The organism is Flavobacterium hydatis (genome assembly GCF_000737695.1).
Lineage (GTDB): Bacteria > Bacteroidota > Bacteroidia > Flavobacteriales > Flavobacteriaceae > Flavobacterium > Flavobacterium hydatis.
Map to the genome: position 1 here is coordinate 115344 of NZ_JPRM01000006.1, position 57671 is coordinate 173014.

The 57671-nt window shown below is 31.9% G+C and carries 66 protein-coding genes (2 of these 66 cut by a window edge); 4 read left to right on the top strand and 62 right to left on the bottom strand.

Features of this window, described 5'->3' with window-relative positions; translation table 11 throughout:
* From IW20_RS04980 to IW20_RS05100, 25 genes are all read right to left on the bottom strand, one after another.
* Window positions 1-435, bottom strand: the 5' portion of a protein-coding gene (locus IW20_RS04980; RefSeq protein ID WP_035619559.1) for a sugar transferase. 171 nt of this gene lie to the left of the window's left edge; the window shows 435 of its 606 coding nt (coding positions 1-435); its start codon is at window positions 433-435; its stop codon lies off the left edge, out of view.
* Between the two features lies 1 nt (window position 436).
* The gene (locus IW20_RS04985; RefSeq protein ID WP_240478456.1) at window positions 437-1357 is read right to left on the bottom strand and encodes a glycosyltransferase; all 921 of its coding nucleotides are present in this window, start codon (window positions 1355-1357) and stop codon (window positions 437-439) included.
* Between the two features lie 64 nt (window positions 1358-1421).
* Complete coding sequence (locus IW20_RS04990; RefSeq protein ID WP_035619561.1) at window positions 1422-2537, bottom strand: glycosyltransferase; 1116 nt, start codon at window positions 2535-2537, stop codon at window positions 1422-1424.
* 28 nt (window positions 2538-2565) lie between these two features.
* The gene (locus IW20_RS04995) at window positions 2566-3681 is read right to left on the bottom strand and encodes an EpsG family protein (protein ID WP_035619563.1); all 1116 of its coding nucleotides are present in this window, start codon (window positions 3679-3681) and stop codon (window positions 2566-2568) included.
* Window positions 3682-4752: a glycosyltransferase gene (locus IW20_RS05000; protein WP_035619566.1), complete on the bottom strand. Its 1071-nt coding sequence runs from the start codon at window positions 4750-4752 to the stop codon at window positions 3682-3684.
* A 12-nt stretch (window positions 4753-4764) separates the two neighbouring features.
* Window positions 4765-5760, bottom strand: a complete 996-nt coding sequence (locus tag IW20_RS05005; RefSeq protein ID WP_035619569.1) for a CgeB family protein — start codon at window positions 5758-5760, stop codon at window positions 4765-4767.
* A gap of 24 nt (window positions 5761-5784) precedes the next feature.
* Window positions 5785-6939, bottom strand: a complete 1155-nt coding sequence (locus tag IW20_RS05010; RefSeq protein WP_123869446.1) for a glycosyltransferase — start codon at window positions 6937-6939, stop codon at window positions 5785-5787.
* A gap of 18 nt (window positions 6940-6957) precedes the next feature.
* Window positions 6958-7845 (bottom strand): glycosyltransferase family 2 protein, encoded by an 888-nt coding sequence (locus IW20_RS05015; RefSeq protein WP_051885574.1) that lies wholly within the window; start codon window positions 7843-7845, stop codon window positions 6958-6960.
* Window position 7846: 1 nt separating this feature from the next.
* Window positions 7847-8509 carry an acyltransferase gene (locus IW20_RS05020; RefSeq protein ID WP_051885576.1) on the bottom strand — a complete coding sequence of 221 codons (663 nt, stop codon included), beginning with the start codon at window positions 8507-8509 and terminating at the stop codon, window positions 7847-7849.
* Window positions 8510-8731: 222 nt separating this feature from the next.
* Window positions 8732-9403 carry a DUF1919 domain-containing protein gene (locus tag IW20_RS05025; RefSeq protein WP_035619575.1) on the bottom strand — a complete coding sequence of 224 codons (672 nt, stop codon included), beginning with the start codon at window positions 9401-9403 and terminating at the stop codon, window positions 8732-8734.
* Window positions 9404-9610: 207 nt separating this feature from the next.
* Window positions 9611-10348, bottom strand: coding sequence for an acyltransferase (locus tag IW20_RS26680; RefSeq protein WP_035619577.1), 738 nt, complete (start codon window positions 10346-10348; stop codon window positions 9611-9613).
* Between the two features lie 6 nt (window positions 10349-10354).
* The gene (locus IW20_RS25725) at window positions 10355-11506 is read right to left on the bottom strand and encodes a glycosyltransferase family 4 protein (protein ID WP_035619580.1); all 1152 of its coding nucleotides are present in this window, start codon (window positions 11504-11506) and stop codon (window positions 10355-10357) included.
* Window positions 11503-13020, bottom strand: a complete 1518-nt coding sequence (gene murJ, locus IW20_RS05040; RefSeq protein ID WP_035619583.1) for a murein biosynthesis integral membrane protein MurJ — start codon at window positions 13018-13020, stop codon at window positions 11503-11505. The genes IW20_RS25725 and murJ overlap by 4 nt, the downstream gene beginning before the upstream one ends.
* 338 nt (window positions 13021-13358) lie before the next feature.
* A complete protein-coding gene (locus tag IW20_RS05045) occupies window positions 13359-14429 on the bottom strand; it encodes a Wzz/FepE/Etk N-terminal domain-containing protein (RefSeq protein ID WP_035619585.1) in 1071 nt (356 codons plus the stop codon).
* A 14-nt stretch (window positions 14430-14443) separates the two neighbouring features.
* Complete coding sequence (locus tag IW20_RS05050; RefSeq protein WP_035619929.1) at window positions 14444-16873, bottom strand: SLBB domain-containing protein; 2430 nt, start codon at window positions 16871-16873, stop codon at window positions 14444-14446.
* Between the two features lie 70 nt (window positions 16874-16943).
* Complete coding sequence (gene rfbB, locus IW20_RS05055) at window positions 16944-17990, bottom strand: dTDP-glucose 4,6-dehydratase (RefSeq protein WP_035619587.1); 1047 nt, start codon at window positions 17988-17990, stop codon at window positions 16944-16946.
* A gap of 9 nt (window positions 17991-17999) precedes the next feature.
* Window positions 18000-19007 carry a mannose-1-phosphate guanylyltransferase gene (locus tag IW20_RS05060; protein ID WP_035619589.1) on the bottom strand — a complete coding sequence of 336 codons (1008 nt, stop codon included), beginning with the start codon at window positions 19005-19007 and terminating at the stop codon, window positions 18000-18002.
* A 30-nt stretch (window positions 19008-19037) separates the two neighbouring features.
* A complete protein-coding gene (locus IW20_RS05065; RefSeq protein WP_035619591.1) occupies window positions 19038-20321 on the bottom strand; it encodes a nucleotide sugar dehydrogenase in 1284 nt (427 codons plus the stop codon).
* A 306-nt stretch (window positions 20322-20627) separates the two neighbouring features.
* Window positions 20628-21092 (bottom strand): UpxY family transcription antiterminator, encoded by a 465-nt coding sequence (locus IW20_RS05070; protein WP_035619593.1) that lies wholly within the window; start codon window positions 21090-21092, stop codon window positions 20628-20630.
* A gap of 72 nt (window positions 21093-21164) precedes the next feature.
* Entirely contained in the window at window positions 21165-22556 is a 1392-nt protein-coding gene (locus tag IW20_RS05075; protein WP_035619595.1) for a UDP-glucose 6-dehydrogenase, read from the bottom strand.
* A gap of 56 nt (window positions 22557-22612) precedes the next feature.
* Complete coding sequence (locus IW20_RS05080; protein ID WP_035619597.1) at window positions 22613-23593, bottom strand: SDR family oxidoreductase; 981 nt, start codon at window positions 23591-23593, stop codon at window positions 22613-22615.
* Window positions 23594-23619: 26 nt separating this feature from the next.
* The gene (locus IW20_RS05085; protein ID WP_035619599.1) at window positions 23620-26055 is read right to left on the bottom strand and encodes an exopolysaccharide transport family protein; all 2436 of its coding nucleotides are present in this window, start codon (window positions 26053-26055) and stop codon (window positions 23620-23622) included.
* A 15-nt stretch (window positions 26056-26070) separates the two neighbouring features.
* Window positions 26071-26868 (bottom strand): polysaccharide biosynthesis/export family protein, encoded by a 798-nt coding sequence (locus tag IW20_RS05090; protein ID WP_035619601.1) that lies wholly within the window; start codon window positions 26866-26868, stop codon window positions 26071-26073.
* Between the two features lie 73 nt (window positions 26869-26941).
* Complete coding sequence (recR, locus tag IW20_RS05095) at window positions 26942-27562, bottom strand: recombination mediator RecR (RefSeq protein WP_035619603.1); 621 nt, start codon at window positions 27560-27562, stop codon at window positions 26942-26944.
* Window positions 27563-27788: 226 nt separating this feature from the next.
* Complete coding sequence (locus tag IW20_RS05100) at window positions 27789-28154, bottom strand: CoA-binding protein (RefSeq protein ID WP_035619605.1); 366 nt, start codon at window positions 28152-28154, stop codon at window positions 27789-27791.
* A gap of 154 nt (window positions 28155-28308) precedes the next feature.
* Between IW20_RS05100 and IW20_RS05105 the strand changes: the two genes are divergently transcribed.
* Window positions 28309-28938, top strand: a complete 630-nt coding sequence (locus tag IW20_RS05105; RefSeq protein WP_035619608.1) for a MarC family NAAT transporter — start codon at window positions 28309-28311, stop codon at window positions 28936-28938.
* Window positions 28939-29008: 70 nt separating this feature from the next.
* On the opposite strand, the gene ctlX is transcribed toward IW20_RS05105, so the two are convergent.
* From ctlX to rpsL, 37 genes are all read right to left on the bottom strand, one after another.
* The gene (ctlX, locus tag IW20_RS05110; RefSeq protein WP_035619609.1) at window positions 29009-29944 is read right to left on the bottom strand and encodes a citrulline utilization hydrolase CtlX; all 936 of its coding nucleotides are present in this window, start codon (window positions 29942-29944) and stop codon (window positions 29009-29011) included.
* Between the two features lie 15 nt (window positions 29945-29959).
* On the bottom strand, window positions 29960-30874 hold the full coding sequence (locus tag IW20_RS05115; protein ID WP_035619612.1) for a dimethylarginine dimethylaminohydrolase family protein: 915 nt from the start codon (window positions 30872-30874) through the stop codon (window positions 29960-29962).
* A 68-nt stretch (window positions 30875-30942) separates the two neighbouring features.
* Window positions 30943-32220 (bottom strand): citrate synthase, encoded by a 1278-nt coding sequence (locus IW20_RS05120; RefSeq protein ID WP_035619614.1) that lies wholly within the window; start codon window positions 32218-32220, stop codon window positions 30943-30945.
* A gap of 154 nt (window positions 32221-32374) precedes the next feature.
* The gene (gene eno / locus IW20_RS05125) at window positions 32375-33667 is read right to left on the bottom strand and encodes a phosphopyruvate hydratase (protein WP_035619615.1); all 1293 of its coding nucleotides are present in this window, start codon (window positions 33665-33667) and stop codon (window positions 32375-32377) included.
* A 116-nt stretch (window positions 33668-33783) separates the two neighbouring features.
* Window positions 33784-34887: a glutamine-hydrolyzing carbamoyl-phosphate synthase small subunit gene (gene carA / locus IW20_RS05130; RefSeq protein ID WP_035619616.1), complete on the bottom strand. Its 1104-nt coding sequence runs from the start codon at window positions 34885-34887 to the stop codon at window positions 33784-33786.
* A gap of 196 nt (window positions 34888-35083) precedes the next feature.
* Window positions 35084-35572 (bottom strand): 50S ribosomal protein L17, encoded by a 489-nt coding sequence (gene rplQ / locus IW20_RS05135; RefSeq protein WP_035619618.1) that lies wholly within the window; start codon window positions 35570-35572, stop codon window positions 35084-35086.
* A gap of 36 nt (window positions 35573-35608) precedes the next feature.
* A complete protein-coding gene (locus IW20_RS05140; RefSeq protein ID WP_026109818.1) occupies window positions 35609-36601 on the bottom strand; it encodes a DNA-directed RNA polymerase subunit alpha in 993 nt (330 codons plus the stop codon).
* A gap of 21 nt (window positions 36602-36622) precedes the next feature.
* Window positions 36623-37228 carry a 30S ribosomal protein S4 gene (rpsD, locus tag IW20_RS05145; RefSeq protein ID WP_035619621.1) on the bottom strand — a complete coding sequence of 202 codons (606 nt, stop codon included), beginning with the start codon at window positions 37226-37228 and terminating at the stop codon, window positions 36623-36625.
* A gap of 89 nt (window positions 37229-37317) precedes the next feature.
* Window positions 37318-37701: a 30S ribosomal protein S11 gene (gene rpsK / locus IW20_RS05150; protein ID WP_007803677.1), complete on the bottom strand. Its 384-nt coding sequence runs from the start codon at window positions 37699-37701 to the stop codon at window positions 37318-37320.
* Between the two features lie 8 nt (window positions 37702-37709).
* Window positions 37710-38084: a 30S ribosomal protein S13 gene (gene rpsM / locus IW20_RS05155; RefSeq protein WP_035619623.1), complete on the bottom strand. Its 375-nt coding sequence runs from the start codon at window positions 38082-38084 to the stop codon at window positions 37710-37712.
* Window positions 38085-38086: 2 nt separating this feature from the next.
* Entirely contained in the window at window positions 38087-38203 is a 117-nt protein-coding gene (gene ykgO / locus IW20_RS25730) for a type B 50S ribosomal protein L36 (RefSeq protein ID WP_072945378.1), read from the bottom strand.
* 12 nt (window positions 38204-38215) lie between these two features.
* Window positions 38216-38431 carry a translation initiation factor IF-1 gene (gene infA, locus IW20_RS05160; RefSeq protein WP_007136545.1) on the bottom strand — a complete coding sequence of 72 codons (216 nt, stop codon included), beginning with the start codon at window positions 38429-38431 and terminating at the stop codon, window positions 38216-38218.
* Between the two features lie 7 nt (window positions 38432-38438).
* Window positions 38439-39785, bottom strand: coding sequence for a preprotein translocase subunit SecY (secY, locus tag IW20_RS05165; RefSeq protein WP_035619626.1), 1347 nt, complete (start codon window positions 39783-39785; stop codon window positions 38439-38441).
* 12 nt (window positions 39786-39797) lie between these two features.
* A complete protein-coding gene (rplO, locus tag IW20_RS05170; RefSeq protein WP_035619628.1) occupies window positions 39798-40250 on the bottom strand; it encodes a 50S ribosomal protein L15 in 453 nt (150 codons plus the stop codon).
* A gap of 11 nt (window positions 40251-40261) precedes the next feature.
* Window positions 40262-40444 carry a 50S ribosomal protein L30 gene (gene rpmD, locus IW20_RS05175; protein WP_017495010.1) on the bottom strand — a complete coding sequence of 61 codons (183 nt, stop codon included), beginning with the start codon at window positions 40442-40444 and terminating at the stop codon, window positions 40262-40264.
* A gap of 12 nt (window positions 40445-40456) precedes the next feature.
* The gene (gene rpsE, locus IW20_RS05180) at window positions 40457-40981 is read right to left on the bottom strand and encodes a 30S ribosomal protein S5 (protein ID WP_085950271.1); all 525 of its coding nucleotides are present in this window, start codon (window positions 40979-40981) and stop codon (window positions 40457-40459) included.
* A gap of 3 nt (window positions 40982-40984) precedes the next feature.
* The gene (gene rplR, locus IW20_RS05185) at window positions 40985-41335 is read right to left on the bottom strand and encodes a 50S ribosomal protein L18 (RefSeq protein ID WP_035619631.1); all 351 of its coding nucleotides are present in this window, start codon (window positions 41333-41335) and stop codon (window positions 40985-40987) included.
* A gap of 11 nt (window positions 41336-41346) precedes the next feature.
* A complete protein-coding gene (gene rplF / locus IW20_RS05190; protein WP_035619633.1) occupies window positions 41347-41889 on the bottom strand; it encodes a 50S ribosomal protein L6 in 543 nt (180 codons plus the stop codon).
* Window positions 41890-41907: 18 nt separating this feature from the next.
* On the bottom strand, window positions 41908-42306 hold the full coding sequence (gene rpsH / locus IW20_RS05195; RefSeq protein WP_035619634.1) for a 30S ribosomal protein S8: 399 nt from the start codon (window positions 42304-42306) through the stop codon (window positions 41908-41910).
* A 104-nt stretch (window positions 42307-42410) separates the two neighbouring features.
* Window positions 42411-42680, bottom strand: coding sequence for a 30S ribosomal protein S14 (gene rpsN, locus IW20_RS05200; RefSeq protein ID WP_031456037.1), 270 nt, complete (start codon window positions 42678-42680; stop codon window positions 42411-42413).
* Window positions 42681-42683: 3 nt separating this feature from the next.
* On the bottom strand, window positions 42684-43235 hold the full coding sequence (rplE, locus tag IW20_RS05205; RefSeq protein WP_035619635.1) for a 50S ribosomal protein L5: 552 nt from the start codon (window positions 43233-43235) through the stop codon (window positions 42684-42686).
* A 2-nt stretch (window positions 43236-43237) separates the two neighbouring features.
* The gene (gene rplX / locus IW20_RS05210; protein WP_035619636.1) at window positions 43238-43552 is read right to left on the bottom strand and encodes a 50S ribosomal protein L24; all 315 of its coding nucleotides are present in this window, start codon (window positions 43550-43552) and stop codon (window positions 43238-43240) included.
* Between the two features lie 11 nt (window positions 43553-43563).
* On the bottom strand, window positions 43564-43932 hold the full coding sequence (gene rplN / locus IW20_RS05215) for a 50S ribosomal protein L14 (protein WP_007803649.1): 369 nt from the start codon (window positions 43930-43932) through the stop codon (window positions 43564-43566).
* A gap of 2 nt (window positions 43933-43934) precedes the next feature.
* Window positions 43935-44195 (bottom strand): 30S ribosomal protein S17, encoded by a 261-nt coding sequence (rpsQ, locus tag IW20_RS05220; RefSeq protein ID WP_035619637.1) that lies wholly within the window; start codon window positions 44193-44195, stop codon window positions 43935-43937.
* 17 nt (window positions 44196-44212) lie between these two features.
* Window positions 44213-44404, bottom strand: coding sequence for a 50S ribosomal protein L29 (rpmC, locus tag IW20_RS05225; protein ID WP_007803639.1), 192 nt, complete (start codon window positions 44402-44404; stop codon window positions 44213-44215).
* Between the two features lie 13 nt (window positions 44405-44417).
* The gene (rplP, locus tag IW20_RS05230; RefSeq protein WP_007803637.1) at window positions 44418-44843 is read right to left on the bottom strand and encodes a 50S ribosomal protein L16; all 426 of its coding nucleotides are present in this window, start codon (window positions 44841-44843) and stop codon (window positions 44418-44420) included.
* 19 nt (window positions 44844-44862) lie between these two features.
* Window positions 44863-45615, bottom strand: a complete 753-nt coding sequence (gene rpsC, locus IW20_RS05235) for a 30S ribosomal protein S3 (RefSeq protein WP_035619639.1) — start codon at window positions 45613-45615, stop codon at window positions 44863-44865.
* A 5-nt stretch (window positions 45616-45620) separates the two neighbouring features.
* A complete protein-coding gene (gene rplV, locus IW20_RS05240) occupies window positions 45621-46034 on the bottom strand; it encodes a 50S ribosomal protein L22 (protein ID WP_007803631.1) in 414 nt (137 codons plus the stop codon).
* Window positions 46035-46040: 6 nt separating this feature from the next.
* Window positions 46041-46319, bottom strand: coding sequence for a 30S ribosomal protein S19 (rpsS, locus tag IW20_RS05245; RefSeq protein ID WP_008464288.1), 279 nt, complete (start codon window positions 46317-46319; stop codon window positions 46041-46043).
* Between the two features lie 6 nt (window positions 46320-46325).
* Window positions 46326-47150 carry a 50S ribosomal protein L2 gene (gene rplB / locus IW20_RS05250; protein ID WP_035619640.1) on the bottom strand — a complete coding sequence of 275 codons (825 nt, stop codon included), beginning with the start codon at window positions 47148-47150 and terminating at the stop codon, window positions 46326-46328.
* A gap of 9 nt (window positions 47151-47159) precedes the next feature.
* Window positions 47160-47450: a 50S ribosomal protein L23 gene (gene rplW / locus IW20_RS05255; RefSeq protein WP_017495018.1), complete on the bottom strand. Its 291-nt coding sequence runs from the start codon at window positions 47448-47450 to the stop codon at window positions 47160-47162.
* A gap of 7 nt (window positions 47451-47457) precedes the next feature.
* Complete coding sequence (gene rplD / locus IW20_RS05260; RefSeq protein WP_035619641.1) at window positions 47458-48087, bottom strand: 50S ribosomal protein L4; 630 nt, start codon at window positions 48085-48087, stop codon at window positions 47458-47460.
* Window positions 48087-48704 carry a 50S ribosomal protein L3 gene (rplC, locus tag IW20_RS05265; RefSeq protein WP_035619642.1) on the bottom strand — a complete coding sequence of 206 codons (618 nt, stop codon included), beginning with the start codon at window positions 48702-48704 and terminating at the stop codon, window positions 48087-48089. The genes rplD and rplC overlap by 1 nt, the downstream gene beginning before the upstream one ends.
* A 155-nt stretch (window positions 48705-48859) precedes the next feature.
* On the bottom strand, window positions 48860-49165 hold the full coding sequence (gene rpsJ, locus IW20_RS05270) for a 30S ribosomal protein S10 (RefSeq protein WP_011963470.1): 306 nt from the start codon (window positions 49163-49165) through the stop codon (window positions 48860-48862).
* Between the two features lie 11 nt (window positions 49166-49176).
* A complete protein-coding gene (gene fusA / locus IW20_RS05275; RefSeq protein ID WP_035619643.1) occupies window positions 49177-51333 on the bottom strand; it encodes an elongation factor G in 2157 nt (718 codons plus the stop codon).
* A 10-nt stretch (window positions 51334-51343) separates the two neighbouring features.
* Window positions 51344-51820, bottom strand: a complete 477-nt coding sequence (gene rpsG / locus IW20_RS05280; RefSeq protein WP_007803600.1) for a 30S ribosomal protein S7 — start codon at window positions 51818-51820, stop codon at window positions 51344-51346.
* Window positions 51821-51842: 22 nt separating this feature from the next.
* Entirely contained in the window at window positions 51843-52226 is a 384-nt protein-coding gene (gene rpsL / locus IW20_RS05285; protein ID WP_007136570.1) for a 30S ribosomal protein S12, read from the bottom strand.
* Between the two features lie 182 nt (window positions 52227-52408).
* Here rpsL and IW20_RS05290 point away from each other — a divergent pair, with 182 nt between their 5' ends.
* The 3 genes from IW20_RS05290 to IW20_RS05300 all read left to right on the top strand — a co-directional run.
* Window positions 52409-54121 carry a BamA/TamA family outer membrane protein gene (locus tag IW20_RS05290; RefSeq protein ID WP_035619644.1) on the top strand — a complete coding sequence of 571 codons (1713 nt, stop codon included), beginning with the start codon at window positions 52409-52411 and terminating at the stop codon, window positions 54119-54121.
* 202 nt (window positions 54122-54323) lie between these two features.
* Entirely contained in the window at window positions 54324-57563 is a 3240-nt protein-coding gene (locus tag IW20_RS05295; protein WP_035619645.1) for a SusC/RagA family TonB-linked outer membrane protein, read from the top strand.
* A gap of 11 nt (window positions 57564-57574) precedes the next feature.
* A protein-coding gene (locus IW20_RS05300) for a SusD/RagB family nutrient-binding outer membrane lipoprotein (protein WP_035619932.1) crosses the window boundary here: on the top strand, window positions 57575-57671 show its 5' end (the start). The gene runs 1352 nt beyond the window's last position; only the first 97 of its 1449 coding nucleotides appear in the window; it begins with the start codon at window positions 57575-57577; its stop codon lies beyond the right edge, outside the window.

Below are 57671 nucleotides of genomic sequence, written 5' to 3' on the forward strand. Positions count from 1 at the left end.
TCTACCATTAACCTGAGCCCAACCAGTAATTCCAGGTTTAACATTATGCCTTTGTTTTTGAAAATCATTATACAATGGCAAATACTCAGGCAACAAAGGTCTAGGTCCTATTAAACTCATATCTCCGTTTAAAACATTTAATAATTGAGGAATTTCATCCAATGATGTTTTCCTAATAAATATTCCAACTTTCGTCAATCTATTAGCATCAGATAAAAGAATACCATTAACATCTCTTTTATCATTCATTGTTTTAAATTTTATAATTTTAAAAATTTTCCCATTTTTACCTGGTCGATTTTGAAAAAAAAAAGCTTTTCCATTATTAGCCATCAATAAACAAATGAATACTGTTATAAATACAGGAAGTAACACTATAATACCAATACATGCTACTATAAAATCAAATAAAACCTTTATATATTTACTATACATTTTACCTCTTTCTTATAAATAAACTAACAGTACAGAACATAAAAAATTTATTAGTACTTCTCATTAAACTTAAATTATAGTACAATAAAACATAAATACGGGTTAGTAAATTTTGCGAATATAATTTGTATATTTTCTTTGATTCTGAATTTTCATCTAAAAGATTTTTAAACCCCTCAATTTGCTCAAAGTACCAACCTTGTCTTACCATTTTTAGCCTTTCTTTTATTGCATTATAGGAAAATGAATTTAATTGTCCATGAACATTTGTATCATGAATCCTATATAAAATATATGCATTCTTATCTATAAAGACCTTAAAATTATTTGTACGGGCAAAAAAATAAAAATACCAGTCATGAGAAAAATTTTTCCACTCGGTTAATTTCAATTTTGACAGTGCTATTTTAGATTTATTATAAAATGTATTAGTAAAAACATAAGTGCAACCTGCGCTTCCGCCTTCAAAAAGAAAATCATACTTTTTTTGTGAATAGTTTTTCTTTATAATATCTCTTTTTCCCGATTTTTGATCCCACTTAATTAAATTAGATAAATACAAGTCTGCCTTGTCGCTTTTCAAACATTGTATTGCTTGTATCAACTTATTTGAAAGCCATATATCATCCTGATCGCAAAATGCAAAAAAATCATAATTTTCTGAATTCTCAACAATCTTCATTAAATGTAAAAAGTTTTTAGCAGCAGAACCTGATCCCTTTTTATTTTCAACCAGAGTGACCCTACTATCATTAAGATATTTATTGATTATTAAAATTGTATCATCTTTACTATTGTCATCAGATATTAATAATTTAATATTGACTCCTTCCTGCATAAGTACTGAATCTATTTGCTCAGAAATATATTTACTTCCGTTGTAAGTAGCCATCAGCACTAAAATATTTATTTCTTGTAGCATTTTTAACTATTTAGCAGCATACATAACTATTGTTTTTTTAATTTTATCTTTTTTAAACTAATAACTATTGAATATCTAATATTTCTTTCCAACTGTTAATTGAATTAATATTATTACCAATATTTAATTTATCAAAATTAAAATAATCCAACTTTTTTTTCTCGATCAAATCTTTAATTAATAAAGCAAGTCCACTTATATCATCAGGTTTAAAAATCACTAAATAGGGATAATTACCAACTGTTTCATAGACATATTCTAGATCAATAGCAAAAATTGGTTTACTATATCTAGAAAACTCTGACAATGGCAATCCCCAAGTCTCTAAACGAGAAGGATAAACCAATACATTCGCTATTTTATAATTATATTCAACTTGTTCTCTAGAAATTGATCCTAACCATACGATGTTTAATTTTTCATATTTTTTATTTAAATATTTTGTATAACTATTTTGATCCTTTAGAACCGTAATTCTTAATTCAATATTTGTGATTGAATATTTATAATATAAAACATTTAGAGCTTCGCATATTAACTCAATATTTTTATAGCCTATTGCTCTTGTTGGATAAAATAAAATTAATTTATCTTTTGCTTCTTTTTTCAATTCAAAATGCTCATCTAAATCTTTTAATTTGTCTTCAAAATTAAACGGTTTAAATATCAAAATCTGACTAATTGGCAAATTATATTTAAGACTAATTTTTTTACCAATCCAATTTTGTTGAACTATAAACTTTTTATTTTTAAAAATATTAAACCGTAAAAATATAGTGTAGTAAATCTTCTGAAAAATGACACTGCGTGAAAACAAAAGGTCAGATCTTTTTATATTAAAAAAGATACTTGCATTATGAAAATAGGTAAACATTTTTTTTACAGATACATTTGGAGTAAAATCATTTAAAGAAATCCATACATCTGCATTAATATTTTTCGAAATTTTTTTATAGTATATATATTCAAAATAGAATTTGAACAATATGAATTTTTTATATTGTGGAATTTCGATAAAACTTATATTATCAGACTTATAAAAAAAACTACTGTCATTTACAATTGCAATTATTTTGTAATCTGAAAGTTTTGAAAACTCAATTAATGCGCTATTATATATAGTCAATGGTCCACCTGATGTAATATTCGCTCCTGACAAAACAACTGTCTTTTTTAACATTCCTAATATTTAATTTAAAACTTTATTACTAATACATCTCTCTATCAAAATCTTGATTAATTAAAATTCCTTTGTAAGGAATAAATAGGTCCTCATAAGCTGAAATCGATTGGTAAAAGAGAAAAACACAAAATACGAAAAGCAGCAACAACACATAACTTCTTTCTAATCTGTCTTTTAAAACAACAAACTGACATGAAATCAATAAACATTCTAGCACATTAAAATATAAACTCCCTCTATTAACCATAATTATTAAAGAGCTTGAAAACAAAAAATAAAAAGCCAGGCCAAAAAGATAACCGTTGAAAATTAAATTATAATAAATTATTTTTTTTTGCAATATTTTAGAAGTATACAAAAATAAAGCTAGATATAATAATCTCCTAATCAATCCAACTAAACTAAGTGCATGATCCGACATTACTTCACCTGCAAGCTCTGTATATGCTGAAACTTTAGATTCTCCTGCTCCACCAACACTACTTCCTAAAATTGAAAATACGTGAATGGGAATACTGGTTTTCCCTATAATAAACGAAATAAAAATTATAAAAATTACCATATTAACTTTTACTGGTCTATTTAAAAAATACATGATGCAAAAAAGTATTGCAGTAGAATGAAATAGAAAAGCAATTGCTATTAAAAAAAAAAACTTATACGGTTTTTTATCTAATACATATTGTATGGAAAACAAACAAATTGCAACAGCTAACAATTGACGGTTTGACCCTAATACACCTAGTGTAGAAACATAAAAAACTAATAATGTGACAAAAGGAAATGGACTTAATTTTTTACTTGCATAAAAAATCAAAAAATAATATACTATTGCGTGAATTACTAAGAAAACAGAATAGCTATCAGTTATATTTTTTACTAAAAACACAAAACTTCCATAGCCAATTTCAAATCCAGCTAAAATATTAATGATAACGGAACTGTAATCTATTGTATTTTCAAAATTATCTAAATAAACTTGCCAATCTGTACCTGTCTTCCATCGTAAACCAGCTTGAAAAACAAAAACAAAAAAAAGGATAAAACTCATTATATTCTTTTGGCTTTTTGTTAATTCACATCTTAACTCAAAAAATGAGAACAACAACAATAGAAATAATGTAATTATATATATTGCCATTTAAATGGTTTTATATAATTCGTTAAACTTCTTGATAATTATAAAATTTGAATAAAATTTATTATAAAAATCATAAAAGTTGTAGCTCGATTTAACATTTACAGAATTTAATTTTTCTATTAAACTTTCAATAGAATTTTCAAATAAAAAGTCATTTGAACAAATAATTTCAGGAATGGCACATTTGTTTGAAGCAATAACAGGTTTATTAAAAAGATATCCTTCTATGATTGGCAAACCAAATCCTTCACCGTATTCGGCTGGCACTATTACAATGTCACATTCTTTATAGTAATCTATAAGTTCTGCATCAGGAACGTAGCCCAGTAATGTAATATTTTCCAATTGATTGCTTTCTATCTTGTCTTGATAATAATGTAGCAAAGGACCTTTTCCAGCTACAAAAAATTCAAAATCACTGTTAGTCAACTTTGTTGCCACATCAATAATTAAATCTATTCTTGCTCTATCTTCAATACTTCTAACTATAAAAACCTTAATTGATGAAGCCTGAAAATTTGTCCTTTTATTATTTGTTTTAAGACAATCTAAATTATATTTTTCTAGATGTGAGGTATTAAATATTATTGTATAGTTTTTACGATTACCATATAAACTCATCTGTTTAGCATACTCAGAAATAAAATGTACGTGTTTTACTCTGAAATATAAAATTTTTTCAAGGACAAAAAAGAAAATATTTAATTTATGATTTGTTGCTTTAGTTAAATAATAAAGAGCATCGTGCAGTGTGTATAGATTACTTTGATAAACACTGAAAATACTCATTAATGCATTATGAGAATGAATTAATACTTTTTTTTCTTTTTTTATAATTTTATATAAAATGATATTTAGAGTTAAAATCCAAAAAATATCCTTTTTAATTGATATACATATCAAATGATCGTAATGATAAACTTTCGTTTTATTATCCCAATGTATATAATAGTTAATTTCACTTAGACTTGCCTTGGATTGAAATTCTATAACATTTTCAACACCTCTCTTATGCTTAAACATATTGTTAAAACCAAAAAACACAACTCTTTTAATATCAATAAAACTCATGGCTTCAGCACATTAATAGATTAATCTCATTAACTGATCTATCCTGTGCTCGTAAGTATGATTTAATAGAAAATATTCATATTGCTTTAAAGATAATTCATGTCGTAATAATGGTTTGTCCAAATAAAAATTTATTAAATCTATGGCTTCATTAATATTTTTATAGGTAAAATCCTCAACTGGAATTGATGAATATTCTTTTAAACTTGACTTGTAATCACAAATTTGGAATCCTCCAATGCCGCCAATCTCAAAAAATTTCACATTTGCTGACTCAATTTCGGCATAATGGAAGTTGTTAAATATTATTTTTGATCCATAAACAAGTTCTGACTTCCTTTGACCTGTAATAAATTCTGAGTTAAATTTAAGCTTTAAATCATCTCTAAAAAAACGACGGTCCATGCTTCCAAAAAGTGAAACATTTATATTCGATTCTATTAATTTTGCTACCATATTTGCTCTATATGGATACATAGTTCCAAAGCTCAATAAGTCGATTCCTAATTTATGCTCTAATTCAACTCTATCAACTTGAGGTTTGATATGAACCCGTGGATTAAAAGCTTCTGGCAAATAAAAAGTATTTAAACCCATTTTATTCTTCATGAAATCTACCATATAATGGTCTTTAGTAAAATAAGCATCATAGGGTGATGCAAAAATTTGCTGATATTCTAATGTTGTTAACTGATCTGGATTAATATGAATTACTTTTACTTTTGGTAAAGCTTGTTTAATCAATCGTATACAAATTGGATTAATGAATCGATAAGTGCATATTACTAATTCCGGATCAGATTCGATAATTTTTTTTGCTACTTTCCGAAACAAAAACTCATCATATTTTTTAAGAAACTTAGATGCCATATAATTATATTTATAAGGAACCGCTATAGCATCTTTTATGTCTATATGAATTACAAAATTCCCTAAAAAAGAAAGTGATTCATTAAGATGATACTCAAGGCTATCAAAGTCTTTACTTCCTAAAAGAGCTATTTTCATCAATCTTTTATTTTATTAAATTTATTACTTATCAAATCCAATTTCTTGTAATTGCTTTGAAAATATTTTAGTTAAATTTTGAACTGATAATAAATTTTGAGCTTTTTCAAAATCAAAATCAATATTCTTTTCTGATTTTTTTGAAATCAGAAAAATCTTGTCAGCCATTTCACTCACAGAATCAACAAGATAACCTATTGAACCGAACTTAGTAAAGATGTATTCAAAATAATCATTCCTTATTGCTATTATAGGTCTTTTTCTGTTTATTGCATCAAAAATTGCTCCACTAGCAGTTAAACGATAAGTATCTGAAGGGTAGAAATATAAAACAAAATCTAATTGATCAATACGATCATTTAACTCTTCTGTACTTATCATGTTTCTCCCTTCATTAGATGGCAGATTAATTCCTGCTTTTTTTAGAAGAGAGATGTTAAAATTAATTCTACCCGAAATAGATAAATTAACATTGACTGCTTCTTTGTGTTTTAAAAGTTTTGCTAATTGCAAGAAATCTTTTCCTCCTTTATATTCATTAAAAACGCCAACAGTCCCAATATTTAGTTCTTTTGTTTCTTTATTTTTCTTGACATAAGTATTTCTATTAAAATCATACGGATGATCTATTGAATAAAAATGACTCATCATATTTTCTGGTAATCTAGAATATAAATTCTTTAAGATTATGTCTCCTAAAACAAAGAAATATAAATTGCTACTAATTTTAATATGTTTATTTAAAAAAAACTGTCTGGTAAGATTATTTTCGAAGCTATAGAATATTCCTTTACCTGTTGGACTAGTTTGAAGCATTTCCATAGAACCATGTCGAAACATTATAATACGTTTTTTTAATATTTTATTAATAAAATTTATTAAACGCACAGAAACGGTAGCATCAAAACTGTAAACGATAATTTGATCATGTGGAGATATTAATAATTGCCAAATATCATTAAAAAAAGTAAAAAAGAAACGCAAGATTATATTCCATGGACCTGTTCCCTTGATCACATATAACTTTTTGCTTCTAACATTTAACTTGTTAAGACCTATCTTCTGAGCTCCTCTATATTCAACAGAAGAAGCAACATTAGTCAAAATTTCTATTAACTGAGAATTAAAATTTAAGTGCCAATTATCATAACAGACACTATCAACCATTCGTATTTTCATAGTAAAATCCTGCAAATATTAACTTTTGTTTAAAGCCAATCTAATTCTGTTAAACCATTCTTTTCGTTTTGAACGGCTTTTTGCATTTCGAATTACTTCAGAGATATAGGTAATACCCCAAATAAAATCTGCAAGTTTACGGTATAAAATACTATGAGTAATTTTATAATAGTTTTTTCGCCCTTCTACATAAAACTTACTACGTGCTTTTGCTAACGAAAAACTACCTCCTGCTAAATGAATAATTTTTGCTTCAGGAAAGAATACTGACTTCCTTCCCTTACGGTAATATCGATAAGATAACTCTGTTTCCTCAAAATATAGAAAAAAACTAGGATCAAAAAAACCATATTGTTCTATATCGCTACGTCTCAACATCATATCTGCTCCAGTAACATTCGCAACAGTAATAAAATGGTCTGTTTTTATATTTTTCAATTTTTTCTTTTCCAGTCTATGGCTAATAGCCCAACGTAATAATACATCAATCTCCATCAATATAGACGGAAACAAAAAAGAATAAGAATGAGTGGTAGTTAAACCATCTTCTTCAAATAATTGCCCTCCTACAATTGCTATATCTAAATTCTGATTTAGAAATCTCCATAGTATCTCAATGGCATTATTGATTAATAACGTGTCAGAATTCAGTAAGAAGATATAATTACCTGTTGAGTGCTCAAATCCTAAATTATTAGCTCTTCCAAATCCTAAATTCTCAGGACTTTCTATAAGTATAACCTGAGGAAATTCTATTCTAACTTGCTTTACAGAATCATCTGAAGAAGCATTGTCTACTACAATTACTTCAAATGATATTCCCGCAGTTTTCTCATAAACTGAACGTAGACATTGAAGTGTTAACTCTTGAGTATTATAATTTACTATAATTATAGAAACATCCATATTAAGAATCTTGAGAAGATAAGGTTTTAATAATTTTTCCCGGATTACCACCTACAATACTGAAAGGTGGAATATTTTTTGTTACTACTGCATTTGCTCCAACAATACTATTTCTACCTATAGTTACACCCGGCAATACAGTTACTTTGTCACCTAACCACACGTTATCTTCAATAATTACAGGACCTTTTGAATAAAGTGGACGCTGACGCGGAGTACTATCCATACTTTTAAAATTAGTATCTCCATGCCCGTTATCAGTTATAGTCAAACATCTTCCAGAAAGTACATTTTTTCCAATAGAAATTTTATGAATTGCAGTTATATGACTTTGTTCTCCGATTACTGTTCCATCACCAAAAGTTATCTCTGGAAAAACGAAATGTTCTTCCGAATCATTTATTTCCCAAGCTGTAAGGATAGCATCTTTCATTATACAAACATCATTTCCAATGGATATATATTTACCGCCTATCACTGTAGCTTTTCTATGAATGGAAGAACATGATCCAAATTTTTTAAACAAGCTGGAAATTCTCGCAGTATAAATATGTCGCGTACACACATCAATCCAAGCAGATAGACGTAAAGGATAAATATAAGACAAAATCTTACCTATAAAACGTGCTATAAAATAGCTAAATTTTATCAACTGCTTTTTCATAAAAAATATTTAAAAAATGCTATAGTAATTAATTTAAAAACAAACAAATTTCATCAAAACTGTCACTCAAAACATTATTAAAAACTATAACTTACATTTTCACAGATAATATCACCCATAAAGTCAAGCTCTATATTTAATGAAATTTTGACTATAAATTTAATGCTGAATATAATGATTAGTATACTTTTACTTATTTTAACTCAATATTTAACAAAGAAATTAAACGGTATCCGTCACACTGACATTCTTACGATTACCTTTATTGAGCCATTTAACTACATCAAAATTTTTTCGGTAAGCCCAACGATTATTATAAATATCACCAATAGATAATTTCCTTTTATACTGTCTTAAAAAAACTACCGATTTAACAGTGTTCATTTTTTTTGCTGCAAACATTACCTTATTATTTTTTGACACAGGTAACTTATCAAAACGTTCTATTAATTCAGGTGTGCACAAACTACTGTCGGAAAACTTATAAAACAAATTATTATAATTTATTCGGGCCTTACGTCTATTCCAGTTACTTATTGCTTCTTGTACGCTCTCATAATGCAAAAAATGTACTTCAACCTCTTTTAGTTTTGCAATGGGATAATAATGATTATTTTGAAAACGGTAATCATTAGCTTCCTTATACTTTGACTCATCTATAAATAACAATTGCAAATGAATCAACTGATTAAAATTCTCTAAAAAATCAATGTAACAGGGGGCATGAAAAAACAAACCAACTACAGGAGTTGTATATTGCAATTGTAGATCTTCATACACACCTCCACCCCAACAATCGTTTGAAATAATGGTGAAATTATGATTTTTCAAACGTGTACGTGCAACTACGCAATATATCCTATCTAAAAGCCCTACAATTTTTATTAAAATCATGTTGAATTATTAATAAATTTACTATTATTTTTTTTTTGAATTTATCTTTTTATCTACTTACAATAGTTTTTTTTTGATTCAAATTCTAATAATAACAAAAGAATTTATGTTTTTATACTAACATTTTTTCCTTCCAAATAAGTCATTACTAGATAATAATTTAAATCTTGAACTTATTATTATAATAAATCTTAAATAAGACTAAGATTAATAAAACGGTAAATGATTACCATCAAATTCGTATCTTAAGTCATGATTACGGTCTCCTATTACCTTAGCAGGTATTCCAGCTACAATAGCAAATGGAGCCACATCTTTTGTTACTACACTACCAGCCGCCACAACAGCGCCTTCGCCAATATGAACACTATGAAGAATAATGACATTAGGACCTATCCATGCTCTATCATCAATTTGTACCCGAAATGACGCATCGGAATTCCCTCCAAAATAGGGATCACGGTGATCGTGATGTTCAGTGTATATACATACTCTTGATGAAAAGTTCACATTCTTACCAATAATAATCTTATTTCTTGCATCTAATAATACATTGTCTCCCATAATACTTCCTTCACCAATCGTAAGATTATAACCTGCTCGGATCTCAGCGCCCCAATAAATAACTGCTTTAGGTGCTAATTTTACAAACCATATATTTCTATACATAAAATTTCGAATACGATGAGAAGGTATTCGACCACATTCAAAATCCCAATAACGATTAAATCCATAAATATAGTTTAGTAAAAAAGCCTTGAATGTCTTGCTTGCTGTTAGAGTGTCAGTATTAATTTCATTTTCTTTATTCTGAGAGTACTCATTAGTTATATATCTCTCAGCTCTTTGATTAAAAAGTCTTAATGGAATAAATGACAAGAAAATTCCAACAATTCTTCTAAATAAAACAATTATAACGAGAATTACTAAAAATAAATTACTCATAATTAATTATAATTTTAATTTTTTAATTTGGGTTTGCCAAGATAAATCACCAACATTATATCCTTTATAAACATCAATATTTCGCTTTCCTATTACAATTTCATTTAAAACTATTGATAATCTATCATGGTCGTTAATTGGAATACAGGCTCCATATTTTTCATTCTCAATTATATCTCTACAAGCAGCTACATCTGTAGAAACCAAATAATTTCGAAATCTTTTTGCTTCTGGGAAAACAATAGGATATCCTTCCCAGTCTGATGTTAAAACAAATACTTTTGCACGATTGTAAAATTCCCAAAGTTCATTTTTATCAAAAATAGGACCTACAAAATTTACAGATTTTATTTTATCGGGATTCTCTTTGTAAAATAACTCAATAGTTTTCTCTATCCTTGAATCTATAGTTCCAATAAAACAAACTTGCCAGTTATTTAACTTCACTTTATTCAAAGCTTGCAAAAACATTTCTGTATTTTTTTCTGGACTCCCTAATCTACCAACAGTAATTATCAAATTCTCTTTTTCATCGTATGCTCGTTCTTGCAAATGCAATGACTGTAATAACTCTTCATCAAATCCATTAGGTACCAATTCGAGCTTATTTCCAAATTGAAACTCTGGAAGGCTAGATTCTTTTATTTTTTTATAAGTGATTGATGTCTCGCATGAGAAACAATCTATCAATTTCAATGAAACGATTTTAATCTGTTGGTGAACGTAATATTTAAAAGAAAATGAAGAATTATTATTATTTTTTTCAACTATTACATTTGGATTAATATCTAACTTCACGTAGACTTTCCCTTTTGGATTTAACTTCTTATAAAGAAGTGATTGTAATTCATAGTATGGAGAGCAACTACGAATAAACATAAGTAAGTCAATAGATTTAGCATGTTTAATAATATATAAGCATGTTTTAATGATTTCCCAAAATGTAGATTGCGATTCTTGTCTATTAATTCTTAATGGATTAAGTTTTACTCCATTTATTGCCTTCGGAAGATCTTTATTCTTTTCCGAAGGTGTATATACTATATTTACATTATAATCAAGTTCTTTCCCTAAGTAGTAAGGCACCAAAAAAACATCCTTACTAATATGTTCTGGCCAAAGTGGATTAAATACTAATGTGAGATTCTTTTCGCTCATTTTCTTAAAACTTTAGATATTATTTTTTTTCCATATAACATAATATTTACATCTAGGAATTTTGAAAAAATAGTAAACATAATTAATAACACTATTGCATTCACAAGAAGTTGAATAAACATAACATTTGAGACTGGTTTTAAATTAAGAAAATATAATACCCCAGATATTAGAAACAATATTGAGATATATTTAGCTATGCGCAAAAACATCAAAAACTTTCCATCCAACATGACAAAATAGCTTAGAATAAAAGCTGTTAATAAATGACCTAAACCTACAGATATAGGAAATACATTAATTCCTAACTTATCTACCATACTGATATTAAAGACAAGTACAATTCCCTGAGCTAGTATTCCCCAAAAAGCATATATCTTTCCTTTGTTTGAAGCCAGTAAAATTAAACCAAATATTATATAAAGAATAATTCCGATAAATGCTAAACCATAATAGCGCATTAAATTGGTAATGACTAAAAGTGCATCTGAAGAAACTTTACCATGTTCGAAAAAGAATTTAATTAAAGGAGTAGCTGATCCAATAAATATAGGCACAGTTAGGCACATAATAGCAAAGCAAGTAGCAAAATTTTCCTTAACAATTATTGCAAATTTATCTTTATCTTTTTGCGCAAAACTTTTAGCTAACATGGGCACCATAACCGTAGTTAATACACTGGAAATTACTGACTGAAGTATCATTGAAAACTGACGAGCATAGTCTAGTGAAGAAACACTTCCATCACCCAATGAATTGGCAATTAATTTTTCAGCTAATTGATTAATTTGACCTGCAAAATAGGGAAAAAAGAATGGTAGAGCAAAAAGAATAAAAACTTTAATATCTTTCCAATATATTATCCAAAAAGGACGGAGTTTAAATGATTGTTTTTTTAAATAATAGATTACAGCTATCAACAACAATAGAATGGCCACGTATTGTGATATTGCTAACGAATAAATTCCAATAACAGGCGCAAGAAAAATAATCATTAATAAATTACATACTGATGATACAGAACCAGCAAACTCTGGAAGATAATAAATGTCATACGCATTTAGCACACTTATACCTATAGAAGTAACTTGATTAATTAATAATGTTGGCAACATAATCATCATCAACGAAACAATAAGTGATAACTTTTTCGGAGATCCTGTAGGATCTAAAAGATGAGCAATAGGGTGAGTAAATATAAGAACAATAAAGCTTACAATTATTGTAACTAAAATAGTAAATCCTACCAAAGAGACAGCTTTGGATAATGCGGCCTCTTCACCTTCCATTTCTTTTATAAAAACAAACTTAGTACGAAAGGTTTCATCAATAGGTCCCCATAAAGCCAATCCAAATGTAGAAAAAATAGTCGTAGTCAAAATCCATGCATCTCGTTCTATACTTACTCCAAAATACTTAGCTGTTAACGGCAACGTAACTATCGATAATGACATTCGAAGAAGACGTAATATAAAAAGGTAAAATGTTGTTTTTTTTAAATTAGATTCAGGCATATATATTTTTGTAAAAGAACTGACTACTATTTTAAATCTCCCTTATTTATCTCGACAATACCTCAGAAAACTGTATTTACAACATAAAACAAATCCTACTTAAATAATGTTTCTTATTTTTTTGATTTTACAAGTAATAGTATTACCTATCCCTGATTACATAATAATGCTTATTTCTTTACGAATATTAATAGTTGATAATAATAAATTCCTGAGTTATAATTTCATATCTAAAAATTACACTTTATATTATTATGATTCTAATAGTAAAAGTCAATTCTCTTTCATCCACATTTATCTTAAAAAACTTAATTAAATTACATGAATCATTTTAATTACTACAGTACCATTTCTTTAAATATCTTTCTGAAAATTAGACATAAAACTGTAATAAAACCAGCTAGAACACCTCCTAATAGAATTCCTTTTGCCTTTCCAAAACGTTCTTTAGACAGTGGCAATATAGGCTTATCAATAACTTGAATTAAGGGTGTTTCCTTGCGTAAGGTAACTTTTGCCAATTCTGCCTGTTTGACTAATTCAGTAAGTATAACAGTATTAGCCTGAACGTCTACTTGTCTTCTTGCTGAAGGTGCGCGGCGAACATTAAGTGCTGGATTCAAATTAAAAGTATTATCATTAGCAACTGCAACTCCAGTTATAGCCCCGTTAAGTTCGCCTCGAATAGAATCAACTTGGTGATCTAGAATAGCCATATTCATTCTAGCTTTTTTACTTTTAGTATCTACATAAAAGTCAGACACTTCTTTAGCTAATGCCTCACAAAAAAATTTAGAAAATAATTCATTATTAGATGACATATCAATAGTAATAATTGCAATTTTTTTTTCTTTCTGAGCTACACTTAATCCACCTTTCGACAAGTTCGAGTATATTCCTCCTAAAATACTATCATGTACACGCGTAAAATAATTACGCTTTTTATTTGGTAAAAACTTAATATTAGCAAATTTCGGATTAGTTTGCCAGATATCACGTATTCCATTAATTTCGATATACATTTCGGCCAAAGAAATTCTTCTATTTTTATAATTGACAGGAGTTAATAAAGTTTGTTCGACCATTCGACGGGATTTAAACAACTCTGTCAAATTAGAACCTGTAAAGATACTTCCCCCACCTCCCAGGTCGAAACCCAATGAACCTGCTAAACCCAATGCCCCACCTAAACCACCTCCTCCAGATTTTTCATCTTCTAAAGCAAATGATAATGTTGCAGTATAAATTGTTTTTTTAGACATTGCATATGTTAATCCTAAAACTGCTCCGATGATACCTACAAGTATAATAATTTTCCATTGAGAAAACAAATAACTATACCACTCTCTTACTTTTTGCAATAATTCTTTCAACGAAATCTCATCGTTTTCAATTAGTTTATTATCCATTCTTTAAACTTATTTTATTTAAAAGCCGTTAAAATCAATAATGCTAAACTAGAAACAACACTACCTATTCCAACCCATTCTCCTGGAGTCATTTTTTTAGTTACTGGTTTTTCAGGAACCACGATTTGAGAATCGGGTGTAACTTTAGGATATGATCTAAAGAACAAAAATGAACTAGCTACAGCAGCTTTCCCATTCGGATATATTATATAAGCTTTTTTCTTCCAACCCATATTATCAACTCCTCCTACGGCATTTAGGTAATACTTGAAACTTTTTCCACTTCTATATGGAATTTCTGAAGTCAGTAATACGTTACCCGTTACTTTTACACCTTCATTATATGTTGCAACTTCTATTTCATCACCAGGAAACAAAGTAACATTCGAATAATGATTTTTATCATTTACAATTCTCTCCCAATCCACAGGAATAGTTGCATATTTTAATTCTTCTTTTAATTTCTTAGTTAATTTTTTTTCCTTTAAAGAATCTTCTTTAGTTAGATTCAAATCTATACTTTTTAATTTTTCAATTTGCTCTTCTTTAATAGGCCTTTTAATTTTCATTCCATCAAGATTTGCAATTGATGTTAATCCTCCAGCTCGCATTACAACATTATATACCGTTTCTTTTTTATTTGCCAAAACATATTTACCTGGATATGAAATTGCTCCACTAATTTTTACCATTTCTGGCTTTTCATAAACAGCCATTCTTCGTACATTAATAACGTCAAAAGGTTTTAATGCAAAATTTTTAATCTGTTCATTATTATCCGCAGTAATTTCAAGTTCAAACACATCAACTCGTTTGGGATCGGTATCATTTATTGCATCAGATTTTATCATTCTCGCAACTTCTACACGTTTTGACGCAGAACCTGTTAATCCACCAACCTGAACGACTAAATCATTTAAAGTTAAATTTTCATAAAATTCATATTCACCAGGATTTTTCACTTCACCATCAATCGTAATTTTATACTCCTCTCTAAAATCCAAAATAGAATATACTGTTACAATATCTTCCCTTTTCAAAAGTAGATCAGCATTTAAATCTCCTGACAAAGCATTAGCCAGATCAACATTTACAATTTCTGTTGTTAAATCAGATTTTAAACGAATAATTCGCGCTCTCTTTGTATAAGCATCTTCTTTTAGACCTTCTGCTCTTGTTATTAACTCCGATATACGCATTCCTTCTGTAAAAGAATAGAAATCTGGTCTAAAAACGGCACCATCAATTTGAATACGGTTTTCGAATCTATTTAAAATTTTTGCAACTTTAACAACATCTCCCGATTGTGGTTGATATACCCTAAACTCACTTTCATTCACATCATGTACCTTAAACTCTTTCCCTGTTTTTTGCAATATATTTACAGATGCCGTATAAGCAAACTCATTAAATCCTGAAGCAAATAACAATAAGTCACTAAACGTTTCTCCTTTTTTCATTTCAAAAATCCCCGGACGCTTTACTTCTCCCTCTAAAGTCACTCTCTGACTATAAGCTGGAATTCTGATTACATCATTTTCTTTCAAACTAACATTATCAGATTGATCTCCTTTTACTAGAAATTTATAAATATCTATATTCTTATATATTTTGCTATTACGAATCAATTCAATGTTTCTATAACTTCCATTCTTCCCAGGTCCTCCTGCTAAATGTAAAGCATTATAAACGGTTGCTAAAGATGAAACGGAATAATTCCCTGGTTGTTTTCCTCCAACAATAGTAACTTTAATAGTACGTATTTGCCCCAAACTAACACTAACTTGAGATTGTCCAGAACGTACTGTACTATAAACTCTTGCTATTGCAGCTTTTATTTTTTGAGTTGCTGCTTCAATTGACATACCTGAAACAGCAATTTGACCTACGTAATCAATTGTAATTTTACCTTCAACACTCACAGGAGCATTTGAGTTATATTCCTGAACTCCATAAACACTTATCTGCAATTCATCACCTGGACCTAAAATATAATTCATAGGAGTGGCCAATTTTAGATCTGGCTCAAAATTTAAAGTTGGATTATCAAACAATTCAGAACCAAAAATTAGAGCATTTACAGTATCTTTAACTTTATTATTAATAACTTCTATTTGTTTCCTCCCTGACTCACTCTTTTTATTTTTTTCATTATCCTTCGAGTCTTTATCTTTTGAATCTTTTTTAGAAATTGCATCTAATCTCCCTTTTAATTTAGAAAATTCGGATTTACTCATCCCTTTTGATAGAATTGCTTCTTCCGCATCATCTATAGTAAGGTCTTTAGCATCTAATTGATTTTTAATTTTATTAATATCACTATCTGATAAATAATCAACCTTAACAGTACTTAGGTCTTTAGATTGCAGTATATCCTGAGCTGATATATTTAATGACACAAAAAAAGTAAATAATAATACTAGTACTGCCGTTATCTTTTTCATAGTTAATTTTAAATAAAAATTCATTTGAATAGTCTCTAATCCAATAATCTGAATTAAAAATTACAATATTTTAAGAATATTGTTTTTTGTAATAATCTTTATAAATTCCAGATGTTACATTTTGTAGCCATTCTTCGTTATTAAGATACCAATTAATTGTTTTTTCTAGACCTTCCTCAAAAGTTACTGAGGGCTCCCATCCTAATTCAGTATTAATTTTTGAAGCATCTATTGCATAACGTAAATCATGCCCAGGTCTATCTTTTACGTACGTGATTAATTCTTGAGAAGTCCCTTTATTTCTTCCTAGTTTTTCGTCCATTATTTGGCATAATAATTTGACCAAATCTATGTTTTTCCATTCATTAAAACCTCCAATGTTATATGTTTCATGATTTTTCCCATTATGAAAAACCAAATCTATTGCTATAGCATGATCTTCTACAAATAACCAATCACGTGTATAATTACCATCCCCGTAAACTGGTAAAGGCTTATTATTGATAATATTATTGATAAAAAGTGGTATTAATTTTTCAGGGAAGTGATAAGATCCATAATTATTAGAACAATTCGTTAAAACATAAGGCAATCCATAAGTTTCTCCATAAGCCCTTACAAAATGATCAGAACTTGCTTTTGAAGCAGAATAAGGTGAATTTGGGGCATATGATGTTTTTTCTGTAAATAATCCTTGTGTTCCTAATGAACCATAAACTTCATCAGTACTAATATGATAAAATCTTTTTCCTTTAAAGTTATCTTTCCAGTGATTCTTAGCAGCATTCAATAAATTCATTGTACCAATCACATTAGTTTTCACAAATGCCAAAGGATCTTCTATTGAACGATCAACATGTGATTCGGCTGCTAAATGTAAGACTCCTTCAAAATCATACTCAGAAAAAAGTTTAATTATAAAAGACTCATCAACTATATCTCCTTTAATAAAAGTATAATTTGGTTCATTCTCAATATCTTTAATATTTTCCAAATTTCCTGCGTATGTCAATGCATCTAAATTGAAAATATGATATTCTGGATATTTTTTGACGAAACGTCTTACTACATGTGACCCAATAAATCCAGCACCTCCAGTTATAAGTATTTTTTTCATCTTATTTTATTAATTCAATAAATCTGATTTTTGATTTTCTAATTCACAATATAAATCTTTTACATCTTGTGAACTATCTTTATGTAATATCAAATTAGCCGTATCTGTATATACAAAAATAGTGTTTTTTAATCCTAAAAAAGTAGTATGCTTATCTGAGCCTATAACCATGTTTCCGTATTTATCTACAAAATGTCCTTTAGTAATTAAATAATCATAAACAGACTCAAAAGATCCCAAATCAGACCATGCAAAAGCAGCAGGTACAACTTTTATTTTCTTACTTCGCTCCATTACAGCATAATCAATACTTATTGAAGGAATTTCTAAAGATAATTCTAAATCTAAATTACCATTTTGATTAAGTTCCCAAGTTTTTTTAGATTTTTCATACACATCTGGTTGATAAGCTTTCAATTCATCTAATAAAACACCTGCTTTAAAACAAAACATTCCACTATTCCATAAAAAATTTCCTTGCGCAATAAAACTTTTTGCAGTTACACTATTAGGCTTTTCCCGAAACGAAATTACATCGTCTCCTTTTGATTCTATATAACCATATCCTGTTTCAGGCTTAGTAGGTAAGATTCCAAAAGTCACAATGTATCCTTCTTTTGCTTTTTCTATTGCTTTTTCTATTGCTTTATTATACTCCTCCATTACATCAATAATATGATCTGAAGGCGTTACAATCAGAATATCATCAGGTTGCGAAGCAAAGGCCGCAAATGCAATAGCCGCCGCTGTATTTCTTGGAGTTGATTCAACAATGTTTATGTAAGGCATTTCTAACTTATTCATTACTTTTTCACTCAAATGACAATTATCAACATTTCCAACGACCATTACTTTATCAGCTAAACCTGTATTTCGTTCTACTGTCATTTCAAACAATGATTTTTCTTCGAAAATTTCTAAATATTGTTTAGGTTGACTTTTACGAGAAAGTGGCCATAATCTACTTCCTACTCCTCCGGTTAAAATAACATGTATAATTGAATTCTTTGTATTCATCTTTTTATTAATAAACTGAATTATTTCTTTTTATAACCTACTATCAGATATATTTCCTAACACACCTTTTACATCATACAATAAACTATTCGTTTTTTGTAATTCTGTAAAGTTTAAATTTAAAAAATCTGTATGTGCTACTCCTAAGACAACAGCATCAAATTTTTCTTTAGGAATTGTATTTGTTATATCTAATCTATATTCTTTATGTACTTCTTCTAAACTTGCTAATGGGTCAAATATTGTAATTGCAATACCATATTCTTTTAAAGCTAGTATTAAATCTACAATTTTAGTATTGCGAACATCAGGACAATTCTCTTTAAATGTAATTCCAAGCATTAAAAGATTAGCTCCATTTACCGAAATCCCTTTTTTCAACATTAACTTCACTACTTGAGAGGCAATGTATTCTCCCATACTGTCATTTAAACGTCGTCCTGCTAAAATAATTTCAGGGTGATATCCAAATTCTTGAGCGCGTTGTGCCAAATAATAAGGATCTACACCTATGCAATGACCTCCAACTAATCCAGGTTTAAATGGTAGAAAATTCCACTTTGTTCCTGCAGCTTTTAAAACAGCCTGTGTATCAATTTGCATCAAATTGAATATTTTTGCTAATTCATTTACAAATGCGATATTAATATCTCTTTGTGAATTTTCAATCACCTTTGCCGCTTCAGCAACTTTTATTGTTGGTGCCAAATGCGTTCCAGCTGTAATAACAGTTTTATACAAATCATCAACTCTCTTACCTATTTCTGGAGTTGAACCCGATGTTACTTTTAATATTTTTTCGACAGTATGCTCTTTATCTCCAGGATTAATTCTTTCTGGCGAATAACCCGCATAAAAATCAATATTATATTTTAATCCAGATATTTTTTCCAAAACTGGTACGCATTCCTCTTCTGTTACTCCAGGGTAAACAGTAGATTCATAAATAACAATATCTCCGTTTTTTAAAACAGAACCAACTGTTTCGCTTGATTTATATAAGGGAGTTAAATCTGGTCTATTATTTTTATCAACTGGAGTTGGTACTGTAACAATATAATAATTACAATCTTTTATATCTTCTATTTTAGAAGTACAATATAAGCCAACAGTATCTCCAACTTTATCAAGTAATACTTTTTGTAGTGTTATATCATCAACTTCTAATGTTGTATCAGTACCCGATTGCAAAGAGCTAATTCTGGACTGATTGATGTCGAAACCAACAACAGGATATTTTGTTGCAAATAACCTAGCCAATGGCAAACCAACATAACCTAAGCCTATAACTGCTATTTTTATGTTTTTATCCATTATTACTAGTCTTTTTTAGTTATTTTAATCATTTATTAACACAGCTCCGCTTATCCAAGTCACATTTTGACACAGATAAGCGAACATACAATTTCGGCAAATATACCATAATAAGGCTATTAATTGGATATCAAAAACCATGGAAAAATCAAAAAATAGACTATTCAACATAAAAAAAACACAACCAACTAAAAATCAACACTAAAAATTCATCTCATAAAAATGTTAAACACAAAAAAATCACTAAAATTAGTGATTCTTTTTTATCATAAACTCTTACAAGTAGTCTTCATTTATCTTATTAATTTATTTGTATTTTATCTTCAACACACAACCTAATGATTCCAAAACCAAAATATAATGAGTATTCGATATTTCCTGAACAATTGCATCCTGATTACTAAAAGCTCCAGAATCTAGTTTTATTTTATCTCCAATTTTAAATGGAGCCACAGAAACTTCACTAATAGTTGGAGAATTCAAACTATTTTTAATAACATTTATTTCTTCATCTCTTACAATTGCTGGCTTTCCCAACCAAAACAAATAACGAATTACCCCAGGAGTTTGAAACACTAAGTTTCTATCCAAATCTCCTAACTGAACAAAGACATAAGAATTAAATAAAGGAACTTCTACCTTTTTTTTTCTGTCTGACCATTGTCTAATTTGAGTAATTAATGGACAATAAGATGTAATACCAATTTTATTTAATTGGTCCGCTACTTTTTTTTCCCATTTGGGCTTCGTATAAACTACGTACCAATTCATTATTTATTATTTATTATGAGATTTACTTATAAACATTTATACAATAATCCTCCATTAACCACAATCAAGATCCTAAGAACCAATCCCTAAATAAACGAATCCAATTTCTTCTAATTCTTCTCTATTTAATATATTCCTCCCGTCAAAAACAAAAGCTGGCTTTTGCATAGAATCATATATTTTTGTCCAATCATAACCTACAAATTCATCCCATTCTGTTAGTACTGCAATTGCATGCGCTCCATTACAAGCATCATAAGCATTATCAGAAGTTGCAACCATTTTTGCGTTTTCTTCTATACTTCTAGTTTCTAAATAATTTAAATCATTCAGCATTTTTATTCTAGAAACTTTAGGGTCATACACAGCAATCATTGCTTGTTCATTAATTAAATCATCTGCTACATAAATCGCAGCTGACTCACGAGTATCATTTGTATCTTTTTTAAAGGCCCAACCTAAAAATGCTATTTTTTTTCCTGAAACAGTATTATATAATGTTTGAACTATTTTACTAGAAAACCTTCTTTTTTGGTGGTCATTCATAATAATAACCTGTTCCCAATAATCAGCCACTTCATGCAATCCGTATGTTTTAGCAATATACACTAAATTTAGGATATCTTTTTGAAAACAAGATCCACCGAATCCAACAGAAGCTTTAAGAAACTTAGAACCGATTCTGGTATCCATTCCGATTGCTCTAGCTACTTCATTTACATCTGCTCCCGTTTTCTCACACAATTCAGACATTGCATTAATTGAAGATATTCTTTGGGCTAAAAATGCATTTGCTGTCAATTTTGATAATTCCGACGACCATACATTTGTAGTAAGTATTTTATCTGATGCTACCCAATTTGAATATACTTCTACTAAAGCATCTATTGCTGCTTTACCTTCTTTTGTGGTATCTCCACCAATTAAGATTCTATCCGGATTTAATAAATCTGTTACCGCTGTTCCTTCAGCTAAAAATTCAGGATTTGATAGTATTTGAAACTGAACTCCATTTCCTGTATTATCCAAAATACTCTTGATGGCCTCAGCAGTTCGTACTGGTAATGTCGATTTTTCGACTACAATCTTATTATCTTTTGCAATTTTTGCAATTTGTCTTGCACATAATTCGATATACTTCAAATCTGCCGCCATCCCTTTACCCTTTCCATAGGTTTTGGTAGGTGTATTTACAGATATGAAAATAATTTGAGCCTCATCAATAGCTTTTTCAACATTGGTAGAGAAAAATAAATTTCGTCCTCTAGCTTCTCCTACAATTTTATCAAGGCCTGGCTCATAAATAGGAATATTATTAGTATCCTCATCATTCCACGCATTGATTCTTTCTTCATTTAAATCAACTACTGTAACTTGTATATGCGGACATTTTTGCGCAATAACTGCCATTGTTGGCCCTCCAACATAACCCGCTCCAATACAACAAATCTTTGTGATTTTCATCTAATTAAATTTATAAATGTTTTATTTTATATTTTTCATTCTACATTAAAAGAATGTTATTCTTTCAAATTGTTCCAATACCAACTTACGGCTTCTTTCAAGCCTTCTTGTAATGAGTATTTAGGATTGTAATCCAGTAGTCTTTTCGCTTTATCAATACTTGCTAAAGAATGCGGAATATCCCCTGCTCTATTGGGGCCATATATTATTTCTACTGAAGCTATTTTAGAATCATACTCAGACAAATATTCTTTCAAATAACCTACTAAGTCATTTAATGTATTTCTATCTCCGTACGCTGTATTATAAACCGTATTTATTGCTTCAGGATTCTTTGTCGCAATTGCCAAAGCATTCATCTGAATCACATTATCTATATAAGTAAAATCTCGAGAGAAATTCCCATCTCCATTAATCAACGGACTTTCTAATGCCATTAATTGCATAACAAATTTAGGAATCACAGCAGCATATGCTCCTTTCGGATCTTGCTTTCTCCCAAAAACATTAAAGTAACGCAATCCGATAGTTTCTAAACCATAAGTTCTACTGAAAATTTCAGCATACAATTCATTAACATATTTTGTAATTGCATAAGGCGACAATGGCTTACCTATAACTTCTTCCACCTTAGGTAATCCTTCTGAATCTCCATAAGTAGACGAACTCGCAGCATAAATAAACCTTTTTACTTTAGCATCTCGTGAAGCTACCAGCATATTTAAGAAACCTGAAACATTAACATCATTGGTTGTAATTGGATCATTTATCGACCTTGGAACTGAACCTAAAGCTGCTTCGTGCAAAACATAATCAACTCCTTGTACAGCATTAACACAATCTTCAATATCACGAATATCTCCTTCTATTAATTTAAAATTAATATTCGAGATAAAATCTTTTAAATTGTGTCGATGTCCTGTCGAAAAATTATCTAAACAAACAACTTTATGTCCTTGCTCTAAAAAATATTCGCAAAGATTTGAACCAATAAACCCAGCTCCTCCTGTAATTAATATCGTGTTTTGTAATTCCATAATTAATACTTTAAAGTTACTCGATATTATTTTTTACTCAATTTATTAAATATAGACTGCATAAAACTTGGCTTTTCAGCCTCTTCATGATATCCGTTAGAATAATTACCATAACCGTAAGTTGTACCGTATTTAGCTTTATTCTCGAATCCATTCAAGACTATACTCGCATTTGTTAGCTCACCTCTTTTTACCCTATTATTCAACAACGTAATCATATCCTTTTTGGTATAATTCTGCCTCACAATATATAGCGTTACATCACTATATTGTGCCAATTCTAAAGAATCAGAAACAAGTCCAACTGGAGGTGTATCTAAGATAATATAATCATATTTTTTCTTCAACTCATCCATAAATTCTTTCATAGTCTCTCCTAAAATTAATTCTGAAGGATTTGGAGGAACTGGCCCTGACAGTATAACATCCAGATATGGTATATTGGTCGCATTCGTAATCTCTGCTAGGCTTTTTTTCTTAATCAAATAATTCACGACTCCAACTTCATTAGTCAAATTAAATTCTTCCGCCAATCTTGGTTTTCTTAAATCCAAACCAATAATAACAGTTCTTTTTTCGCTCAAGGCGAAAACAGTAGCAATATTAATCGAACAAAATGTTTTTCCTTCACCACTTACCGACGAAGTTATCATTAATGTTTTTGCTCCATCAACTTGTTGCTTTTTATATAAAAACTGTAATGAAGAACGTATTGCTCTAAACGATTCTGACAATGCCGATTTTGGCCTGTCGAAAACTGCTAAACTAGATGCTTCTCCACTTACTCCAATTACTCCAATTAACGGAATCTGAGTTTGCTTGCTAACATCTTCTATATTCTGAATCGAATTATTAATAAAGAAAAGAGCCAAAATCACAACTAACGGAATCAGCAACCCTAAAAATAATGCCAAAACATAATTAACAGATGTTTTAGGCCCTATTAATCCTCCGCCAACATCTTTGGCCGGATCTATAAAATGAATATCTGATAGATTGGCTGCTTTTACAATATCAGCTTCACTCCTTTTTTGAAGAAATGTGCTATAAATATTATCACTTAAATCATACTTTCTTTTAATCTTTAATAATTCTTGCTGCTCTTCTGGTAACTTCTTTATGGTACTTTCTGTTTGGCCAATTTTACTATTGACCATTGCCAAATCATACTGCAATGAGGCTTTTGCCGAAGCTATATTTTCTAACAGTACGTTTTTGACAGCCATCATTTGATTATCAAAATCTTTAAAAATTTTATCACTTTTTACAGCATAAGCCATTTCTGATCTTTGTGTAGAAAGCGAAATTAATTTAGAAACATTTACAACAATATTTGGATCTTCAATTCCGGCTACTGATGGTGCTGGTAATTTAGAATAATCAACACTATTTTTCAAATATGCTTTTAACGAATTATAATAAGCTACTTTACGGGTAATTTCATCTCTTTCGATATCAAAATCCATAATCTTGTCCGAAAACTTAGCTCCTCCTTCTTCTATGTTATAAACGTTTTTACCTTTTCTGAATGACTTTAACTCATCTCCTGTTTCTTTCAGCTGAGATTCCATTGCTACAAGTGTACTGTCAATAAAATTAATTGTATTTGTAGCAAACTGGTTCTTACTATCAAGCTGGATTTTCATCAACATTTTTACGGTAGAATTTAAATACTCTACCATTCTTGCTTTGTTCGTTCCTTGCATCCCTAAGGTAAGTATAGAACCGCCTCTTTCGTCCGATTGTACATTAACTCCTCTATATCTTGCTACCGTCCCGTCAAAATCATTAAATCTTATAAAATATTCTTTGCCTTTATAAAACCCTGGATTATCATTTATCTGCAATTTCCAATTTAAAAAAGGTAACGAAACTTGCTCACCAACTTTATACTTTTTTACAAATTCGCCAATTTCAACAGCAGTATTACTACGAGAATTATTTGTATAAGTAATTAATGAAACCGAATTATTCTCAAAAGGAATTCTGATTTCATATTCATTATCACTTAAAAATTTAATACTTATTAACGAACCTGCTAATTGTCCTTTTGATTTATCGATAGTCACATAAAAAGGAACTGCTCCGTAAGCATCTACCAAATTATACTCTCCTTGTTCTAAATAATCTATATAATATTGTAGTTTATCTACAACTAGCTCGTTATGAGACCGAGATTGCAACACTGTAGTTGTGCTAGTCATCTGATCTGATGTTCCGCCCCAATTAAAAACCAGACTTGTATTTGAGGTGAAAAATGGATTATTTTCTTCTTTTATGGAAATCAAAGTTTCCATTCCGTAAATTTTTTCTTTGCGAATATTTACTTGATAAGCAATTGCAAAAGCAATAATTAAGCTCACTAAAAACCACTTCCAATACCCTCCGATTTTTAATAAAAATCCTTTCAAATCAAAACTTGATTGATTATCAAAAATCGAAAAATCTCTTATATCTAACATTCTATTAGTAGGTTTTTAAAGTTTTAAAAGTAAAAATGTAGTTGTTGCCAAAGAAATTATCGTAATTATTGTTCCTATAGACTCTATTCCTGTTTTACCTGTTCCCCAAGTTTTTTGCTTAAGTGGTTTTACATATATATAGTCATTTGGCTGCAAATAGTAGTAAGGAGATTTCATTACATTAAGATCAGTAAGATCTATATCGTGCATTTCGACTCCTGTAGGTGATTGACGAATTATGGTAACTGCCTTTCTGTTTCCTGTAATTGTAATATCGCCAGAGTTAGCGATAGCTTGCATTACATTTACATTTTGCTGAAAAAGTGTTTTGGTACCTGGAGATCCTATTTCTCCATTTACTGTATATCTAAAACCAGCAAGCTTTACTGTAACAAAAATATTAGCCTCTGCTTTAAAATGTTCATCTAATAATTGTTTCTCAATTTTAATACGCACTTCTTCAAGTGTATATCCCATAACATTGATTTCTCCTAGAATTGGCATTCTAATATTTCCATGATCATCTACCGTAAAACCATCAAAATACAAACCTGCCTCTGAACGCGCAGAATTTTGTCCGCTTACTTTTTCTGTAGTATTAAAAATTGCAACTAATTTGGGATCAATAGCTTTTATATCAATGCTTAAAACATCATTTGTTTGCAAACGATATGGTTTTGATTCTACAGCGGCAATATTACTTTCTGTTCCAGTTGCTCCTTTATCTTGTAAATAAACTAAATCATTTAATGGTATACAAGAAGTGAAAAGTGCTCCAATAAGCAGCAACAGATAAAAAGAGTTTTTGTTCATTTGTAGAATTTTAACAGCAAATATAGCTTTTCATTTACTATTTAGAAAATATCGATTTTGATTAAAGAATCAGTTAATGATTTTTGAAGGTTTTTTCGAATGGAACTCTTTGTAATATGCTTCGCCCAAGAGTAACTTCATCTGCATATTCTAGTTCATCACCCACTGCAATTCCCCGTGCGATTGTTGAGATTATGATATCAACATCGGCTATTTGTTTGTAGATATAAAAATTGGTAGTATCTCCTTCCATAGTCGAGCTTAAAGCAAATATGATTTCATTTACTCCTCCAAGTTTTACCTTTTCGACTAAACTAGTTATATTTAACTGACTTGGCCCTACTCCTTCTATAGGCGAAATTTTCCCTCCCAAAACATGGTAAATACCTTTGTATTGACCCGTATTTTCTATTGCCATTACATCACGAATATCTTCGACTATGCAAATAGTTTGATGATTTCTGGATGTATTGGCACAAATTTCACAAACTGCAACATCGGAAATATTATGACAGCTTTCGCAAAATTTAATATCGGCACGCATTGTTGTAAGTGCTTCGGCTAAAAATCCTGTTTGCTCTTTAGGTTGCTTTAATAAGTGCAAAACCAATCGCAAAGCTGTGCGCTTACCTATTCCTGGTAATTGCGACATCTCGTTGACTGCTTTTTCTATTAATTTTGAAGAAAATTCCATGAGGGCAAAAATACTAAATTTGCGGGTTTACCCGACTTTTGTTTATAAAAATCAGAAGTTTAAAATGTTTTAAGTATTACATTTTGAAACTAATTATTACTATTGTCTATTTTCGGGTCTAGCCCAGATAAAAGCGACATCCTTTTTCTGGTTTTTTCTACCAGAAAAAGATATAGCGGATAGCTGGAAATAGCTCCTAAAAACAATAATTGCTTATTTTATAAAACTAATATTGATTTGTAGTTAGTAAAACCAATGTACATGCTACTTCAGCTTTAATATTATTAAGTTCTAACAATTGATATAATTCTGGATTTTCGGTTCCTGGGTTAAAAATTACTCGTCTAGGTTTAGCTTCTACGATGTAATTGTAATAATCACGCTGACGTGCCGGATTTAAATACAAAGTTATTGTATCGATATTTTTAAGCGGAATAGCTTTTGTATGTATTTTTACTCCCGCAACTTCTCCAGTATTTTGACCAATTGCCAATACTGTATGTCCTTTTTCTACTAATTTATTTATGGCTAAAAAAGCGTATCTATCAGGTTTTGTAGTTGCTCCAAGCACTACTGTTTTTTTATTTTTCATTGTCTTAATTGTATTATACAAAAGTAATCAAAAAGGCTTAGCTCTTGATTGATTTAAAAAGTTTAGTTATTTTTCAATAAAAACAAGAATCCGCTGATTAAACTGTAATCATATCTTTGAAAAAGACTATTTTTACAATACTAAACCAGACTTTATGGATCTATTTATTTACTTATTTGCCGCTCTTTTTTCGGTATTAAACCCAATAGGAACTGTTCCTATCTTTGTAGGATTAACACAGCACGACTCTAAGAAAGAGCGTTCCAGAATTTCTTTATGGACTGCGATAAATGTTTTCCTAATTTTAATTGTTTCGTTTTTTGTCGGACAATACATGCTGACTTTTTTCGGGATTAGTATCGATGCTCTTCGTATTGCTGGAGGAATTATAATTGTAAACTCCGGATTCTCATTACTTTCAGGTAAATTCAACAAGAAAAGAGGTATAAATAAAAAGATAGAAACTGATGCTCAACAAAGAAATGACATCGCTCTTACACCATTAGCAATACCTATGCTTGCTGGTCCTGGGTCGATATCTTTGTTAATTGCTTTTTACCAAGAACACCACCAAACTACCGAAGTTATAATAGGCTCTCTTGCAATTCTAGCAATTGCTTTTGTAATTTTCATTATTCTTAGGAGTGCACATTATCTTGCCAAAATCCTAGGTGCTTCTGGTATTGTTGCAATTTCTAGGATTGTAGGCTTTATTGTAATTGCTATTGGAATACAATATATAGTAAGTGCTATTATAAATATAATTAAAGTGAATTTAATGTAATTTTAATTTCGCTGAAAACCAAAAAAAGGGATAAATATTAATTTATCCCTTTTTTTATAATTCTATTTTATCATGCTCTTGGCAAAAACACTTCTGCCATCATACATCTTGCACTTCCTCCGCCACAAGCCTCGATGGTATCTAAACTTGAACTTAAAATTTCAGCATGATTTTCTAATTGCGAAATTTGTTTTGGGGTTAAACTTTGATGTGCTGAAGCACTCATTACAATATATTTCTTATCATTTGTACCACGAACTTCAAGCATATTTCCTGCAAAATTATTTACTTGAGCTTCTGTAATTAAGATTACTTCTTTTTTATCGGCTTTAAGATTTTCAAGAACCATTTTACGTTCTTTTTTATCATCGATACAATCAGCACAAATTACAGCAAACGTTTCTCCTAAACACATCATAACGTTTGTATGATAAATTAACTTTCGCTCTCCGTTAACAGTTTGGAATGCTTCAAAAATAACTGGTGCGTAATCAAAATCTTCGCAAAATTCTATGAATAACTCTTCATCTGCTCTTGGCGATAAGGCGCAATATGCTTTTCCATTTGCTCTATCCAAAAGTAAACTTCCTGTTCCCTCTAGGAAAAATCCATCTTCTTCTGCCGATGTATAATCGACTATATTATTTATTTCGAATCCTTTTTCTTCTAGCATATCTAAGATATCCTCACGACGCTCCTGACGACGATTTTCTGCAAACATAGGATACAATGCCACATCTCCATTTTCATGAAAAGAAACCCAGTTATTTGGGAATATACTATCTGGTGTATCAGGATTTAGAGTATCTTCTACAACGGTTACATCTACTCCAACTGCTCTTAACTTCTCAACAAAAGTATCAAACTCTTGTTGTGCCTTAGCATTTACTGTTGCTGGTAAAAGTCCGTCTAACACTTTTTGATAATAATTATTTACTGCCGTTTGCTCATTCATACGGAATGCCACTGGGCGAATCATTACTATTGCGTTTGTAGTTTGTTTCATTTTTTTGATATTAAATTAATCTCGAATTAATGGTAATGTTGAACATCTCAATAATCCTTCTTGCTTAGCTATTTCGGCATATGGAATTTCTTCTACAACAAACCCATTACTTCTTAGCCAATTATTTAATCTTGTAAAATTTTTCTCAGACACAACAACATTTGTATCTATCGAGAAAACATTCGAATTCATACAATACATTTCTTCTCTCTCGATATGAAATAAATTTTCTTTACCAAAAAGATTTACTAGATATCTATAATCGGCTTCTTCACGAAATCCTCTTCTATAAATAATCCCCTTATCTTTTCCTACCGGCTGAAAACAACAATCAAGATGCAAAGCATTATCACGAGCTTCGATTTTAGATTTAACTAAATCAAACTCTTTTACTGTTTTATTAGGAAATAAATTTCTGATAAATTCAACTCCATGCATATTTGTTCTCGCAGTAATATAATCTTTATAGTCACTTCCTTTGTAAGTCCCTATAAATATATGATCATTCCAAAGCATAACATCTCCTCCTTCTATATGTACTTCTTCGGGTGGACGAACTACTTTATTAGGATCCATTTGATCTATTATGTATTGGATTGCATCCAACTCACGTTCTCTATCAGGTAAAATATTTGATTTTACAAAAACATCATCTATCACAAAACCAATATCTCTAGCGAAAATTTGGTTGTAATTTTCAATCATTTCTGGACGAAAAACTGTCACATTGTATTTTTGAAGTACTGCATTAAAAGCTTCCATTTCGGCAACCATATCAGACTCTACTGGATAAGTTCCTGCCTTAATATGCTCCAATGATTTCGGATCATACGCTTCCTCAATAGTTGGCGTAGGTCCGTTATGAACTGCAGATCCCAAAACTACTGCCCGTAATCTTGATGTTTCGTTCTTTACATTTAATTGTAACATATTCTATTATTTGATTTCGACAAAGATAAAAAAAAGCTTCACAGTTAAGTGAAGCTTTAAATTGAATTTTATTTATTCGATTTGAATTCTCTTAAAGGATGACCTGTATATATTTGTCTAGGTCGACCGATTGGTTCTTTATTTTCACGCATTTCTTTCCATTGCGCAATCCAACCTGGTAATCTTCCGATAGCAAACATAACTGTAAACATATCAGTAGGAATTCCTAATGCTCTGTAAATGATTCCTGAGTAGAAATCTACGTTAGGATATAAACTTCTTGATTTAAAATACTCATCTTCAAGAGCTGCTGCTTCAAGTTTTTTAGCTATTGCTAAAATTGGATCATCAACACCTAATGTATTTAAAACTTCATCTGCAGCTTTCTTAATAATTCTAGCTCTTGGATCAAAGTTTTTGTAAACTCTATGACCAAATCCCATTAAACGGAATGGATCATTTTTATCTTTGGCTTTCGCCATGAATTTATCTGTATCTCCACCGTCTTTATTGATCTCTTCTAGCATTTCAAGAACTGCTTGATTTGCACCTCCGTGAAGTGGCCCCCAAAGTGCAGAAACTCCAGCAGAAATCGAAGCAAACAAACCAGCATGAGAAGAACCAACCATTCTTACTGTAGATGTAGAACAATTTTGCTCATGATCTCCATGTAAAATGAATAATTTATCTAATGCATTAACAACGATAGGATTTGCTGAGTAAGGTCCTGTAGGCAATTTAAACATTAATTGCATAAAGTTCTCAACATATCCTTTTGTATTATCATAGTAGTTTAATGGGTAACCCATTGTTTTTCTATAAGTCCATGTAGCAATAACAAGAAACTTAGCTATAGTTTTACAGATAGCCTCATACATTTCTTTTTCATTTTCTACATTCACTGCTTTTGGATTAAAAGCTGTTAAAGCGCTTGTCAAAGCAGACAAAACACCCATAGGATGAGCAGTTTTTGGGAAACCGTCAATGATGTTTTTCATTTCTTCGTTTACCAAAGTATGCTTTTTAATATCAGCATCAAATTGTGCTAATTGTTGAGCAGTTGGTAATTCTCCAAAAATTAAAAGGTAAGACACCTCAGGAAAACTTGCTTGCTCAGCTAAGTCTTCGATAGAATATCCTCTATAACGTAAAATTCCTAATTCTCCATCTAAGAAAGTAATCTCACTTGTGCAAGAACCTGAGTTTTTATATCCTGGGTCAAGTGTAATGAAGCCAGTTAAATCACGTAATTTGTTAATATCGACAGCAGATTCATTTTCGCTTCCAGTTATAACCGGAAGTTCAATTTTCTTACCATCTACTTCTAGGGTAGCTATTTTTGACATAATATAATCGGAAATAAATCTTTTAAATAATAATTTATCAAATCTAAGGAATTTAAGACTAACTAAAAAAGGAATCTTGCTATGAATTTGTTAAAACTCAAAAAAAAAGCCATTCGTTTTCACGAATGGCTCAAAGTAATATATAATCTTACAATTATTTTATTTTAAAAGCTTTTAATCCTGGGAAATAAGCAGTAGTCCCTAGTTCTTCTTCAATTCTTAACAATTGATTGTATTTAGCCATACGATCCGAACGAGAAGCCGAACCTGTCTTAATTTGACCACAGTTTAATGCAACTGCTAAATCTGCAATTGTATTATCTTCTGTTTCTCCCGAACGGTGAGACATTACTGAAGTATAACCTGCATTTTTAGCCATATTAACAGCAGCAATAGTTTCTGTTAATGTTCCAATTTGGTTTACTTTAATAAGAATAGAATTTGCTATTCCTTTTTCGATTCCTGTAGATAAACGCTCAACATTAGTTACAAACAAATCATCACCTACTAATTGTACTTTATGTCCAATTTTCTCGGTAAGTAATTTCCATCCATCCCAGTCGTTTTCATCCATTCCATCTTCGATAGAAATAATTGGGTATTTAGCTACTAATTCAGCTAAATAATCAACTTGCTCAGCAGATGTTCTTACTTTTCCAGTTTCTCCCTCAAATTTTGAGTAATCATATTTACCGTTTACATAAAATTCAGCAGAAGCACAGTCAAGAGCAATCATAATTTCGTCACCAAAAGTATATCCTGCATTTTCAACCGCTTTTTTAATAGTATCCAAAGCGTCTTCTGTACCTCCTGGCAAGTTTGGAGCAAAACCTCCTTCATCACCTACAGCTGTACTTAATCCTCTGTCATGTAACACTTTTTTCAAGCTATGGAAAATTTCAGTTCCCATTTGCATAGAGTGTGAAAACGAAGTTGCTTTTACTGGAAAAATCATAAATTCTTGAAAAGCAATCGGAGCATCAGAATGAGAACCTCCATTGATGATATTCATCATTGGAACTGGTAATGTATTTGCAGAAACTCCACCTACATATCTATATAAAGGCAATCCTAATTCATTAGCCGCAGCTTTTGCAGCTGCAAGAGAAACACCTAAAATAGCATTTGCTCCTAATTTAGATTTATTTGGAGTTCCGTCTAAATCAATCATAGTTTGATCAATAACATTTTGTTCAAAGACAGAAATACCAATTAACTCTTCAGCAATAATAGTATTTACATTTTTCACTGCATTCAAAACTCCTTTACCTAAAAAAGCTTTTCCACCATCACGTAACTCAACCGCTTCATGCTCTCCAGTAGAAGCTCCAGATGGAACTGCTGCTCTTCCTAAAACTCCGTTTTCTGTAACTACATCAACTTCAATAGTAGGATTACCTCTAGAATCAAAAATTTGTCTTGCGTGAATTTTTATTATAATACTCATTATTTCTATTTTTTATTATTAAATTATAAATATTTTTCGAAATTATAAAAATATCTGACACTAAATAAGTTCCTTAGCAATAAAATACTTTTATTTATTAACTCAATCGTTTTAGTTTAATTCCCTTTTATATTCTCAATAAATTGATCGAATAAATAAGAAGAATCATGAGGACCAGGACTAGCTTCAGGATGATATTGTACAGAGAAACAGTTTTTGTTTTTCATACGCATACCAGCCACAGTTTCGTCATTAAGATGCAAGTGGGTAATCTCTAAATCTGGATGATTATCTAATTGCTCTTTATTAACAGCGAAACCATGATTTTGAGAAGTGATCTCCCCTTTTCCTGTAATGATGTTTTTAACTGGATGGTTTATCCCGCGGTGTCCATTAAACATTTTATAAGTAGAAACTCCATTTGCCAAAGCAATAACTTGGTGTCCTAAACAGATACCGAACAATGGTTTATCATTTGCCAATATGTCTTTTGCAACTTCTATTGCACCAAATAAAGGATCTGGATCACCAGGACCGTTTGACAAGAAGTACCCATCTGGATTAAATGCTGATAAATCTTTAAAAGTAGAGTCGTATGGAAAAACCTTAATATAGCAATCTCTTTTTGCAAGATTACGTAAGATGTTCTTTTTAATTCCTAAATCTAAAGCAGATATTTTATAAGTAGCATTCTCATCTCCATAAAAATAAGGCTCTTTTGTCGAAACCTTAGACGCCAATTCCAAACCTTCCATATTCGGAACATTTGCCAATGCTATTTTTAAATCTTCAATAGAAGTTCCGTCTGTACATATAACAGCGTTCATTGCTCCGTTATCTCTAATATAACTCACCAATGCTCTTGTATCAACATCAGAGATACAAATAAGATTTTCTTTTATAAAATAAGACTCCAAACTCTCTGTAGCATCTTCGCGAGAATAATTGAAGCTAAAGTTTTTACAAACCAATCCAGAAATTTTAATGCTATCTGACTCTACTTCAGAATCATTTACACCATAATTTCCAATATGTGCATTGGTTGCAACCATAATCTGACCAAAATAAGAAGGATCAGTAAAAATCTCCTGATATCCTGTCATTCCGGTATTAAAGCAAACTTCACCAAAAGTAGTACCACTGATTCCGATTGATTTTCCGTGAAAAATTGTTCCGTCACTTAGTAAAAGAATAGCGCTTTGTCGTGTTGTGTATTTCATTTGTAATTAGATATTTTGCAAATTTAATTTTTTAAAAGAGCGAGTGCAAGGTTTTTTAAAAAATTCATCTCTAAAAATAAAACCCTAAGAAGCCAAAGTGTTAGATTATTGTATTTTTAGATTAGAAAAAACAAAAAAAAAGGATAAACTAGTAACTAGTTTATCCTTAATTCTTATTGAATGATTATCTTCATAATTATTCAGAAGCTTCAGTTGTCGTTTCTGTATCAGCAGCAGGAGCTTCAGAAGTCTCTTCAGCTTTCTTTGCTTTTCCACCACGACGGCTTTTTGCTTTTTTAACTTCTTTTTTACCTCCATTGTAAAGTTCATTGAAATCAACAAGTTCGATCATCGCCATATCAGCGTTATCTCCCAAACGATTTCCAACTTTAATGATACGAGTGTATCCACCTGGACGGTCTCCTACTTTAGCAGCTACATCTCTGAACAAGTCAGTTACAGCATATTTGCTACGTAAGTATGCAAAAACAATACGACGGTTGTGAGTCGTATCTTCTTTTGATTTTGTGATTAAAGGCTCAACGAATTGTTTAAGCGCTTTAGCTTTAGCAACAGTAGTGTTAATACGTTTGTGCTCAATAAGAGAACAAGCCATATTAGCTAACATAGCTTTTCTATGTCCAGTCTGTCTGCTTAAGTGATTGAATTTTTTTCCGTGTCTCATTGCTATGTTAAATTTAACTCGCCAAGGCGAATTAGATTATTCTTTATCTAGTTTGTATTTAGCTAAATCCATCCCGAAAGTTAAATTCTTAACTGCAACAAGTTCATCAAGTTCAGTTAAAGATTTTTTACCAAAATTACGGAATTTCATTAGGTCATTTTTATTGAACGATACTAAATCACCAAGTGTATCAACTTCAGCCGCTTTCAAGCAATTTAATGCTCTCACAGATAAATCCATATCAACAAGCTTAGTTTTAAGCAATTGTCTCATATGTAATGACTCTTCATCATACGATTCTGTTTGTGCAATTTCGTCAGCCTCGAGTGTAATTCTTTCGTCAGAGAATAACATGAAGTGGTGAATTAAAACTTTAGCAGCTTCAGTTAGAGCATCTTTAGGATTAATAGATCCATCAGTTTTTATTTCAAAAACTAATTTCTCGTAATCTGTCTTTTGCTCAACACGGAAGTTTTCAATTGCGTATTTTACATTTTTTACCGGAGTAAAAATTGAATCTGTAAAAATAGTTCCAATTGCAGCATTCTGTTTTTTGTTCTCCTCAGCAGGTACGTATCCTCTACCTTTTTCGATAGTTAAATCGAAATTCAGTTTAATTTTACTATCTAAATTACAGATAACAAGATCTGGGTTCAGAACTTGGAAACCTGAAATAAATTTTTGAAAATCACCTGCTGTTAATTGATCTTTACCAGAAACAGAAATAGTAACTGCTTCATTATCGATATCTTCAATTTGACGCTTGAAACGAACTTGTTTAAGATTAAGGATAATTTCGGTAACATCTTCAACAACACCTGAGATAGTAGAAAACTCATGATCTACACCTTCAATGCGAACAGATGTAATTGCATAACCTTCTAATGCTGAAAGCAAAACTCTTCTAAGTGCATTACCAACAGTCAATCCATAACCAGGTTCTAAAGGTCTAAATTCGAATTTACCTTCAAAATCGGTTGAATCGATCATGATAACTTTATCGGGCTTTTGAAAATTAAATATTGCCATAAATTTCGACTAAGTCAATTATTATTTGTTGTACAACTCTACGATTAATTGTTCTTTAATGTTTTCTGGAATTTGAAGTCTCGCAGGTACAGAAACAAAAGTTCCTTCTTTAAGATCATTGTTCCAAGTAATCCATTCATAAACATGACTTGAATTTGATAAAGAACGTTCGATAGCCTCTAAAGATTTAGATTTTTCACGAACAGCAACTTTATCACCAGGCTTAAGGTGGTAAGAAGGAATATTAACAACTTCACCATTTACAGTAACGTGTCTGTGAGATACAATCTGACGTGCACCTCTTCTAGAAGGAGCGATACCCATTCTAAAAACTACGTTATCTAATCTTGCTTCACATAATTGTAATAAAACTTCACCAGTAACTCCTTTAGTAGCTGATGCTTTTTCGAATAAATTTCTGAATTGTTTTTCTAAAATTCCGTAAGAATATTTAGCTTTTTGCTTTTCCATTAACTGAACAGCATACTCAGATTTTTTTCCTCTTTTTTTAGCCATCCCGTGTTGTCCAGGTGGGTAATTTCTTTTTTCGAAAGATTTATCATCTCCGAAGATTGCTTCGCCAAATTTACGAGCGATTCTTGTACTAGGACCAGTATATCTTGCCATTTTAAATTGTTTAAGATTGAGATTATGAATTCAGGTCTTATCCTTCGATAATCTATATTCAATCTAGGTTATACTATAATTTTTGAGTATTAAACTCTACGTCTTTTAGGAGGACGACATCCGTTGTGAGGCATTGGAGTAACATCGATAATCTCAGTAACTTCAATTCCACCGTTATGAATAGAACGGATAGCAGACTCACGTCCGTTTCCTGGTCCTTTTACATAAACCTTAACTTTTTTAAGTCCTGCCTCAAGAGCTACTTTACTACAATCTTCTGCTGCCATTTGAGCTGCATACGGAGTGTTCTTTTTAGAACCTCTGAAACCCATTTTACCAGCTGAAGACCAAGAAATAACTTCACCTTTCTTATTAGTCAAAGAAATGATAATGTTGTTGAAAGTGGCAGAAATATGAGCTTCACCCGTTGATTCAACGATAACTTTACGTTTTTTTGCAGTTGCTTTAGCCATATTACTTATTATTTAGTTGCTTTTTTCTTGTTAGCAACAGTTTTTCTTTTACCTTTTCTTGTTCTAGAGTTGTTTTTAGTTCTTTGTCCTCTTAACGGAAGACCAGATCTATGACGGATACCTCTATAACAACCAATATCCATTAAACGCTTGATGTTCAAAGAAACTTCAGAACGTAATTCTCCTTCAATTTTGAAAACTGATACTGCCTCACGAATTGCTCCGATCTCATCATCATTCCATTCTTGAACTTTTTTATCTTGGCTTACTTGAGCTTTCTCTAAAATCTCAATAGCTCTACTTCTTCCTAATCCAAAGATATAGGTAAGTGCTATAACACCTCTCTTATTTTTTGGGATATCTACCCCTGCTATTCTTGCCATAATTATCCTTGTCTTTGTTTAAATCTAGGATTCTTTTTGTTTATTACGTACAATCTCCCTTTTCTACGCACAATGATGCACTCGGGACTTCTCTTTTTTACTGATGCTCTAACTTTCATAGTGAATATCCTTTAATATCTATAAGTAATTCTTGCTTTTGACAAGTCGTAAGGGCTCATTTCCAGTTTCACCTTATCACCAGGTAATAATTTGATATAATGCATACGCATTTTTCCAGAAATATGAGCGATTACTATATGTCCATTTTCTAATTCTACACGGAACATCGCATTTGACAATGCTTCAATGATTGATCCGTCTTGTTCTATTGCTGATTGTTTTGCCATATAAAAATTAAGCTACTGCTTTTCTATTTTTACCAGTCTTCATTAAACCATCATAATGTTTGTTTAATAAATATGAGTTAATTTGTTGAATAGTATCTATTGCAACACCAACCATAATTATTAACGAGGTACCTCCAAAAAACATTGCCCAAGATTGTTGTACATCCATAAAACTTACAACAATAGCCGGGAACACAGCAATCAAAGCAAGGAATAAAGATCCTGGGAAAGTTATTAAAGACATCACTTTATCAAGATAATCTGAAGTCTCAACACCTGGTCTAACACCTGGAATGAAACCACCACTTCTCTTTAAATCATCAGACATCTTATTAGTAGGTACTGTAATTGCAGTATAAAAGAAAGTAAATACAACTATTAAAGTTGCAAATACAAAGTTATACCAGAATCCAAACATATTACTAAAAGCACCAACAATTGATTGTGATGTATCTGATTTTGATAATCCGGCTACAGCTGCAGGAATAAACATAATTGCTTGTGCAAAAATGATTGGCATAACCCCAGAAGCATTAAGCTTAAGTGGAATCCATTGTCTATTTCCTCCCATCAAATCTTGCTCATAATCTCCTGAAGTAGTACGACGAGCGTATTGAACTGGAATTTTACGAACTGCCATAATCAACAGTACACAAGAAATAATAACTAATAACCAAATAATAATTTCGATAACTAATAACATTGGTCCTCCATTGTTATTTGTAACTCTGGTTGTAAATTCTTGAATAAAAGCTTGTGGAAAACGAGCTAATATACCAACCATAATCAACAATGAAATTCCATTTCCAATACCCTTATCTGTAATTTTCTCTCCTAACCACATGGCAAAAATTGTACCTGTAACTAAGATTATCACAGAAGAAAATAAAAACTCAAAAGAATTAAAACCTAGTAAGAATGCACTACTAGGTAATGTTCTATATAAATTATAGATATAAGTTGGTCCTTGAACTAGTGTAATAACAATAGTCAACCAACGTGTTATCTGATTAATTTTTTTTCTACCACTCTCTCCATCATTTTGAAGTTTTTGTAAATACGGAATCGCAATTCCCATTAACTGTACAACAATAGACGCAGAAATATAAGGCATAATACCTAAAGCAAAAACTGAAGCTTTAGAGAATGCACCTCCGGTGAACATGTCTAGAATAGATCCTAAACCATTTTTTGTTTGTCCCGCTAAACCAGTCAATTGCGTTGCATCAATTCCAGGAAGCGTAACGTGTGCTCCAAAACGATATACTAAAAGAAGACCTAAAGTAATTAAGATTCTATTTTTTAGTTCTTCGATTTTCCAAACATTACTTATTGATTCAATAAATTTCTTCATACAATAGAAAAATTATATTGTTACAGCCTCTCCACCAGCAGCTTCAATAGCAGCTTTTGCAGTAGCAGTAAATTTGTGAGCAGTTACTTTTAATTTTGCTTTCAATTCTCCTCTACCTAAAATCTTAACGATTTCATTTTTGGTAGCTAGACGATTAGCTACATAAACTGCCATATCAACAGAATCTGTAACAATACCATTGTCTACTAATAATTGAAGCGTATCTAAATTTACACCTTCGTATTCTTTACGGTTGATGTTTGTGAAACCGAACTTAGGTACACGTCTTTGAAGTGGCATTTGCCCTCCTTCAAAACCAATCTTTTTAGAATAACCAGAACGAGATTTTGCTCCTTTGTGACCTCTTGCAGCAGTGCCACCTTTTCCAGAACCTTCTCCTCTACCTAATCTTTTATTTTGATTGTGCGTTGATCCTTCAGCTGGTTGTAAGTTACTTAAATTCATAACAGTATTTGTTATTTAGCTTCTTCAACAGAAACTAAGTGTTTAACTTTGTTTATCATCCCAAGGATAGCAGGATTTGAATCATGCTCTACAACTTGTCCCATTTTACGTAGACCTAAAGCTTCCAAACCTCTTTTTTGAGAAAGAGGACAGTTGATTTTGCTTCTTACTTGTTTTACTAATAATTTAGCCATAATTTCCTTGAATTAACCTTTAAAAACTTTTTCTAAAGAAACACCTCTTTGTTTTGCAACAGTATAAGCGCTTCTCATTTGTAATAAAGCATCAAAAGTTGCTTTCACTACGTTATGAGGATTTGATGATCCTTGAGATTTAGATAATACATCGTGAATACCTACTGACTCAAGAACTGAACGAACAGCTCCACCAGCAATAACTCCTGTACCATGAGACGCAGGAATTAAGAATACACGTGCACCACCAAATTTACCTTTTTGTTCGTGAGGAACAGATTGTCCATTCAAAGGAATTTTTACTAAATTTTTCTTAGCATCTTCTACTGCTTTCGCAATTGCTTCAGAAACGTCTTTAGATTTTCCTAATCCGTGACCAACTACTCCATTTTCATCACCTACAACTACAATAGCAGAAAAACCGAAAGCTCTACCACCTTTTGTAACTTTAGTAACACGATTAACACTTACCAGACGATCTTTAAGTTCAAGACCACTTGGTTTTACCAATTCTACATTTTTGTATTTAGACATAATATATTAGAATTTAAGTCCAGCCGCTCTTGCGCCTTCTGCTAATGATTTAATACGACCGTGATATAAGTATCCTCCTCTATCGAAAGTTACTGCATCAATTCCAGCTTTTAACGCTTTCTCTGCAACTAGTTTTCCAACTGCATTTGCAATTTCTACGTTCGTACCTTTACCTATTTCTTTTTCTCTTGAAGAGGCAGCTAATAAAGTAACTCCGTTTACATCATCAATAAGTTGTGCGTAAATTTCTTTGTTACTTCTAAATACAGATAGTCTTGGCTTAGTAGCAGAACCACTAATCGTTTTTCTAATTCTGAATTTAATTCTCTGTCTTCTATCAGATTTTGTTAATGACATAATCTTATTTTTTAAGCTGATTTACCTGCTTTTCTTCTTAATACTTCACCTACAAATTTAACACCTTTTCCTTTATATGGCTCTGGCTTACGGAAACCTCTGATTTTCGCAGCTACTTGACCTAAAAGTTGTTTATCTAATGATGTTAATTTTACGATAGGGTTCTTACCTTTTTCAGAGATTGTTTCTAAAACTACTTCAGGAGCAATTTCCAAAACAATATTGTGAGAATATCCAAGAGCTAAATCTAACTTTTGTCCTTGATTAGAAGCTCTATAACCAACTCCAACCAATTCTAAAGACTTAGTAAACCCTTCATTTACACCAACAATCATGTTATTGATTAATGATCTGTAAAGTCCGTGTTTTGCTCTGTGATCTTTATGATCAGACGATCTTTCTACTTGAACTTGATCGCCTTCAACTTTTACAGTTACGTCCGAGAACTCCTGTGTAAGCTGACCGTTTTTTCCTTTTACTGTAATAATACCGTCTTTAACTTCTACAGTTACTCCAGCAGGGATTACAATTGGATTTTTACCTATTCTTGACATCTTATATAGTCTTTATAATTAGTATACGTAACAAATTACTTCACCACCTACATTTAATTGCTTAGCTTGTTTTCCAGTCATCAAACCTTTTGATGTAGAAACAATAGCAATTCCTAATCCGTTAAGGATTCTAGGTAAATTAGAAGCACCTGCATATTTACGCAAACCTGGTTTACTAATTCTTTGGATATCTTTAATTACTGACTCTTTAGTATCTTTATCATACTTCAAAGCAATTTTGATTGAACCCTGAACAGCGTTGTCCTCAAATTTGTAACTTAAGATATAACCTTGATCGAATAAGATCTTAGTTATTTCTTTTTTTAGATTAGATGCTGGAATCTCAACAACTTTGTGGTTTGCAGCCACAGCGTTACGAACTCTAGTCAAATAATCTGCAATAGGATCTGTATACATATGTATTTGATTGCGATTATGGTTTTCGGGAGACACTCGTCTCCCGAACCTTTAATCAATTAAAATTATTTTTTGGTTTGCAAAAGTAATAACTTATTGCGAGATTACCAAGACGCCTTTTTAACTCCAGGAATTAATCCATTATTAGCCATCTCACGGAAAGTTACACGCGAAATACCAAATTGACGAATATAACCTCTTGGTCTACCTGTTAATTTACAACGGTTGTGCAAACGAACTGGTGAAGCATTTTTAGGTAATTTTTGTAAGCCTTCGTAATCTCCAGCTTCTAATAAAGCTTTTCTTTTCTCAGCGTACTTAGCTACCGTTTTCTCTCTTTTCACCTCACGGGCTTTCATTGATTCTTTAGCCATGTCTTAATTCTTTTTAAAAGGTAATCCTAATTCAGCCAATAATGACTTTGCTTCCTTGTCTGTTTGAGCAGTAGTAACAAAAGTAATATCCATTCCTGAAATTTTGTTTACTTTGTCAATATCAATTTCTGGGAAAATGATTTGCTCTAAAACTCCAAGATTATAATTACCTCTTCCGTCAAAACCTGTAGCTTTAATACCACTAAAATCTCTAACGCGCGGTAAAGCAGAAGTAATAAGTCTATCTAAAAACTCATACATTCTCTCACCACGTAAAGTAACTTTTGCTCCAATAGGCATCCCTTTTCTCAATTTAAAAGACGCAACGTCTTTCTTAGAAATTGTAGATACTGCTTTTTGTCCAGTGATCTTTGTTAACTCATCAACCGCATAGTCAATAAGTTTTTTATCAGATACAGCTGCACCAACTCCACGGCTCAAAACGATTTTTTCAAGTTTAGGAACTTGCATTACGTTTGTATATCCGAATTCTTCTTTAAGAGCAGAGATTACTCTACTCTTATATTCTTCTTTTAGTCTAGGTGTATATGCCATTACTATAGTACTTGATTAGATTTTTTTGAAAATCTTACTTTCTTATCTCCTTCTACTCTAATACCAACTCTAGTTGCTTCCTTAGTTTTAGGATCAATAAGAGAAATGTTAGATATTTGTATAGAAGCTTCTTTCTTAACGATACCACCTTGAGGGTTTTTAGCACTTGGTTTTGTATGTTTCGAAACCATGTTTACACCTTCAACTATCGCTTTATTTTTTTCACGGTATACACGTAAAACTTTACCTTCTGACCCTTTATGATCACCAGCAATTACTCTTACGATGTCACCTGATTTTATTTTTAGCTTTATCATCTTAAAACGAATTAAAGCACTTCTGGTGCTAATGATACAATTTTCATGAATTGTTTTTCACGAAGTTCTCTTGCTACCGGACCAAAAACACGAGTTCCTCTCATTTCACCAGCAGCATTTAATAACACACATGCGTTGTCATCAAATCTGATGTATGAACCATCGGCTCTTCTCACTTCTTTTTTGGTACGTACAACAACTGCAGTTGAAACAGCTCCTTTTTTCACGTTTCCGTTTGGAGTTGCATCTTTGATAGAAACTACAATCTTGTCACCAACAGAGGCATACCTTCTTTTGGTACCTCCTAAAACACGGATAGTTAAAACTTCTTTAGCTCCTGTGTTATCTGCTACTTTTAGTCTTGATTCTTGTTGTACCATAATTATTTAGCTCTTTCAATGATTTCAACTAATCTCCAACATTTTGATTTACTCAAAGGACGCGTTTCGCTAATTCTTACAGTATCTCCAATGTTACAGTCGTTTGTTTCGTCGTGTGCAACGTATTTCTTTGTTTTCAACACGAACTTACCGTATAATGGGTGTTTTACTTTTCTTACTTCAGCAACAACGATAGATTTCTCCATTTTGTTAGAAGTAACAACACCAATTCTTTCTTTTCTTAAATTTCTTTTTTCTTCCATCTTTCAGCAGAATACAATTATTGTAACTCTCTTTTAGTTAGCTCTGTAGCCAATCTTGCAACTGTTCTTCTTACACTTCTAATTTGAAGTGGATTCTCAATTGGAGAAATAGCGTGGGCCATTTTTAGGTCAGCATATATCTTCTTAGTTTGACTAAGTTTTTCTTGCAACTCCGCTGCAGAAAGATCTTTTATTTCTGATTGTTTCATAATATATTATAAATTATGCTTCGAAATCTCTAGCAACGACGAACTTAGTTTTTACTGGAAGCTTTTGAGCTGCAAGACGTAACGCCTCTTTTGCAACTGACAAAGGAACTCCTCCAACTTCAAACATAATTCTTCCGGGTTTAACAACGGCAGCCCAATATTCAACGGCACCTTTACCTTTACCCATACGTACCTCAAGAGGCTTCTTAGTAATTGGTTTGTCTGGAAATATTTTGATCCATAATTGTCCTTCTCTCTTCATGAAACGAGTTGCAGCGATACGCGCAGCTTCGATTTGACGAGAGGTTAAGAACATTCCATCTTCATGTACAGATTTAATACCAAACATTCCATTAGAAAGTTCATGCCCTCTTTGAGAGTTACCTTTCATTTTACCTTTTTGTACCTTACGGTATTTTGTTCTTTTAGGCTGTAACATTTTTCTTTAGTTTAAAAATTTACTTTCTTTTACGAGCGTCTGGTTTTGAACCTTTATTAAAGTTAGATTTGCCACGAGGAGCATCTCCACCTTTACCGCCACCAGCTTGTTTTTTATCCATTCCAGCAAGCGGAGAAAGATCTCTCTTTCCATAAACTTCACCTTTCATGATCCACACTTTAATTCCCATTCTACCATAAGTAGTATGAGCTTCTGCAAGTGCATAATCAATATCAGCTCTGAAAGTTGATAGAGGAATTCTACCTTCTTTGAAACCTTCTGAACGCGCCATTTCAGCTCCATTCAAACGACCAGAAATCAAAACTTTGATACCTTCAGCGTTCATACGCATAGAAGCAGCAATAGCCATTTTGATTGCACGTCTGTAAGAAATACGACTTTCTATTTGACGAGCGATGCTTGTCGCCACAAGATAAGCATCTAATTCAGGTCTTTTAATTTCAAAGATGTTAATTTGAACCTCTTTGTCAGTAATTTTTTTAAGTTCTTCTTTTAACTTGTCTACCTCTTGTCCACCTTTCCCGATAATAATACCAGGTCTTGCAGTAGTGATAGTAACGGTTACAAGTTTCAAAGTTCTCTCGATGATTACTTTTGATACACTAGCTTTTGATAAACGAGCGTGGATATACTTTCTGATTTTGTGATCTTCGGCAAGTTTATCACCGTAATCATTTCCACCATACCAGTTTGAGTCCCACCCTCTGATGATACCAAGTCTATTTCCAATTGGATTTGTCTTTTGTCCCATGCTGTTTAAGAATTGCTTTGTGTGTTATTGATAGCTCCAAGCACGATTGTTACGTGGTTAGAACGTTTTCTTATTCTGTGTGCACGACCTTGAGGTGCTGGACGAAGTCTTTTCAACATCATTCCTCCATCTACTCTGATCTCTTTAACAAATAATCCAGCTTCTTCTAAATTACCTTCACTATTTTTTTGCTCCCAGTTGTTGATTGCAGATAATAATAGTTTTTCTAATTTTCTTGAAGCTTCTTTAGAACTAAATCTTAAGATGTTAAGTGCTCTTTCTACCTTCTGACCTCTTACCAAGTCCGCTACTAAGCGCATTTTTCTAGGTGAAGTAGGGCAGTTATTCAATTTTGCGAAAGCAATAGACTTATTAGCCTCTTTTCTCGCATCTGCTGTTTCTCTTTTACGAACTCCCATTGCTTCTTATTTTTTACCTTTATTTTTTGCTCCAGCATGACCTCTAAAAGATCTAGTTGGTGAAAATTCTCCTAATTTGTGACCTACCATGTTTTCTGTTACGTAAACTGGTACAAATTGACGACCGTTATGAACTGCGATAGTTTGTCCAACGAAATCTGGAGTAATCATTGAAGCTCTAGACCAAGTCTTTACAACTGCATTTTTACCACTTTCTACGTTTTCTTGAACTTTCTTGTCTAACTTATAATGAACGAAAGGTCCTTTTTTTAATGAACGTGCCATATCTTATTATTTCTTTCTACGTTCTACGATATACTTGTTACTCGGGTTTTTCTTAGAACGAGTTCTATAACCTTTAGCTGGTATTCCATTTCTTGAACGTGGATGTCCACCAGAAGAACGTCCTTCTCCACCACCCATTGGGTGATCAACAGGGTTCATTGCAACAGGTCTTGTTCTAGGTCTTCTTCCTAACCATCTTGTTCTACCTGCTTTACCAGATACAACTAATTGGTGGTCTGAATTAGATACTGCTCCAATTGTAGCTGCACAAGTTAACAAAATTAATCTTGTTTCACCTGATGGCATTTTAATTGTAGCATATTTTCCATCTCTTGCCATTAATTGAGCAAATGTTCCAGCTGAACGAGCAATTACAGCTCCTTGACCTGGTCTCAATTCGATACAAGAAATAACAGTTCCTAAAGGAATTCTGCTTAAAGGCAATGTGTTACCAATTTCTGGTTGAGATTCTGGACCAGAAACTAATTTCTGACCAACTTTCAATCCATTTTGTGCGATAACATAAGTTTTCTCTCCATCAGCATAAGCTAACAAAGCGATAAATGCAGTACGATTTGGATCATATTCGATTGATTTCACAGTAGCCGGAATTCCTTCTTTTGTACGTTTGAAATCAATAATACGATATCTCTGCTTGTGACCACCACCCGTATAACGCATGGTCATCTTTCCTTGACTATTTCTACCTCCAGAGTTTTTTATCGGCGCTATCAAAGAGCGTTCCGGCTTATCAGTTGTAATGGCGTCATAACCATTCACAACTCTAAATCGCTGACCTGGGGTAATAGGTTTTAATTTTCTTACTGACATTTTTCTATCTTAGATATTGTTGTAAAAATCAATTGTTTCTCCTTCTTGTACTTGAACAATTGCTTTTTTGATTGCATTTGTCTTTCCGCTGATCAAACCACTTTTCGTGTATTTTGTAGTTCTATCCGGTCTTACGTTCATCGTGTTAACTGAAACGATAGTTACTCCATAAGCAGCTTCAACAGCTTTCTTAATCTGAACTTTGTTTGCTTTTTTATCAACAACGAATCCGAAGCGGTTTAAAACTTCACTTTCCTTGGTTACTTTTTCAGTTACTATAGGTCTAATTATGATACTCATACTCCTATTATTTGCTTAAATTTTCTTCAATTACCTCTAAAGAACTCTCTAAAAGCACTAAATTATTAGCGTTTAGAATCGCGTAAGTACTTAATTCGTAACTACTTACAACATTAGAAGCCTTTAAATTGCGTGACGACAAATATACATTTTTATTCGACTCTCCCAACACAAATAAAGATTTTTTATTTTCTAACCCTAAAGCTTTCAAAACATTAATGAAATTTTTAGTGTTTGGAGTTTCAAAATTAAAGTCTTCTAAAACAACAATACTTGCTTCTTTTGCTTTAATTGAGAAAGCAGATTTTCTTGCCAATCTCTTTAAGTTTTTGTTCAATTTGAATGAATAACTTCTTGGTCTTGGTCCGAAAACTGTTCCACCGCCTTTAAACAAAGGGTTTTTAATACTACCCGCACGAGCAGTACCAGTTCCTTTTTGTTTTTTAATCTTACGTGTACTTCCCGCTACTTCAGCTCTTTCTTTAGCTTTGTGAGTACCTTGTCTTTGATTAGCTAAATATTGCTTAACATCAAGATATACAGCGTGATTATTTGGTTCAATTGCGAATACTGAATCAGAAAGTTGAACTTTTCTACCAGTATCTTTTCCGTTGAAATCTAATACTTTTACTTCCATTACTTCTGAATGATTACATAAGAGTTGTTATGACCAGGAACACATCCTTTAATAACTAGTAAGTTCTTTTCAGCAACTACTTTTAAAACTCTAAGGTTTTGAACTTTTACATTGTCTCCTCCCATTCTTCCAGCCATACGCATTCCTTTGAATACTCTAGATGGATAAGAAGAAGCTCCCACAGAACCTGGCGCTCTTAAACGGTTGTGTTGACCGTGAGTTGCCTGACCAACACCACCAAAACCGTGACGTTTTACAACCCCTTGAAAACCTTTACCTTTAGACACACCTTGTACATCTACAAATTCTCCTTCAGAAAAAATAGAAACATCAATAAGATCTCCTAATTTTTGCTCTGTTGCGAAATCTTGGAATTCAACGACTTTTTTCTTAGCTACAGTTCCAGCTTTCTTAAAGTGACCTAAAGCCGCTTTTGTGGAATGTTTCTCGTTTTTGTCATCGAAACCTAGTTGCAACGCTTCATACCCGTCAACACCTTTGGTTCTGACTTGGGTAACAACACATGGACCAGCTTCGATTACTGTACAAGGAATATTTTTCCCGTTTTCATCAAAAATACTTGTCATGCCGATTTTTCTACCAATTAACCCAGACATAAATATTAATTATTAATTATTAAATATAAATATAGAACGCAGCTTTTAAACCGAATCCTATTTTTTAAGAGGTGCAAAAGTATAACTTATTTACACACAAACCAAAAAAAATATTTTTCGTCTAAAAGCAGCGTCCTTTTTTACTCTTGAACTACTTAAACTTTGATCTCAACCTCCACTCCACTTGGCAATTCAAGTTTCATTAGAGCATCGATAGTTTTAGATGAAGATGAATAAATGTCAATTAATCTCTTATATGACATTACTTCGAATTGCTCTCTTGCTTTTTTGTTAACGTGCGGAGAACGTAGTACAGTGAAAAGTTTTTTATGTGTTGGCAACGGAATTGGACCTGTTACAACAGCACCGGTACTCTTAACTGTTTTTACAATCTTTTCAGCAGATTTATCCACCAACATGTGATCGTAAGATTTTAGTTTTATTCTGATTTTTTGACTCATTTTCTTAAAGATTAAGCGTTTCCTTTTGCTTTTTTGATAACTGCTTCCGAAATATTAGAAGGTGTTTCAGCGTAGTGTGAAAATTCCATTGTAGATGTTGCTCTACCAGACGAAAGTGTTCTTAATGTTGTTACATAACCAAACATTTCTGATAAAGGCACATCAGCTTTGATAGTTTTTGCACCATTTCTGTCACCCATGTCATTAACCTGACCTCTACGACGGTTAATATCACCTACGATATCTCCCATGTTTTCTTCTGGTGTAATAACCTCCATTTTCATGATTGGTTCAAGAATGATTGCCCCAGCAGCTTTAGCCACTTCTCTATACCCCATTCTAGCTGCTAACTCAAAAGAAAGCGCATCTGAATCGACAGGGTGGAAAGATCCGTCAGTTAAAGTCACTTTTAAACTATCTACTTGATATCCTGCTAAAGGACCAGTTTTCATAGCTTCACGGAAACCTTTTTCTACAGATGGAATATACTCCTTAGGAACGTTTCCACCTTTTACAGCATTAATAAATTGCAACCCAACAGGAACTTTACCATCAACTTCGTCAGCTGGCTCAAGTGTAAATACGATATCCCCGAATTTTCCACGACCCCCTGATTGTTTTTTGTAAGTTTCTCTATGCGTAGCACTTCTTGTAAACGCTTCTTTATATTCAACTTGAGGCTCACCTTGATTTACTTCAACTTTAAATTCACGTTTCATACGATCAATCAAGATATCTAAGTGAAGCTCACCCATACCTGATATAATAGTTTGCCCTGAAGCCTCATCTGTTCTAACCGTAAATGTCGGATCCTCCTCAGCTAATTTAGCCAAAGCCATACCCATTTTATCTACGTCAGCCTTAGTTTTAGGCTCAATTGCAATACCAATTACCGGTGCAGGGAATTTCATTGACTCAAGAATAATTGGATGTTTCTCATCACACATTGTATCTCCAGTCTTAATATCTTTAAATCCAACTGCTGCTCCAATATCCCCAGCTTCGATATAATCGATAGGATTTTGTTTATTAGCATGCATTTGGTAGATACGAGAAATTCTTTCTTTGTTTCCAGAACGAGTATTCAAAATATATGAACCCGCATCCAAACGACCTGAATAAGCACGGAAGAAAGCTAAACGACCAACATAAGGGTCAGTAGCAATTTTAAATGCTAAAGCAGCGAATGGCTCTTTTACGTCTGGACGACGAAGAATTTTAGTTTGATCCTCCTCTAATAAATCAACATCATCAGGATGAATTCCTTCGATACCTTCTTTATCCATTGGAGATGGCAAATATTTACATACAGCATCTAACATAAATTGAACTCCTTTATTTTTAAAAGAAGAACCAGCAAGCATCGGAATGATTGCCATATCTATAGTAGCAGCTCTTAAAGCATTATTAATTTCCTCTTCAGTAATAGAGCTTTCATCCTCCATATACTTATCAAGAAGGTTCTCATCGTAGTCAGCAACTGCTTCGATAAGTATAGATCTATACTCTTTTACCTCTGCAAGCATATCCTCTGGAATAGGCACGATATCAAAAGTAGCCCCTTGAGTTTCATCATGCCAAATAATAGCTTGATTTTTAACCAAATCAACTACACCTTTGAAATCATTCTCTTCACCAATTGGCAAAGTGATTGCAACTGCATTAGATTTCAACATATCTCTAACTTGTTGACATACATTCAAAAAGTTAGAACCTTGTCTATCCATTTTATTAACGAATCCCATACGAGGAACTCTATACTGATCAGCAAGTCTCCAGTTAGTTTCTGATTGTGGCTCAACACCATCAACAGCACTAAACAAGAAAACCAACCCATCAAGCACACGTAAAGAACGATTCACCTCTACAGTAAAATCAACGTGTCCCGGAGTATCAATAATATTAAAGTGATAAGGCAATGTTTCTGGCAAAGTTTTACCTTGCTCTGTTGGAAAATTCCACTCACAAGTAGTTGCTGCAGAAGTAATTGTAATACCTCTTTCCGCTTCCTGCTCCATCCAGTCCATTGTAGAAGCACCATTATGTACTTCACCAATTTTATGAGTTTTACCAGTATAAAAAAGGATACGCTCTGTAGTCGTTGTTTTACCAGCATCAATATGAGCAGCAATTCCTATATTTCTTGTATATTTTAAATCTCTAGCCATTTCTTATGAATTAAAATCTAAAGTGAGAGAATGCTTTATTTGCTTCAGCCATCTTATGAGTATCCATTCTCTTTTTAACAGCAGCACCTTCTTCTTTAGCCGCAGCTAAACATTCTGAAGCTAACCTTTGAGCCATAGATTTTTCATTTCTTCTTCTAGAATAAAGTATTAACCACTTCATTGCCATAGAAATTTTACGATCTGGTCTGATTTGCATTGGAATTTGGAATGTAGCTCCACCAACTCTACGACTACGTACTTCTACGTGAGGCATAACGTTTGTTAAAGCATCTTTCCAGATTTCTAATGATGATTTTTCTGAATCTTGCTTTTTAGACTCTATAATGTCAATTGCATCATAAAATACTTTAAAAGCTGTAGATTTCTTACCGTCCCACATTAAGTTGTTCACAAAACGCGTTACCAATTGGTCATTAAACCTCGGGTCTGGTAAAAGTGGTCTTTTCTTTGCCGCTCTTTTTCTCATGTCTTTTTTTTAAAAGTTTAAATTACTTTTTTGCTTCTTTAGGGCGTTTAGCACCGTACTTAGATCTTCTTTGCGTTCTTCCTGCAACTCCTGACGTGTCAAGCGCTCCACGAACGATATGATATCTAACACCTGGTAAATCTTTTACCCTTCCGCCTCTAACTAATACTATCGAGTGCTCTTGTAAATTGTGTCCTTCTCCAGGGATGTAAGCATTTACTTCATTACCATTTGTCAAACGCACACGCGCTACTTTACGCATTGCAGAGTTTGGTTTTTTTGGTGTAGTAGTGTAAACACGCGTACAAACCCCTCTTCTTTGAGGACAAGAATCTAAAGCAACCGATTTACTCTTCTTAGTTATCTGAGTTCTTCCTGTTCTTACTAATTGTTGAATTGTTGGCATAATTAATACTAAAAATTTATTATGTATATTAAATTCCCGCTTTTTACGGGGTTGCAAATGTATAAAATATTTTTCACTATACAAACGTTAATACATTAATTTTCAATAACATTATTTAACCTTATGTTTTTTACCCCAAAGAATTAGATATTTGCATTACTTTTAATAAAACACTTTTAAAATTGAAAACACTCTTATCTTTTTTACTAATAACCACTCTAAGTTTACAATGTTATGCACAGCATTTTGAATTAAGACTAACTGGAGCAAACAATTTTGAAAATAAAATTATTGATTCTATCCCCTATTTAAAAAAACACAAAACAACAAAGTCCATTAGTGATGAAATACAATTATTCTCTGAAAAACTAGCACATAAAGGTTTTATTGACAACCAACTAATCTCAAAAAATCATTTAAACGACAGTACGTTTGCCGTAAAATTCAACCTAAAAGAAAAAATAAATTCTATACATATATATATAGATAAAAAAGACCCTATTATCAATAACATCTTTCCAAACACAAAAAACGACACAATAACCACCTCATACGAAGAAATCGAATCTCTATTAAGTAAAAAAATAAATCAGCTTGAGCATTTAGGATACGCATTTACAAAACTACAACTCACAAATATTCAACGAAAAAAAAACATTCTTTACGCAACTCTTTACCTTAAAAAAGAAAAGAAAAGAGAAATAAACTCAATCGTACTCAACTACACGCAAAACAATCAATCGAACATTTTTCCAAAAGGACATCTGAAACAGATTAAAAAAAAATACACTGGAAAAACATTCAATCAAGAAACCACTACAGAAATTTACAATGATTTTGAAAAATTCACTTTCATAAAACAAAGTAAATTTCCGGAAATCTTATTCTCAAACGACTCAACCAAAATCTACATATATCTCAAAAAAAGAAAAGCCAACACTTTTGACGGCTATTTAGGCTTTTCAAATGACGAAAACAAAAAAATAACCTTCAATGGATATCTTGACATAAATCTAGAAAACACCTTACATAGTGGAGAACAATTCTCCTTATATTGGAAAAGCGACGGAAACAAGCAAACAACATTCAAAACCAAAATCGAGATTCCCTACCTATTCAAAACACCAACAAGCTTAAAAGCCGAATTAGAAATTTTCAAACAAGACAGTACTTTCCAAAATACAAAAACCGCTATAGCCCTAGGTTATTACATAAAATACAATTCTCACCTTTATCTAGGATACCAATCAACCGAATCAAGTGACATTCAAAACACAAACAGCACACTAATTCAGGACTACAAAAACCACTTTACAACAGCAACATTTGAATACAAAAAAATAACTCCTGAAAATTTCATCTTCCCAACCAAAACGAACATTAACATAACCACAGGCATCGGAAAAAGAACAAACACAAACAACATAACAGATGAGTCAAACGAAAACAAACAGCATTATGCCAATATTGACTTAATTAACATTTTTTATATAAATACTAAAAATAGTTTTTACATAAGAAGTAAAAATTACTATCTCTGGAGCAACACATATCTCACAAATGAACTATACAGATTCGGAGGCATTAACTCAATAAGAGGATTTGCCGAAAACAGCCTGCAAGCCAACAATACCAATTTACTAATCACAGAATATCGCTATCAACCTACATCAAATCTATACCTGCATACCATAGCTGACTACGGCCTTTACCAAGATAAAACAGCACTTAACGACAAAAATAAATTAAACAACTTGATTGGTATCGGAATAGGCTTAGGTATTTTAACAAGAAACGGATTGCTTAAAATAACTCTTGCAAACGGAAGCTCTAGCGAAGATCGAATAAAATTCTACAATAGCATCCTTAACATCCAATATAATGTTAAATTCTAAAAATAACTTCCCATTAATTACAAATAACAAAAATTACCTCTCAATAACCCCCGTATAATTACACATATCTCAGCATTATAACATTTTTGATGAAATATAGAATAATGTTAAATTTTAATTGAAAGCGAAAAAAAAGTTTTATTTATTAGGAAAGTTAACAAATTATTAAGATTTTTGACAGACTAATTCAAAATATTTTAAAATGAAACTAAAGTTCAATGGATTCTTAGTACTACTATTAGTACTAATGGCGCAACTAACTTTTGCGCAAGAGAGAGTTGTTTCAGGTATTGTTTCGGACAATACAGGCATGCCCTTACCAGGCGTGAGTGTATTGGTTAAAGGAACAAAAAGCGGAACACAAACTGATTTTGATGGTAAATACTCCATCAAAGCATCACCAAGTCAAGTATTAGTATTTAGCTACATTGGGATGAAAACTCAAGAAATTGTAGCAAGTTCATCATCTGTGAGCGCAAAATTATCAAGTTCATCAGTAGAACTTGAAGGTGTAGTTGTTACAGCATTAGGTATCAAAAGAGAGAAAAAATCTCTTGGTTACTCTGCACAAACAGTAACTGCAGAACAAGTAAGCACCGTGCCTACTGGAAACTTCGTAAACAACTTATCAGGAAAAGTTGCTGGTCTTAGCGTAACACAAGGAACAAACTTTGGAGGATCTACAAACGTAGTACTTAGAGGATTTAAATCTATGTTAGGAGACAACCAAGCTTTATTTGTAGTAGATGGAGTGCCTATCCTAAATAACAACGTAAATAGCGCGGATCAAAAAAGCGGTAGAGGTGGTGTCGATTACGGAAATGCTGCATCAGACATTAACCCAAATAACATTGCTGAAATTAACGTACTAAAAGGAGCTGCTGCGACTGCCCTTTATGGATCTAGAGCTCAAAATGGTGCAATCATCATTACAACTAAAAAAGGAAAAGCAAGAAATGACCTATCTGTAGAATTCTCTTCTTCTTACATTATGTCTACAGTAGACAAAAAAACATTCCCTAAATACCAAACTGAATACGGTCAAGGATACAACGGAGAAGACAGCTGGGGTAGTTACCAAGGATCTAAACTTGCTTCAACAGGTGATGATGCTTCTTACGGACCTAAATATACTGGTGAAGATGTTTGGCAATATGGTGCATTCACTCCAGGCTCAGCTACTTTTGGTAAAAAAACACCATGGGTTGCAGCCAAAAACGGACCAATTGAATTCTTTGAAACTGGTACTACAACAGTAAATAATATTGCTTTAAGTGGAGGTTCAGACAAAGCTACTTATAGATTAACTTATGCTAATACAAATAGTTCAGATGTATTACCAAATTCTTTATTAAGCAAAAACAACTTCAATTTTGCAGGAACTTATAAATTTAGCGACAAATTAAGCTCTACATTCAATGCAACTTATGTTTCACAAAACACAAGAAACAGAAATTCAACTGGATACGGCGGTAACGCAATAGCTGGTTTTAGACAATGGTGGCCAACTAACGTTGACATCAAAGAGCAAAAAGAGCTTTACGAAATGAGTCATCAAAATTATACATGGAATATAAAAGGTCCAAATAATGCAACTCCTCTAGCTCCTGCTTTTTGGGATAATCCATATTTCCAAAGAGAGCAAAATTACAACAATGATAGCAGAAGAAGATTTGCTGCAAATGCAAGTATTAGTTATGATGTATCTAAAAGCATCAACTTAATGGGTAGAATGGGTACTGACGGATTTAACTTAAAAACAGAAGACAGAATCGCTGTAGGTTCTTATCCAAATGCTTTAGGGTTAAACACAGTAAACCAACCATCTGGTTACGCTTTAAATTTGTTTGATTATAGTGAACAAAATTATGATTTCTTAGCTACTTACAAAAAAGACTTAGCAGAAGATTTAAATCTTAATTTCATCTTAGGTACAAACTTTAACGTACAAAGTAAATTCTCTGAAGAGCAATCAACATCTGGAGGATTATACATTCCTGGAATATATACAGTTTCTAACTCAGTATCTGCTATAACACTTCCAAGAACAATCAAAACAAGAAAAGAAGTTCTAGGTTTGTTTGCACAAGCAACTTTAGGCTACAAAGGAACATACTATCTTGAAGGATCTGTAAGAAGAGACGAATCATCTGCTTTACCTACTGACAATAATGCTTACTGGTATTCTGCAATATCTGGAAGTGTGGTATTTTCAAATTGGTTAAAAGATATTGAATTCATCAATTTTGGTAAATTCAGAGCTGCTTACGCTCAAGTAGGTTCTGACACAGACCCTAACTTACTTATCAATAGCTATACTGCTAGAAATCCTTTCGGTACTCCTGCATATTCATATAATACTACTGCAAAAAACCCTAATTTAAAACCACAACAATTAGATAATGTTGAGTTAGGTTTAAACATGCAATTTGCAGATAATAGACTTGGATTTGACGTAGCTTGGTTCCAAAACAAAGCTTACAACCAAATTTTACCTTTACCTGTTTCAACAGCTACTGGATCACCATTTAACAATTTAAATGCTGGTACTTTAACAACAAAAGGTTTTGAGGTATCCCTTAATGCTACTCCTATTAAAACAGCAAACTTTTCTTGGGATGTTAATGTTAACTGGGCAAACCCTAACACTAAAGTTACTGAGTTAGCACCTGGTATTGAAAACATTCAAATCAACTCTTTACAAGGAGGAATCAGTATTAATGCTCCTCTTAACAGAAATTATGGTACAATTTGGGGAACTACTTATGTACTTGACCAATCAGGTAATAGAATTATCGGAGACAACGGTGCTTATTTAGTTTCTACAACTACAGACAATGAATTGGGAACATACCAAGCAGACTGGACTGGTGGTTTAAACAATAGATTTACTTACAAAAACGTTTCTTTTAGCTTCTTAATTGATGTGAAAAAAGGAGGAAGTTTATTCTCACTTGACCAATACTACGGATACGGAACAGGTATATATGCAAATTCAGTTGGAAACAACGATTTAGGAAACCCAATTAGAAATACATTAGCAAACGGTGGAGGTGAATTATTACAAGGTGTTATGGCAAATCCAGCTTATGTACCTGGAAATGGACAACCACAATATGTAACAAACACAACGAGATTAGACAGATCTCAATCAAGTCAAGTTTTAAGCACTGACCCTCCTACAGCACATTTTGTTTACGATGCTGGTTTTGTAAAATTAAGAGAGGTAGCATTTACATACAATTTCCCAACAAGTTTATTAGGAAATTCTATAAAAGGAGCTTCATTTAGCTTAATAGGAAACAATCTATGGATAATAGACAAAAGCGTTCCTTATTCTGATCCAGAAGCAGGATTATCTTCTGGTAACACACAAGGATACCAGTCAGGACCTATGCCGTCAACAAGAAATATTTCTTTTAACGTCAAACTTAATTTTTAAAAAAAATGGAAATGAAAAAAATCATAGCAATACTAACAATTGGTCTGTCGATGACAGCTTGTGTTAGTGAAGATATAAACACTGACCCAAATAGCGCATATACTACCG

Bases quoted from the DNA above. Each gene is read 5' to 3' on its own strand.
- IW20_RS04990 (WP_035619561.1), bottom strand. From the start codon at position 2,537: ATGTTAAAAAAGACAGTTGTTTTGTCAGGAGCGAATATTACATCAGGT.
- IW20_RS05075 (WP_035619595.1), bottom strand. From the start codon at position 22,556: ATGAAAATCACAAAGATTTGTTGTATTGGAGCGGGTTATGTTGGAGGG.
- IW20_RS05140 (WP_026109818.1), bottom strand. From the start codon at position 36,601: ATGGCAATATTTAATTTTCAAAAGCCCGATAAAGTTATCATGATCGAT.
- rplR (WP_035619631.1), bottom strand. From the start codon at position 41,335: ATGTCATTAACAAAATCTGATAGAAGACAGAGAATTAAATTCAGAATT.
- ctlX (WP_035619609.1), bottom strand. From the start codon at position 29,944: ATGAAACAAACTACAAACGCAATAGTAATGATTCGCCCAGTGGCATTC.
- IW20_RS05050 (WP_035619929.1), bottom strand. From the start codon at position 16,873: ATGAAAAAGATAACGGCAGTACTAGTATTATTATTTACTTTTTTTGTG.
- IW20_RS05005 (WP_035619569.1), bottom strand. From the start codon at position 5,760: ATGAAAATAGCTCTTTTAGGAAGTAAAGACTTTGATAGCCTTGAGTAT.
- infA (WP_007136545.1), bottom strand. From the start codon at position 38,431: ATGGCAAAACAATCAGCAATAGAACAAGACGGATCAATCATTGAAGCA.
- rpsS (WP_008464288.1), bottom strand. From the start codon at position 46,319: ATGGCACGTTCATTAAAAAAAGGACCTTTCGTTCATTATAAGTTAGAC.
- rplP (WP_007803637.1), bottom strand. From the start codon at position 44,843: ATGTTACAGCCTAAAAGAACAAAATACCGTAAGGTACAAAAAGGTAAA.
- rplW (WP_017495018.1), bottom strand. From the start codon at position 47,450: ATGAGTATCATAATTAGACCTATAGTAACTGAAAAAGTAACCAAGGAA.
- rpsG (WP_007803600.1), bottom strand. From the start codon at position 51,820: ATGAGAAAAAGAGCGGCAAAGAAAAGACCACTTTTACCAGACCCGAGG.
- IW20_RS05015 (WP_051885574.1), bottom strand. From the start codon at position 7,845: ATGGATGTTTCTATAATTATAGTAAATTATAATACTCAAGAGTTAACA.
- rpsJ (WP_011963470.1), bottom strand. From the start codon at position 49,165: ATGAGTCAAAAAATCAGAATAAAACTAAAATCTTACGATCACATGTTG.
- rpmC (WP_007803639.1), bottom strand. From the start codon at position 44,404: ATGAAACAATCAGAAATAAAAGATCTTTCTGCAGCGGAGTTGCAAGAA.
- rpsM (WP_035619623.1), bottom strand. From the start codon at position 38,084: ATGGCAAGAATAGCAGGGGTAGATATCCCAAAAAATAAGAGAGGTGTT.
- IW20_RS05090 (WP_035619601.1), bottom strand. From the start codon at position 26,868: ATGAACAAAAACTCTTTTTATCTGTTGCTGCTTATTGGAGCACTTTTC.
- rplE (WP_035619635.1), bottom strand. From the start codon at position 43,235: ATGGCATATACACCTAGACTAAAAGAAGAATATAAGAGTAGAGTAATC.
- IW20_RS05020 (WP_051885576.1), bottom strand. From the start codon at position 8,509: ATGAAAAAGCAGTTGATAAAATTTAGCTATTTTATAGCACGTTTTATA.
- IW20_RS05100 (WP_035619605.1), bottom strand. From the start codon at position 28,154: ATGAAAAATAAAAAAACAGTAGTGCTTGGAGCAACTACAAAACCTGAT.
- IW20_RS05115 (WP_035619612.1), bottom strand. From the start codon at position 30,874: ATGTTACAATTAAATGTAAAGAACGAAACATCAAGATTACGGGCAGTA.
- IW20_RS05295 (WP_035619645.1), top strand. From the start codon at position 54,324: ATGAAACTAAAGTTCAATGGATTCTTAGTACTACTATTAGTACTAATG.
- rpsQ (WP_035619637.1), bottom strand. From the start codon at position 44,195: ATGGAAGAAAAAAGAAATTTAAGAAAAGAAAGAATTGGTGTTGTTACT.
- rplX (WP_035619636.1), bottom strand. From the start codon at position 43,552: ATGATAAAGCTAAAAATAAAATCAGGTGACATCGTAAGAGTAATTGCT.
- IW20_RS04985 (WP_240478456.1), bottom strand. From the start codon at position 1,357: ATGCTACAAGAAATAAATATTTTAGTGCTGATGGCTACTTACAACGGA.
- rplN (WP_007803649.1), bottom strand. From the start codon at position 43,932: ATGGTACAACAAGAATCAAGACTAAAAGTAGCAGATAACACAGGAGCT.
- rpsD (WP_035619621.1), bottom strand. From the start codon at position 37,228: ATGGCAAGATATACTGGTCCTAGTACAAGAATCGCTCGTAAATTTGGC.
- ykgO (WP_072945378.1), bottom strand. From the start codon at position 38,203: ATGAAAGTTAGAGCATCAGTAAAAAAGAGAAGTCCCGAGTGCATCATT.
- IW20_RS05070 (WP_035619593.1), bottom strand. From the start codon at position 21,092: ATGAATTGGTACGTAGTTTATACGAAGCCCAAATGGGAAAAAAAAGTA.
- rpsN (WP_031456037.1), bottom strand. From the start codon at position 42,680: ATGGCTAAAGAATCAATGAAAGCCCGTGAGGTGAAAAGAGAGAAAACG.
- rpsK (WP_007803677.1), bottom strand. From the start codon at position 37,701: ATGGCTAAAGCAACTGCAAAAAAACGTAAAGTTATCGTTGAATCAACG.
- fusA (WP_035619643.1), bottom strand. From the start codon at position 51,333: ATGGCTAGAGATTTAAAATATACAAGAAATATAGGAATTGCTGCTCAT.
- rplQ (WP_035619618.1), bottom strand. From the start codon at position 35,572: ATGAGACACGGAAAAAAATTCAATCACTTAAGCAGACAGACTGGACAT.
- carA (WP_035619616.1), bottom strand. From the start codon at position 34,887: ATGAAATACACAACACGACAAAGCGCTATTCTTTTACTAAGTGACGGA.
- IW20_RS05025 (WP_035619575.1), bottom strand. From the start codon at position 9,403: ATGATTTTAATAAAAATTGTAGGGCTTTTAGATAGGATATATTGCGTA.
- IW20_RS05060 (WP_035619589.1), bottom strand. From the start codon at position 19,007: ATGAATACAAAGAATTCAATTATACATGTTATTTTAACCGGAGGAGTA.
- IW20_RS05085 (WP_035619599.1), bottom strand. From the start codon at position 26,055: ATGTTAGATATAAGAGATTTTTCGATTTTTGATAATCAATCAAGTTTT.
- rfbB (WP_035619587.1), bottom strand. From the start codon at position 17,990: ATGAAAAAAATACTTATAACTGGAGGTGCTGGATTTATTGGGTCACAT.
- rplD (WP_035619641.1), bottom strand. From the start codon at position 48,087: ATGGAAGTAAAAGTATTAGATTTCAACGGAAAAGATACTGGTAGAAAA.
- IW20_RS05120 (WP_035619614.1), bottom strand. From the start codon at position 32,220: ATGTCAAAAATAGCTACCCTAGAAGTAGATGGTAAGAAAATTGAACTT.
- IW20_RS05065 (WP_035619591.1), bottom strand. From the start codon at position 20,321: ATGGATAAAAACATAAAAATAGCAGTTATAGGCTTAGGTTATGTTGGT.
- IW20_RS25725 (WP_035619580.1), bottom strand. From the start codon at position 11,506: ATGAGCGAAAAGAATCTCACATTAGTATTTAATCCACTTTGGCCAGAA.
- IW20_RS05000 (WP_035619566.1), bottom strand. From the start codon at position 4,752: ATGAGTTTTATTGATATTAAAAGAGTTGTGTTTTTTGGTTTTAACAAT.
- rplO (WP_035619628.1), bottom strand. From the start codon at position 40,250: ATGAATTTAAGTAACTTACAACCAGCTGAAGGATCAACGCACAATCAA.
- IW20_RS05105 (WP_035619608.1), top strand. From the start codon at position 28,309: ATGGATCTATTTATTTACTTATTTGCCGCTCTTTTTTCGGTATTAAAC.
- rpmD (WP_017495010.1), bottom strand. From the start codon at position 40,444: ATGGCTAAATTATTAGTAAAACAAGTAAGAAGCAAAATCAACTGTCCT.
- murJ (WP_035619583.1), bottom strand. From the start codon at position 13,020: ATGCCTGAATCTAATTTAAAAAAAACAACATTTTACCTTTTTATATTA.
- recR (WP_035619603.1), bottom strand. From the start codon at position 27,562: ATGGAATTTTCTTCAAAATTAATAGAAAAAGCAGTCAACGAGATGTCG.
- rplC (WP_035619642.1), bottom strand. From the start codon at position 48,704: ATGTCTGGGTTAATTGGTAGAAAAATCGGCATGACAAGTATTTTTGAT.
- IW20_RS26680 (WP_035619577.1), bottom strand. From the start codon at position 10,348: ATGAGTAATTTATTTTTAGTAATTCTCGTTATAATTGTTTTATTTAGA.
- IW20_RS04995 (WP_035619563.1), bottom strand. From the start codon at position 3,681: ATGGCAATATATATAATTACATTATTTCTATTGTTGTTGTTCTCATTT.
- IW20_RS05045 (WP_035619585.1), bottom strand. From the start codon at position 14,429: ATGGATAATAAACTAATTGAAAACGATGAGATTTCGTTGAAAGAATTA.
- rplV (WP_007803631.1), bottom strand. From the start codon at position 46,034: ATGGGAGTTCGTAAAAGAGAAACAGCAGATGCGAGAAAAGAGGCTAAT.
- rpsL (WP_007136570.1), bottom strand. From the start codon at position 52,226: ATGCCAACAATTCAACAATTAGTAAGAACAGGAAGAACTCAGATAACT.
- rplF (WP_035619633.1), bottom strand. From the start codon at position 41,889: ATGTCAAGAATAGGTAAAAATCCAATTGTAATCCCTGCTGGAGTAACT.
- rplB (WP_035619640.1), bottom strand. From the start codon at position 47,150: ATGTCAGTAAGAAAATTAAAACCTATTACCCCAGGTCAGCGATTTAGA.
- IW20_RS05080 (WP_035619597.1), bottom strand. From the start codon at position 23,593: ATGGAATTACAAAACACGATATTAATTACAGGAGGAGCTGGGTTTATT.
- IW20_RS05010 (WP_123869446.1), bottom strand. From the start codon at position 6,939: ATGAAAATACGAATGGTTGATAGTGTCTGTTATGATAATTGGCACTTA.
- rpsH (WP_035619634.1), bottom strand. From the start codon at position 42,306: ATGTATACAGATCCTATTGCAGATTATTTGACTAGAGTTCGTAACGCT.
- secY (WP_035619626.1), bottom strand. From the start codon at position 39,785: ATGAAGAAATTTATTGAATCAATAAGTAATGTTTGGAAAATCGAAGAA.
- eno (WP_035619615.1), bottom strand. From the start codon at position 33,667: ATGAGTATTATAATAAAAATTCACGCAAGACAAATTTTTGATTCTAGA.
- rpsC (WP_035619639.1), bottom strand. From the start codon at position 45,615: ATGGGACAAAAGACAAATCCAATTGGAAATAGACTTGGTATCATCAGA.